This is a genomic window from Stenotrophomonas sp. C3(2023), assembly GCF_032911385.1.
GTDB lineage: Bacteria > Pseudomonadota > Gammaproteobacteria > Xanthomonadales > Xanthomonadaceae > Stenotrophomonas.
Window position 1 is genome coordinate 2,572,926 of record NZ_JAWJLO010000001.1, and the last position, 57,671, is coordinate 2,630,596.

At 67.4% G+C, this 57,671-nt stretch carries 41 protein-coding genes and 1 riboswitch (2 of these 42 cut by a window edge); of the genes, 21 read left to right on the plus strand and 20 right to left on the minus strand.

Features of this window, described 5'->3' with window-relative positions:
- The 4 genes from RZA67_RS11515 to mdtD all read left to right on the plus strand — a co-directional run.
- A protein-coding gene (locus RZA67_RS11515; RefSeq protein WP_317212880.1) for a shikimate kinase crosses the window boundary here: on the plus strand, positions 1 to 272 show its 3' portion. 271 nt of this gene lie to the left of the window's left edge; 272 of the gene's 543 nt are visible here — the last part of the coding sequence; its start codon lies off the left edge, out of view; the stop codon is at positions 270 to 272.
- Positions 269 to 1,381, plus strand: coding sequence for a 3-dehydroquinate synthase (aroB, locus tag RZA67_RS11520; RefSeq protein ID WP_317212881.1), 1,113 nt, complete (start codon positions 269 to 271; stop codon positions 1,379 to 1,381). Before RZA67_RS11515 ends, aroB begins: the two co-directional genes overlap by 4 nt.
- Before the next feature lie 57 nt (positions 1,382 to 1,438).
- On the plus strand, positions 1,439 to 2,542 hold the full coding sequence (gene hemE, locus RZA67_RS11525) for a uroporphyrinogen decarboxylase (RefSeq protein WP_317212882.1): 1,104 nt from the start codon (positions 1,439 to 1,441) through the stop codon (positions 2,540 to 2,542).
- A gap of 93 nt (positions 2,543 to 2,635) precedes the next feature.
- The gene (mdtD, locus tag RZA67_RS11530; RefSeq protein WP_317212883.1) at positions 2,636 to 4,036 is read left to right on the plus strand and encodes a multidrug transporter subunit MdtD; all 1,401 of its coding nucleotides are present in this window, start codon (positions 2,636 to 2,638) and stop codon (positions 4,034 to 4,036) included.
- Between the two features lie 483 nt (positions 4,037 to 4,519).
- Here mdtD and RZA67_RS11535 read toward each other — a convergent pair whose 3' ends face one another.
- Positions 4,520 to 8,032 carry an ATP-binding protein gene (locus tag RZA67_RS11535; protein WP_317214003.1) on the minus strand — a complete coding sequence of 1,171 codons (3,513 nt, stop codon included), beginning with the start codon at positions 8,030 to 8,032 and terminating at the stop codon, positions 4,520 to 4,522.
- Positions 8,033 to 8,140: 108 nt separating this feature from the next.
- A complete protein-coding gene (locus tag RZA67_RS11540) occupies positions 8,141 to 11,674 on the minus strand; it encodes an ATP-binding protein (protein WP_317214005.1) in 3,534 nt (1,177 codons plus the stop codon).
- Positions 11,675 to 11,878: 204 nt separating this feature from the next.
- Between RZA67_RS11540 and RZA67_RS11545 the strand changes: the two genes are divergently transcribed.
- The 4 genes from RZA67_RS11545 (at position 11,879) to RZA67_RS11560 (ending at position 14,322) form a co-directional block, all read left to right on the plus strand.
- Positions 11,879 to 12,499: a YceI family protein gene (locus RZA67_RS11545; protein ID WP_317212884.1), complete on the plus strand. Its 621-nt coding sequence runs from the start codon at positions 11,879 to 11,881 to the stop codon at positions 12,497 to 12,499.
- Entirely contained in the window at positions 12,496 to 13,068 is a 573-nt protein-coding gene (locus RZA67_RS11550; protein WP_317212885.1) for a cytochrome b, read from the plus strand. The genes RZA67_RS11545 and RZA67_RS11550 overlap by 4 nt, the downstream gene beginning before the upstream one ends.
- Positions 13,069 to 13,071: 3 nt before the next feature.
- Positions 13,072 to 13,644, plus strand: coding sequence for a YceI family protein (locus tag RZA67_RS11555; protein ID WP_317212886.1), 573 nt, complete (start codon positions 13,072 to 13,074; stop codon positions 13,642 to 13,644).
- Positions 13,645 to 13,758: 114 nt separating this feature from the next.
- A complete protein-coding gene (locus RZA67_RS11560; RefSeq protein ID WP_317212887.1) occupies positions 13,759 to 14,322 on the plus strand; it encodes a DUF922 domain-containing protein in 564 nt (187 codons plus the stop codon).
- 57 nt (positions 14,323 to 14,379) lie between these two features.
- Here RZA67_RS11560 and RZA67_RS11565 read toward each other — a convergent pair whose 3' ends face one another.
- Positions 14,380 to 14,607 carry a glutaredoxin family protein gene (locus tag RZA67_RS11565; RefSeq protein WP_317212888.1) on the minus strand — a complete coding sequence of 76 codons (228 nt, stop codon included), beginning with the start codon at positions 14,605 to 14,607 and terminating at the stop codon, positions 14,380 to 14,382.
- Positions 14,608 to 14,706: 99 nt separating this feature from the next.
- On the opposite strand from RZA67_RS11565, the gene RZA67_RS11570 reads away from it, so the two are divergent.
- Both RZA67_RS11570 and RZA67_RS11575 read left to right on the plus strand, forming a co-directional pair.
- On the plus strand, positions 14,707 to 16,089 hold the full coding sequence (locus tag RZA67_RS11570) for an L-serine ammonia-lyase (RefSeq protein ID WP_317212889.1): 1,383 nt from the start codon (positions 14,707 to 14,709) through the stop codon (positions 16,087 to 16,089).
- Positions 16,090 to 16,163: 74 nt separating this feature from the next.
- Entirely contained in the window at positions 16,164 to 17,189 is a 1,026-nt protein-coding gene (locus tag RZA67_RS11575) for an alpha/beta hydrolase (RefSeq protein WP_317212890.1), read from the plus strand.
- A 12-nt stretch (positions 17,190 to 17,201) separates the two neighbouring features.
- On the opposite strand, the gene RZA67_RS11580 is transcribed toward RZA67_RS11575, so the two are convergent.
- The 7 genes from RZA67_RS11580 to RZA67_RS11610 all read right to left on the minus strand — a co-directional run bounded on the left by RZA67_RS11580 (position 17,202) and on the right by RZA67_RS11610 (position 30,440).
- Positions 17,202 to 19,028: a S8 family peptidase gene (locus RZA67_RS11580; RefSeq protein ID WP_317212891.1), complete on the minus strand. Its 1,827-nt coding sequence runs from the start codon at positions 19,026 to 19,028 to the stop codon at positions 17,202 to 17,204.
- A gap of 78 nt (positions 19,029 to 19,106) precedes the next feature.
- Positions 19,107 to 20,918 carry a S8 family peptidase gene (locus RZA67_RS11585; protein WP_317212892.1) on the minus strand — a complete coding sequence of 604 codons (1,812 nt, stop codon included), beginning with the start codon at positions 20,916 to 20,918 and terminating at the stop codon, positions 19,107 to 19,109.
- A gap of 68 nt (positions 20,919 to 20,986) precedes the next feature.
- Positions 20,987 to 25,957 (minus strand): ESPR-type extended signal peptide-containing protein, encoded by a 4,971-nt coding sequence (locus tag RZA67_RS11590; protein WP_317212893.1) that lies wholly within the window; start codon positions 25,955 to 25,957, stop codon positions 20,987 to 20,989.
- 362 nt (positions 25,958 to 26,319) lie between these two features.
- Positions 26,320 to 27,135 (minus strand): response regulator transcription factor, encoded by an 816-nt coding sequence (locus RZA67_RS11595; RefSeq protein ID WP_345784953.1) that lies wholly within the window; start codon positions 27,133 to 27,135, stop codon positions 26,320 to 26,322.
- On the minus strand, positions 27,104 to 28,177 hold the full coding sequence (locus tag RZA67_RS11600; protein ID WP_317212895.1) for a homoserine dehydrogenase: 1,074 nt from the start codon (positions 28,175 to 28,177) through the stop codon (positions 27,104 to 27,106). Before RZA67_RS11600 ends, RZA67_RS11595 begins: the two co-directional genes overlap by 32 nt.
- The gene (locus RZA67_RS11605; protein ID WP_317212896.1) at positions 28,174 to 29,412 is read right to left on the minus strand and encodes an O-succinylhomoserine (thiol)-lyase; all 1,239 of its coding nucleotides are present in this window, start codon (positions 29,410 to 29,412) and stop codon (positions 28,174 to 28,176) included. The genes RZA67_RS11600 and RZA67_RS11605 overlap by 4 nt, the downstream gene beginning before the upstream one ends.
- On the minus strand, positions 29,409 to 30,440 hold the full coding sequence (locus tag RZA67_RS11610) for a homoserine O-succinyltransferase (protein ID WP_317212897.1): 1,032 nt from the start codon (positions 30,438 to 30,440) through the stop codon (positions 29,409 to 29,411). Before RZA67_RS11610 ends, RZA67_RS11605 begins: the two co-directional genes overlap by 4 nt.
- A 77-nt stretch (positions 30,441 to 30,517) precedes the next feature.
- Positions 30,518 to 30,635, minus strand: a riboswitch (SAM riboswitch).
- Between the two features lie 104 nt (positions 30,636 to 30,739).
- Here RZA67_RS11610 and RZA67_RS11615 point away from each other — a divergent pair.
- The 4 genes from RZA67_RS11615 (at position 30,740) to RZA67_RS11630 (ending at position 36,267) form a co-directional block, all read left to right on the plus strand.
- Positions 30,740 to 31,630 (plus strand): M23 family metallopeptidase, encoded by an 891-nt coding sequence (locus RZA67_RS11615; RefSeq protein ID WP_317212898.1) that lies wholly within the window; start codon positions 30,740 to 30,742, stop codon positions 31,628 to 31,630.
- A 46-nt stretch (positions 31,631 to 31,676) separates the two neighbouring features.
- On the plus strand, positions 31,677 to 33,281 hold the full coding sequence (locus RZA67_RS11620; protein ID WP_317212899.1) for a peptide chain release factor 3: 1,605 nt from the start codon (positions 31,677 to 31,679) through the stop codon (positions 33,279 to 33,281).
- 104 nt (positions 33,282 to 33,385) lie between these two features.
- Positions 33,386 to 34,018, plus strand: coding sequence for a hemolysin III family protein (locus RZA67_RS11625; protein ID WP_317212900.1), 633 nt, complete (start codon positions 33,386 to 33,388; stop codon positions 34,016 to 34,018).
- Between the two features lie 281 nt (positions 34,019 to 34,299).
- Positions 34,300 to 36,267: an AsmA family protein gene (locus RZA67_RS11630; protein ID WP_317212901.1), complete on the plus strand. Its 1,968-nt coding sequence runs from the start codon at positions 34,300 to 34,302 to the stop codon at positions 36,265 to 36,267.
- A gap of 108 nt (positions 36,268 to 36,375) precedes the next feature.
- On the opposite strand, the gene RZA67_RS11635 is transcribed toward RZA67_RS11630, so the two are convergent.
- Genes RZA67_RS11635 through mtgA form a run of 3 tightly spaced genes read right to left on the minus strand, consistent with a single transcriptional unit; the run spans position 36,376 to position 38,532 of the window.
- Complete coding sequence (locus RZA67_RS11635) at positions 36,376 to 36,807, minus strand: CBS domain-containing protein (RefSeq protein WP_317212902.1); 432 nt, start codon at positions 36,805 to 36,807, stop codon at positions 36,376 to 36,378.
- Entirely contained in the window at positions 36,767 to 37,786 is a 1,020-nt protein-coding gene (locus RZA67_RS11640) for a glycosyltransferase family 2 protein (RefSeq protein ID WP_317212903.1), read from the minus strand. The genes RZA67_RS11635 and RZA67_RS11640 overlap by 41 nt, the downstream gene beginning before the upstream one ends.
- On the minus strand, positions 37,786 to 38,532 hold the full coding sequence (gene mtgA, locus RZA67_RS11645; protein ID WP_317214006.1) for a monofunctional biosynthetic peptidoglycan transglycosylase: 747 nt from the start codon (positions 38,530 to 38,532) through the stop codon (positions 37,786 to 37,788). The genes RZA67_RS11640 and mtgA overlap by 1 nt, the downstream gene beginning before the upstream one ends.
- 74 nt (positions 38,533 to 38,606) lie before the next feature.
- On the opposite strand from mtgA, the gene RZA67_RS11650 reads away from it, so the two are divergent.
- The 4 genes from RZA67_RS11650 to RZA67_RS11665 all read left to right on the plus strand — a co-directional run bounded on the left by RZA67_RS11650 (position 38,607) and on the right by RZA67_RS11665 (position 45,166).
- Positions 38,607 to 39,500: an Hsp33 family molecular chaperone HslO gene (locus RZA67_RS11650; RefSeq protein WP_317212904.1), complete on the plus strand. Its 894-nt coding sequence runs from the start codon at positions 38,607 to 38,609 to the stop codon at positions 39,498 to 39,500.
- Between the two features lie 128 nt (positions 39,501 to 39,628).
- Complete coding sequence (locus RZA67_RS11655; RefSeq protein ID WP_317212905.1) at positions 39,629 to 40,483, plus strand: hypothetical protein; 855 nt, start codon at positions 39,629 to 39,631, stop codon at positions 40,481 to 40,483.
- A 404-nt stretch (positions 40,484 to 40,887) separates the two neighbouring features.
- Positions 40,888 to 43,785 (plus strand): TonB-dependent receptor, encoded by a 2,898-nt coding sequence (locus RZA67_RS11660; RefSeq protein ID WP_317212906.1) that lies wholly within the window; start codon positions 40,888 to 40,890, stop codon positions 43,783 to 43,785.
- A gap of 85 nt (positions 43,786 to 43,870) precedes the next feature.
- Positions 43,871 to 45,166, plus strand: coding sequence for an aspartyl/asparaginyl beta-hydroxylase domain-containing protein (locus tag RZA67_RS11665; protein ID WP_317212907.1), 1,296 nt, complete (start codon positions 43,871 to 43,873; stop codon positions 45,164 to 45,166).
- A gap of 128 nt (positions 45,167 to 45,294) precedes the next feature.
- Here RZA67_RS11665 and RZA67_RS11670 read toward each other — a convergent pair whose 3' ends face one another.
- Positions 45,295 to 45,897: a helix-turn-helix domain-containing protein gene (locus RZA67_RS11670; RefSeq protein ID WP_317212908.1), complete on the minus strand. Its 603-nt coding sequence runs from the start codon at positions 45,895 to 45,897 to the stop codon at positions 45,295 to 45,297.
- Positions 45,898 to 46,078: 181 nt separating this feature from the next.
- Between RZA67_RS11670 and RZA67_RS11675 the strand changes: the two genes are divergently transcribed.
- Positions 46,079 to 46,966, plus strand: a complete 888-nt coding sequence (locus tag RZA67_RS11675; protein WP_317212909.1) for an alpha/beta hydrolase — start codon at positions 46,079 to 46,081, stop codon at positions 46,964 to 46,966.
- The gene (locus tag RZA67_RS11680) at positions 46,963 to 49,440 is read left to right on the plus strand and encodes an acyl-CoA dehydrogenase (protein WP_317212910.1); all 2,478 of its coding nucleotides are present in this window, start codon (positions 46,963 to 46,965) and stop codon (positions 49,438 to 49,440) included. Before RZA67_RS11675 ends, RZA67_RS11680 begins: the two co-directional genes overlap by 4 nt.
- Before the next feature lie 59 nt (positions 49,441 to 49,499).
- Here RZA67_RS11680 and RZA67_RS11685 read toward each other — a convergent pair whose 3' ends face one another.
- Together RZA67_RS11685 and RZA67_RS11690 are read right to left on the minus strand one after the other, a co-directional pair.
- Positions 49,500 to 49,850, minus strand: a complete 351-nt coding sequence (locus RZA67_RS11685; protein WP_317212911.1) for a DUF1304 domain-containing protein — start codon at positions 49,848 to 49,850, stop codon at positions 49,500 to 49,502.
- A 26-nt stretch (positions 49,851 to 49,876) separates the two neighbouring features.
- On the minus strand, positions 49,877 to 51,211 hold the full coding sequence (locus tag RZA67_RS11690; RefSeq protein ID WP_317212912.1) for an MFS transporter: 1,335 nt from the start codon (positions 51,209 to 51,211) through the stop codon (positions 49,877 to 49,879).
- Between the two features lie 284 nt (positions 51,212 to 51,495).
- Here RZA67_RS11690 and RZA67_RS11695 point away from each other — a divergent pair, with 284 nt between their 5' ends.
- A complete protein-coding gene (locus RZA67_RS11695) occupies positions 51,496 to 52,875 on the plus strand; it encodes a serine hydrolase domain-containing protein (protein WP_317212913.1) in 1,380 nt (459 codons plus the stop codon).
- 131 nt (positions 52,876 to 53,006) lie between these two features.
- Here the strand turns inward: RZA67_RS11695 and RZA67_RS11700 are convergent, their stop codons facing one another.
- The 4 genes from RZA67_RS11700 to hemC form a co-directional block, all read right to left on the minus strand.
- Complete coding sequence (locus RZA67_RS11700) at positions 53,007 to 53,585, minus strand: hypothetical protein (RefSeq protein ID WP_317212914.1); 579 nt, start codon at positions 53,583 to 53,585, stop codon at positions 53,007 to 53,009.
- 800 nt (positions 53,586 to 54,385) lie between these two features.
- Positions 54,386 to 54,781, minus strand: coding sequence for a glycine cleavage system protein GcvH (gcvH, locus tag RZA67_RS11705; RefSeq protein ID WP_317212915.1), 396 nt, complete (start codon positions 54,779 to 54,781; stop codon positions 54,386 to 54,388).
- A 90-nt stretch (positions 54,782 to 54,871) separates the two neighbouring features.
- Positions 54,872 to 55,984 carry a glycine cleavage system aminomethyltransferase GcvT gene (gcvT, locus tag RZA67_RS11710; protein WP_317212916.1) on the minus strand — a complete coding sequence of 371 codons (1,113 nt, stop codon included), beginning with the start codon at positions 55,982 to 55,984 and terminating at the stop codon, positions 54,872 to 54,874.
- A gap of 774 nt (positions 55,985 to 56,758) precedes the next feature.
- Positions 56,759 to 57,671 carry the 3' portion of a hydroxymethylbilane synthase gene (gene hemC / locus RZA67_RS11715; protein ID WP_317212917.1) on the minus strand. The gene runs 5 nt beyond the window's last position, so 913 of the gene's 918 nt are visible here — the last part of the coding sequence; the start codon falls outside the window, past its right edge — the gene reads right to left on this strand; the stop codon is at positions 56,759 to 56,761.

Below are 57,671 nucleotides of genomic sequence, written 5' to 3' on the forward strand. Positions count from 1 at the left end.
GTGAGCAGATGGCGCGGCGTGGCTTCATCGTGCACCTGCATGTCAGTGTGCCGGTGCAGCTGGAACGACTGGCGCGCGACAAGGTGCGGCCGCTGCTGCAACGCCCTGACCGCGAGCAGGTGCTCACCACCCTGGCTGCCCACCGCGACCCGCTGTACCGCCAACTGGCCGACCTTTCCCTTGATACCGACGCGCACACCGCTGCCGATGCCACCGCCCACCTGGTGGTGCGGCTGGCGCAGCAGTGGCAGCGACAGGACCTGCCCGCATGACCCCCACCTCCCCGCTGAAGGTCGCCGTTGGTGGCGCCCAGCCCTATTCCATTGCCATTGGTCCCGGCGTCCTCGGGCAGGGCGCCGCACTGGCCGCCCATGTGCGTGGCCGCCACGTGCTGCTGCTCAGCGACAGCGAGGTGGCCCCGCTCTATCTCGACACCCTGCGCACCTGCCTGCTTGCCGCGCGCCCCGACCTGGAGATCGGCCAGTACGTGCTGCAGGCCGGCGAAGCCTCCAAAACCCTGCAGGAGTTTGCCAACGTCATCCAGGCGCTGGCGGCGCTGGGGGCCACCCGCGATGCCTGCGTGTTCGCGCTGGGCGGCGGCGTGGTCGGTGACCTCGGTGGCTTTGCTGCTGCCTGCTGGATGCGCGGTGTGGACTGCGTGCAGCTGCCTACTTCGCTGCTGGCCATGGTGGATTCCTCGGTGGGCGGCAAGACGGCGGTGGACATCCCGGCAGGCAAGAACCTGGTCGGCGCATTCCATCCGCCACGCGCCGTGTTTGCCGACACCTCCGTGCTGGCGACGTTACCGCCACGCGAGCTGCGAGCCGGCCTTGCCGAGGTGGTCAAGTACGGCGCGCTCGGCGATGCAGGCTTCCTCGCCTGGCTGGAGCAGCATGCCGAGGCCCTGCTCGCCGGCGACCAGGCCGCGCTGGCCGAAGCCATTGCGTGCAGTTGCACGCACAAAGCGGCCATCGTCGAACGTGATCCGCTGGAGAAAGGCGAGCGCGCCCTGCTCAATCTCGGCCACACCTTCGGCCATGCCATCGAAACCGAACAGGGCTATTCGGCGCCTGGCCGCGATGCGCTCAATCACGGCGAAGCAGTAGCAGTGGGCATGGTGCTGGCGGCCGCGCTGTCCGCGCGTCTGGGCCTGGCCGACGCTGCAGACGCCCAGCGCCTGCAGCAGCTGCTGCTGCGGCTGCAGTTGCCGGTGCGCATCCCCGCCGGGTTGGACCCGCAGGCGCTGCTGGCGCGGATGCGCCTGGACAAGAAGAACGTCGCCGGTCAGCTGCGGCTGGTGCTGTGGCGGGGCGTCGGCCGCGCCGAGGTGATCAGCGGCGTGGACGAGGCCGACGTGCTTGCGGTGCTGGCCGCCGGCTGAGCCGGCATGCGCTGCGGACGGCCCAGCCACACCCGGGCCGCTACAATTGGCCGACCGATGCATCCGTTTTCCGAAGGAACGCCAACCGTGACCCCTCCTCTTCGCAATGATCGTCTGCTGCGCGCCCTGCGCCGCGAACCGGTGGACCAGACCCCCGTCTGGCTGATGCGCCAGGCCGGCCGCTACCTGCCCGAGTACCGCGCCACGCGCGCCAGGGCCGGCAGCTTCCTGGCCATGGCCAAGAACCCGGAGATCGCCTGCGAAGTCACCCTGCAGCCGCTGCGCCGCTTCCCGCTGGATGCGGCGATCCTGTTTTCCGACATTCTCACCGTGCCCGACGCGATGGGGCTGGAGCTGTACTTCGTCGAAGGTGAAGGTCCCAAGTTCCGCCATCCGGTGCGCGACGAGGCCGCCATCGCGCGGCTGGGCGTGCCGGACATGGAGCAGGACCTGGGCTATGTGATGGATGCGGTACGGGTAATCCGCCGTGAACTGGACGGCCAGGTGCCGCTGATCGGTTTCTCCGGCAGCCCATGGACGCTGGCCTGCTACATGGTCGAGGGCGGCGGCAGCAAGGACTTCGCACGCATCAAGGCGATGGCCCTGAACCATCCCCAGGCACTGCACCGCCTGCTGGAGGTCACCACCACGGCGGTCATCGCCTACCTGGGCGCGCAGCGCGCGGCCGGTGCGCAGGCCCTGCAGGTCTTCGATACCTGGGGTGGCGTCCTTTCGCCCGCCATGTACCGCGAATTCTCGCTGCGCTACCTGCAGCGCATCGCCGCAGAGCTTGACCGCGGCCAGGGCAGCGAACGCACCCCGCTGATCCTGTTCGGCAAGGGTACCGGCCTGCATCTGGAAGCACTTTCGCAGACCGGGGCCGATGCCCTCGGCCTGGACTGGACGCTGGACCTGGAGACCGCGGTGTCCCGCACCGGCGGCCGTGTCGCCCTGCAGGGCAACCTTGACCCGACCACGCTCTATGCCAGCCCGGAGCGCATCACCCACGCGGTCGGCCAGGTGCTCGACAGCTACGCCGCCGGCAACGGCGGCTCGCGCGAGGGGCATGTGTTCAACCTTGGCCACGGCATGTCGCCGGACATGGACCCGGCGCACGTGCAGGTACTGGTCGATGCCGTTCATGCCCTGAGCAGGCGCTGAGGCCCTGCCCTACCCGAGGTCACGGCGGCTGTTGATCGCGCCGTGATCGTCGTTGCGCGATCATCCTGTCCCCCGCTGCAGAAGAGTTGCCCGATGTCCGCCCCCTACGCCACGATCCGCCCCCTGCTCTGGCTGGTGTCGCTGGCGATCTTCATGCAGATGCTTGATGCCACCATCGTCAACACGGCATTGCCGGCAATGGCGCGCAGCCTGGGCGAAAGCCCGCTGCAGATGCAGTCGGTGGTGTTCAGCTACGCATTGGCGGTGGCAACCTTCATTCCCGCCTCGGGCTGGATCGCCGACCGCTACGGCACCCGGCGTACCTTCCTGGCCGCCATCGTGCTGTTCACCCTCGGCTCGCTGGCCTGTGCCCTGGCGCAGCAGCTGGGCCAGCTGGTGGCTGCGCGCGTGCTGCAGGGCATAGGCGGGGCGATGCTGCTGCCGGTGGGGCGGCTGGCGGTGATGCGCTCGGTGCCGCGCGAGGATTTCCTGCGCGCGATGAGCTTCATCGCCATTCCCGCGCTGATCGGGCCGCTGATCGGCCCGACCCTGGGCGGCTGGCTGGTCGAGATCGCCAGCTGGCACTGGGTCTTTCTGATCAACCTGCCGATCGGGGTGCTCGGGTTACTGGCCGCGACCCGCATCATGCCCGACCATTACGCTGCCCGTCAGGTGAAGTTCGATCTGCGCGGCTACGTGATGCTGGCCTTCGGCATGGTCGCGCTGTCGCTGGCACTGGACGGCATCTCCGCCGTCGGAACGCCGCACGCCCTGGTGATGCTGATGACGCTGGCCGGTCTGGCCGCGCTGGTGGGTTACTGGCTGCACGCGGCCAACGCGACAGCTCCCCTGTTCTCACTGGCCCTGTTCCGCGTGCCCAGCTATCGCATCGGCATTCTGGGCAACCTGTTCTCGCGCATCGGCAGCAGCGCGATGCCGATGCTGATCCCGCTGCTGTTGCAGGTGGGCCTCAGCCTGGGCCCGATGACCGCCGGCCTGATGATGGTGCCGGTGGCCGCCGCCGGCATGGTGTCCAAGAAAGCCGCGGTCAGGCTCGTGGAACGGTACGGCTATCGGCGCGTGCTGATGGTCAACACCGTGCTGGTGGGCATTGCGATGGCCAGCTTCGTGCTGATGACCCCCGACCAGCCGCTGGCGTGGCGGCTGGTGCAGCTGGCCCTGTTCGGCGCGGTCAACGCCCTGCAGTTCACGGTCATGAACACCGTGACCCTGCGCGATCTGGATGCTGAATCGGCCAGCGCCGGCAACAGCCTGCTGTCGATGGTGATGATGCTGGCCGCCGGCTTCGGTGCCGCCGCCGCCGGCAGCCTGCTGGCCGCCTTCGGCACCCATCTGGACGCCCACAACGCCACCGCCGCCCTGCATGCCACCTTCATCTGTGTCGGCGCCATCACCCTGACCTCGACGCTGATCTTCTGGCAGCTCCCCGACACCGGCCCCGAACCCCGCGAGGTCGAAGAAGTCGCCGAGTAAGCGGCTACGGGCGCGGCAGCGCAAAGCCAACGTCAAGAGCGTGACGACCAACGGTCGTCACCTACCGACAACCCCGCCCAGCGAGCACTGTTGCTGTTGCTGTTGCTGTTGCTGTTGCTTGAAGCGGGTGACGGGCGGCAGCGCAAAGCCAGCGTCAAGGGCGTGACGACCAACGGTCGTCACCTACCAAAGCAGTTGCCGTCCATCGTGATCTGTCGAAGGTGGGGCGGTGCGGGTTCGTGGGGGTGTCGAGCGCCATGGATGGCGCGAAACAAGGCCCGCAGGACGCAGTTGTTGCCGTCCCCCGCGAACCCGCAACACCCCGCCAGCTCGCAGAGCCCCGCCCAGCCAGCGCTGCTGCTGTTGCTGTTGCTGTTGCTGTTGCTGTCGCTTGAAGCGGGTGACGGGCGTCAGCGCAAAGCCAACGTCAAGAGCGTGACGACCAACGGTCGTCACCTACCGAGGGTGACGGGCGGCAGCCCGTCAGCGCCCCATCGCCCGGGCAATCGCCGCCGCCAGCAACTCCCCGGTCACCGGCTTGCGCAGGAACCCCTGCATGCCCGCCTCGGCCACCCGCTCAGCCAGATCCGCATCGGTCCGCGCCGTCACCGCCAGCAGCGGCAACCCGTAGCCCTGATTGCGCAGATGCATCGCCAGATCGAACCCGCTCAGGCCCGGTAGATCCAGATCCAAAAGCCCCAGATCGAATGCACCGCTGACCATCTCCCTCAGCGCGGCCAACGCATGCTCCGCATGCACGACCTCATGACCACGCGCGCGCAGCAACCCGGTCACCACGTCGGCCACCGTCGGATCATCTTCCACCAGCAGCAGCCGCAAGCCCACATCGGCCTGCACCAACGGCGAAGCTTCGGCCATCGGCGCGGGTGCTTCCAGCGGCGGCGCCTCGGCCAGCGCCAGTGGCAATCGCACGGTAAAACACGTGCCGCGGCCAAGCTGGCTTTCCACGGCGATGGTCCCGCCCATCGCCTGGACCAGCTCCCGGCTGATCGCCAGGCCCAGTCCACTACCGCCGTACTGTGCAGCAGTACGTGCGCCATCGCCCTGCTCGAACCGGCGGAACAGCCGCTTCTGCTGCTCGCCTCCAATGCCCGGCCCCGTGTCCTCCACCTCGAAACGCAGCCCCGTCCCGCCCGGACCCGGCCTGGCGCGTAGCGTCACCTGCCCGCGCTGGGTGAATTTGAGCGAATTGCCGAGCAGGTTCAGCAGCACCTGACGCACACGCAGCAGATCTCCCGTGGCGACGACCCCGACCGGCAAGTCATTTTCGAGCACGAAGCGCAGCTGCTTCTGCTCGGCCAGCGGCGCCATCAGCTGCTGCACATCGGCCAGCAGCAGGTCCAGGGCGAACGGCTGCGACTGCAGCTCCAACCGTCCGGACTCGATGCGCGCCAGATCCAGCGCCTCGTTGACCAGCAGCAGCAGATGCTCACCGGCCATGCGGATCGATTCGGTATAGGTGCGTTGCTGCGGGTCCAGAGCAGACGCCAGCAGCAGCTCGCTCATGCCGAGCACCCCGGTCATCGGCGTGCGGACTTCATGGCCCAGATTGGCCAGGAAGCGGGTTTTTGCCGCCGACGCCTGTTCGGCCACGTCCTGCATGTGCAACGCCATCTGGTAGGCATGGCGGCGCTGCAGGCGGCGCCGGTACAGCCAGGCGAACCAGCTCACCAGCAGCAGGCCAAGCCCGCTGAGCAGCAGCAGGCCGGGCGCGCTGCGCCACCACGGCGGCAGAACCTGGAAATGCAGGGTCTGCACCTTGGACCAGACCTGGTCTGCGCTGCGTGCCTGCACCTGCAGGGTGTAGCGGCCCGGCGGCAACCGGGAGAACACACGCTCGCCATTGCTGTCGCCGTCCACCCAGTCCGGGTCGTACCCGTCCAGGCGGTAGCGGTACAGCACTGCCGCCGCATCGGTAAAGGACAACAGGCGGCTGACGATATGCAGGTCACGGTCGGTATCACCGATCTGGATCTGCGCATCGCCGGTCAACTCAACGACCTGTTCGCCACGGGTCACCTCCACCCGCTCGATCACCAGCGGCGCGGCGTAGGTCGACGGGCGCACGCGCCGCGGGTCGAACACCACCACCCCGGCGGGCGTGCCGGCCACGATACGTCCGCCTTCAGCAAGCAGCGTGTTCTGCCGGAACTCCTGGCTGCGCAGGCCGTCGTGCACGCCGTACAGGCGCACGCGCCCCTGTGCCGGATCCACCCGCAGCAATCCACGCAGGCTGGTCACCCACACGATGCCTTCTTCGTCCTCGAGCAGGCCATTGGCCGCGATGGCCGGGTAGCCCTGGGTGCTGCTGATCACCTGCTGCGCCTGCAGGACGTCGTCCTGCCAGAGATAGCTGGACAGGCGGCCCTCCTGCGACATCCAGACACGGCCACTGCTGGAGATGCTGACCGCCTGCACCGCGGTACCCGGCGCACCCGGTACAGGGACGAACGCGTGCTGCGCCGGTTGCCAGCGCTGCAACCCGTGGCTGCCCATCAACCAGGGCTGGCCGTCGGGACCGCACAACAGGTCGATGTTGAGCTGGCCCGGTGGCAATCCGCCCTGTCCCAGCAGGTGCTGCATCTGCAGCCGCCCGTCCAGGTCTCGTGCCTGCACACCCCCGGTGGAGAGCGTCCAGACGGTGCCTGAACAGATCGCGATGGCGTCGATGTTGCCTTCCAGCGCCGCGTCCTTGCCGGACTCGTCGTCCCAGCGCCGCATCTGCCGCGTATGTGGGTCATAGCGCAGCAGCGTATCGGCCGACCCGATCCAGACCCGGCCCCGCGGGTCTTCGGCCACCGCGCCAAGCCAGTGGGTGCCGTTGACGAACGCGCCATGCTGCTCGATGCGTCCGCTGACCGGGTCGAACCGGTCTAGCGCACCCTGCGTGCCCACCGCCCACACGCCCCCTCCCGCCGACGCCGCGGTACCCAGCACGTAGCCATTGCGCAGCGAAGCCGGGTCATCCTCCAACCGGGACATCAACGAAAACTGCCACCAGCGCGGCAACAGCCGCCACAGTCCCGCATTGCCGCTGGCCAGCCAGACACCTCCTTCACGGTCGGCAAAGGCCCCGGTCCAGTTCGGTCGCACCCGCCCGCGCGAGAGCACGCTGTACAGCGGCACCGGCTGGTAGCGTCCCTGGACGCCCATGCCCAGCCCGGAGCGGGTATCGAGCCAGTAATTGCCCTGGCCATCGTGCAGCATCATGCCCAGCAGCGCATCGCCCTCGGGCAGGGTCCAGGGCAGCGGCTCGAAACGGCCATCTGCCCGACGCACGATGGGCCCGGCGGCCGTGCGGATCCACAGGCTGCCGTCCGGGTCGGTGGTCAGCCCGGTGATGGCAACATGGCCGATGCCCGGCAGCGCCACGCGCTCGAAATCGTGTCCGGTCCAGCGCGCCAGTCCGCGACGGGTGCCGGCCCACAGGCTGCCGTCCACCAGCGTGGCCAGGAAGGGCACCGTGTTGGACGGCAGACTGCGCTCGTTGTCCGGCTCAGGCAGGAAGCGCTGCACCTGGTCATTGCTGTCGATGCGGTACAGGCCGCCTTCGTAAGTGCCGAACCACACCGCGCCATCGGCGGTGGAGGCCAGGCTCCACACCGTATTGCTGGCCATCACCGGCTGGGTCTTGCGATCAAAGAAGGTGCGTTGCCGACGGTCCGGCGACAACCGCACCACGCCGGCGTTTTCCGTGCCCAGCCAGAGACGGTTGCCGGCGTCGGCCAGCACGGTCCAGAACTGGTTGTCGCCCAGACCGTCCTCGGCCCGCCAGACACGGTAGCTGCGCCCATCAAAGCGGGCCAGGCCGTCGTTGGTGGCAATCCAGAGGTAACCGAGCTGATCCTCGGCAATATGGTTGACCGTGCTTGAGGGCAGACCGTCGAAGGCGCTCAGCTGGCGCGGCGTCGGTGGCGCCGGCTGCGCGGCGCCCGGACCGATCGCGCCGGCGATGAGCAGCGCGCCCCCCAGCATCCACAGGCCGCGTGCCAGCCAGCGCCGGGCGCGCGAGGCGGATACGCGATACATCGACACGGCGGCCTGGGGTTCAACGAAGGCAGACATGCTATGGATCATGCCCGATCAGACGATGCCGCGCCCGAAGCGCGCACGGGCAATGGCATCGATCAGCATGTCACCGGTCACCGGTTTACGCAGGAAGCCATCGAATCCGGCGGCCAGAACCTCCGCCTCGGCGTAGGCGTCCGAGCGCGCGGTCACTGCCACCAGCGGCAACTCGTGCCCCTGCGCGCGCAGCTGCCGCGCGATGGCGGTGCCATCGAGCACGGGCAGGTCCAGATCGAGCAGGCCGACGTCGAAACGCCCGGTCGCCACCTCCGACAGCGCGGCCAGCCCATGCACGACATGGACTACGGTGTGCCCACGTGCCCCGAGCAGCCCACTCACGACGTCGGCCACCGTCGGGTCATCTTCCACCAGCAGCACACGCAACGGCGGCAGCATCAAGGCGGGGCTGGCGAGCTCCGCCGCTGGCACCTCGTCCACGCGCCATGGCAGGGGCAGGTAGACCTCGAAGCGGCTTCCCTGGCCAGGCGCGCTGTGCACAGCGATGCTGCCCCCCATGGCCTGGCTCAGTTCCTGGCAGATCGCCAGCCCCAGCCCGCTGCCGCCGTAGCGCGCGGCTCCAGATTGGCCGTGGCCCTGCTCGAAGCGCTCGAACAGGCGTACCTGCTGCTCGGCGCTGATGCCAGGACCGGTATCGAAGACCACGAAGGTGATCCCTGCACCATCGGCACCAGGCTGCGTGTCCAAGCCGACATGGCCGCGTTCGGTGAACTTGATGGCATTGCCAAGCAGGTTCATCAGCACCTGGCGGATACGCATCTCGTCACCGACCACCGCCAGCCCCTGCAATCGCGCACCGCGTTCAAACCGCAGCCCGCGGCGCTGCGCGATGGGCTCCATCAGGCCCTGCACCTGGCACAGCAGTCGACTGATGTCGAAGGTGGTCAGCTCCAGCTGCAACCGACCTGCTTCGATCCGTGCCAGATCCAGCGTGTCGTTGACCAGCCGCAGCAGATGCGTGCCGGCCTTGTGGATCGCATCGGCATAGCCGCGCTGACGCTCGTCGAGCGGCGAGTCGAGCAGGAGCTCGCTCATCCCCAGCACCCCGGTCATCGGCGTGCGCACCTCATGGCCGAGCGTGGCCAGGAAGTTGCTCTTGGCCTGCGAGGCCTGTTCGGCCAGCTGCTGCTTGTGCAGCGTGAGCTGCCACTGCTGCCGTCGCCGCAGCCGCAGCCGCACATACCAGAAGGCCACCGCCAACAGCAGCACGCCGCCGATCGCATACAGCAGCATCGCTGCGCCGCTGCGCCACCACGGCGGCTGCACCTGCACGTGCAGCAGCTTCGAAGCGCCCCAGCTGCCGCTGGCGGTGCGCGCCTGCACTTCGATGCGGTAATCGCCGGCGGGCAGCCGGGAGATCGTGCGTTCGCCATCGGCCCCCTGCACCACCCAGTTGAGGTCATAACCGGGCACGCGGAACCGGTACTGGTTGCCGGGCGGGTCCACGAACGACATCAGCCGCGCGGTGATGCGCAGGTCGCGATCATCCGGCCCGAGTACCACGGTGTCCTTTGGCGGCAACGCCTCCCACTGGGCTGCATCATGACGGCGAACCGCCACCGCGCCCAGGTCAAGCCCCGCCGCCGGCAGTGTTGCATCGGGGACAGCAGGATCGAAGCCGACCAGACCCGTCCGGCTCACGGCCAGCACACGGCCGCGCGCGTCCACGGCCGGCGGACGGCCGGTGAACTCCGCATCGGGCATGCCATCACGCTCGCCATAGCGGCGCAGCTGTTGGGCCGGGATATCCCAGCGCAGCAGACCACGCGGCGTCGTCGCCCACAGCTGGCCATTGCCGCCCAGCACCAGCCCGCCCATGCTCACCGCCGGCACACCCTGCTCTGCCCCGACGCGCTCGCGCAGGGTGAGCGCCAGGCCGTCCCACTCGTAGCGCTCAAGCGCGCCCTCGCGCGCCAGCCAGAGTGTAGTGGCGCTCTCCCAGACAAGGTCATAGATGCTGCCGCGCGAGACCCCGGGCACCGCAACGAACGCGTCGTCCTGCAGCCGCAGCACGCCAAGCCCATCCACCAGCCACGGCTGGCCGCGCGCATCAAACCGGATCTGCTCTACCGGCGAATCCGCATTGCCACGCAGCACGGTAGCCGGAAACTCGCGCAGCACGCGGCCATCGGCGCCACGCTGCTGCACGCCATGATTCATCACCGACACCCACACACTGCCATCAGGTGCCTGCCGCAGCAGGTCGATGCGCTGCCGCATGTCGGCGCCGCCGTGGATCAACCAATCCCGGTAGCGCCCCGTACGTGGATCATAGGCGGTCAGGCGACCGGCACGCCCCAGCCAGAGTGTGCCATCCGGCCGCGGCAGCACCGACCAGATGGCACCGCCACCGACCTGCTCGTCGCTGGCCAGCAGCGCAAGCGTGCCATCGGCACGCAGGCGGTAGACACCGTGCGCGGCACCGACGAAGAAATCATGTCCGTCGCTGGCGGCGGTCAGCAGGTACTGGCTTTCCAGCGGCTTGCCGTCGAGCTGGTACCAGGTGGCAAAGCGCTGCCAGTCCGGCGGCAGATAGGCCACACCCTGGGTGAGCAGGGCGATCCAGATACCCCCTTCGCGGTCCTGCAGCAGATCCAGCACACCGCTCTGTGCGGTGAGGAAGCCGCTGCCGGTATCGGCATCGAGCTGGCGCAGCTGCTGCCCGTTCCAGCGCTGCAGCCCGCTGGAACTGCCCACCCACGCCCCGCCCCGTCGGTCGGCGAGCACCAGGGCCGCATTGGGCTGCTGCCTGCCCAGCCAGGCCAGCGCCTGCACGCTGTCATCCGGGTTGATCTGCAGAACGCCTTCACCGAAGGTGCCGGCCCAGATCCCGCCCTGCGGGTTGCGGCCCAGACGCAGCACTGGCAGGGCGCCGAGGCGGGCGGCGGCCACCCGCTCGAAGCGGGTTCCGTTCCAGCGCACCACGCCGGCCTCGGTGCCAAACCACAGCCGCCCTTGATCATCGACCAGACTGCTGTAGATCGTGTCGCTGGGCAGACTGGCCGGATCGCCGGGCGCATGCCGGAACACGAGCAGGCTGCCATCGGCGCCACGGCGGCAGATGCCGCCACTGCTCGTGCCCAGCCATAACGCGCCTTCGGCCTCGGCCAGGGTCCAGACCTGCCCCTGGCAGACGTCGTTGATGTCGACAATCGGCTGGAAGCGACCGCGCTCACGGTCCATGCGTACCAGGCCGATGCCATTGATGCCGAGCCAGACCGTGTCGTTGCGGTCCACCAGCATCGTCTCGATCTCGTTGCCCGGCAGTGATCCCGGCACCTGGGGATCATGCCGCCAGGCCTGCATCCCTACCCCATCGTAGCGGGCCAGTCCGCCGTCGGTGGCGATCCATATCCCGCCCACGCGGTCCTGGGCCAGGCCCACGACCATGCGCGAGGGCAACCCCTCGGCCATGCCGAAGCGACGCAGCCGTGGCGTCTCCGGCACGTCCAGTGCCGCCGCCTGTGCCGCTTTGGGCCCGCAGAGCAGGAGCAGCAGCAGGACGAACACCCGTCGCCGGCGCACAAACATCGCGAACATGATTTACCCCCTGGTAACCGCCCGATTGTCACACAGGCCTGACGCCGCGTCCCCGCGAGGACGGACACTGCCCATCGCAGCGCGGCCCTGGCCGCGGCGAACATACGATTGCCGCCATGGACTGTTGCAACCGTGGCGCTGCCCGCGAGCGTGCGACCGTGCGTATCATCCCTCCATCGAAACGGAGCTGCCCTGATGCATCGTCCCCTGCTTCCAGCGCTGCTGCTGGGCCTGTTGCCCCTGACCGGCTGGGCCGCTGCGGATACCTATCGCCTGGACCCCGTGCACACCCGCGTGCTGTTCGCCATCGACCACGCCGGGTATTCGCAGGCGCTGGGCACGGTCTCCGGCAGCGAGGGCGTGCTGCGCTTCGACCCGGACCACTGGGAAGCAGCCACGCTCGAGGTCACCGTGCCACTGCAGCGGCTGGAGCTCGGCGACGCCAAGTGGAACCAGGCGACGCTGGCGCCCAACCTGCTCGACGGTGAGCGCTACCCGCAGGCGCATTTCGTATCCACCACCGTCAAGGCCATCGACGAAAACCGTCTGCAGGTGACCGGCCGCTTGACCCTGCGCGGCGTTACCCGCGATGTCACACTGGATGTCAGCTTCAACGGCACCAGGCGATACCCGCTGCCGCCGTTCCGCCGCACCGCCGGTTTTTCCGCCACCACCACGCTCAGCCGCAGTGCGTTCGGCATGACCGCCTGGTCCAGCCTGATCGGCGATGAAGTGCAGCTGCGCATCGAGGCCGAGGCCAGCCTGGACCGCAGCGCCGCCCCCCCTTCCATCGTTCCCAACGGGAGCCACCTGTGAGCGCACGCAATTCCGTCAACCGCTGGGGCCGTGTCAGCCAGAGTCTGCACTGGCTGATCGCCCTGCTGATCCTCGTCCTGGGTGTCGTCGGCCTGACCATGGGTGAGCTGCCCAGGACGCCGAAATACTTCTGGGTCTACACCGCGCACAAATCGCTGGGCATAGCGGTGCTGGTGCTGGTGCTGCTGCGGCTGGGCTGGCGGCTGTACGCGGGTGCGCCCGCGCCGGTGCCCGGCACACCAACCTGGCAGAAACGTATCGCCGGCGCTACCCACGGCCTGCTGTACGCGCTGATGTTCGCCATTCCACTGTCCGGCTGGTTGTACGACTCGGCCAGTGGTCTGCGCCCGTTCCGCTGGTTCGGCCTGGTGGAGGTTCCCAAGCTCAGCGGGCCTGACCCGCAGGTGGTGGCGATCTCCCACGCCATCCACGAATATGGCTTCTGGCTGCTGATCGCCACGGTACTGGCTCACGCCGGTGCAGCGCTCTACCACCACCTTTACCAGCGCGACACCACGCTGGTACGCATGCTGCCACAGGGTTCGCTCACCTCCCGACAGAAGGACTGAACGATGCGCATCAAACTCGCTTCCCCTGCCACCGTCGCCACCGCGCTCGCCGGCCTGCTGGCCACCGCGCCAGTGCTCGCCGCAGACTACGTGCAGGCGCCCGGCGCCGGCTCCAGCCTGGCGTTCGCCACCAGTTACGACGGCGAAGTCTTCGCCGGCACCTTCCCCGGCTTCACCACCCAGCTGAGCTTCGACCCGGCCAATCCCGGTGCGGGCAGACTGGATGTACGCATTCCGCTGGCCGGCGCTAAGAGCGGCAACAGTGACCGCGACGGCACCCTGCAGGGCGCGGACTTCTTCAATGTCGCCCAGTTCGCCACCGCCCGCTACACCGCCACCGGCTTCCGCAAGGTCGGCGACAACCAGTACGCCGCCGATGGCACGCTCGAGCTGCGCGGCGTGAGCAAGCCGGTCACCCTGACCTTCACCTGGACCCCGGGTACGCAGCCGGTGCTGGCCGGCAAGGCCACCGTCAAACGCCTGGAGTTCGGTGTGGGCGGCGGCGACTGGGCTGACACCGGCACCATCCCGGACGAAACCGCGATCAGCACGCGGGTCAAGTTCAACGCCCGCTGACCGGCCAGGCTCGCCGTGCCTGCGGGCACGGCGAGGCATGCCTGTGGTCGCGCGTTGGCTGTAAAGTCCAGTCCACTGCGGCCATCCCGGCCCGTTCATGGACGAGATTTCCCGATGCGCATGATTCACGGCTGCGCGGCTGTGTTGTTGCTGGCCTGTGGCGCTGTGTACGCCAAGGACCCAGCTCCGGTCTACACGCCCTACCCGATCAATGGCAGCACCGCTGCCGAACTCGACGCGCAGATGCAGGCGCTGGGGCCCAGGCAGCATGACGGCGCACGCTATCCCGGCGGAGCGCAATGGCAGATCAGCTGGGAGTACAGCAGTACCGCGCACGGTTCGCAATGCCGTCTTGGCCAACTGCGGGTGAAGCTCAGCAGCAGCATCACCCTGCCACACTGGCAGCAGCGCGCGCAGGCCGACGACGAGCTCGGCGCGGCGTGGGATGCGTTTCTTGTGCAGCTGGAGCTTCACGAGCAGGGGCACGTGCAGCATGGCCGCGAGGCGGCCGAGGACATCCGCAGGGCGCTCACCGGTTTGAGTGGCAGCTGCAGCACGCTGGACCAGCAGGCGGCCGAGCGTGGCAAGCAGATCATCGCCGCTTACAGTCAGCGCGACATCGAGTACGACGCGCAGACCCGCCATGGCCAGACCCAGGGCGCCGTGCTCGCCTACTGAGGCGGTGCGTAGTGACGGGCCATGCCCGTCATGGGCCCGGCGGGGCAGTGCCCCGCTCTACGAGCACAGCAGCCAGGCCTGCACCGTGGCGGTGTCGAACGGCCAGGCCAGCTCCCGGCCATCGCGCGCGTCGCGCAGTACCGGCACCCGCTCACCGTAGCGCTGCTCCAACTCAGGCTGGCCGTCGATGAACACCAGCTCCACACCCGGTGCCCGCGCCCGCGCCAGCACCTCCAGCGCCAGGTCACACAGATGGCAGTCATCACGCTGGTAGAGGATCAACACCGCCGCGCTCCAGGGACTCAAATGCTGCGCCGCATCCAGGGTTGGCGGCGCCAAGCCGCTAGAATAGCGGTCTCTTCCGGTACCCGCAGCACGGCAACCATGGCAGTCAGCACGTTCGACGTTTTCAAGATCGGCATCGGCCCGAGCTCCTCACATACGGTGGGTCCGATGAAGGCGGCCGAGCGCTTCGTGCACCGCTGGCTGCTCGATCCGGGCCGCCTGCAGGACGTCGCGCGTATCCGCGCTGACGTCTACGGCTCGCTGGCGCTGACCGGACGCGGCCACGGTACCGACAAGGCGGTGCTGCTGGGCCTGGAGGGTCAGCGGCCCAACCTGATCGACCCGGACATCATTCCGGCCACACTCGAACGCATCCGCGGCAGCAAGCGTATTCGCCTGATGGGCCAGCATGAGATCGCCTTCGACGAGAAGCGCGACCTTGGCATGAACAAGCGCCAGAAGCTGCCCTATCACACCAATGGTATGCGTTTCACGGCCTTCGATGCCAATGACGAGGTGATTGCCACGCGCGACTACTACTCGGTCGGCGGCGGTTTCGTGGTCAACCAGGACGATGCGGCCGATGATCGCATCGTGCCCGATGAAACCCCCTTGCCCTACCCGTTCAAAAGCGGCGATGAACTGCTGGCGCAGACCGCGCGCAGTGGCCTGAGCATCGCTCAGCTGATGTTCGAGAACGAAAAGAGCTGGCGCAGCGAAGACGAGATCCGCGACAAGCTGCGCGAGATCTGGGCGGCGATGCAGGCCTGTGTGACCCGCGGCATCCGTGAGGAAGGCACGCTGCCAGGCGGCCTGCAGGTCGGTCGCCGCGCCCCGGCGCTGCACCGCGAACTCTCGTCCAAGCCCGAAGCCGCCATGCGCGATCCGCTGACCACGCTGGACTGGGTCAACCTGTACGCCCTGGCCGTGAACGAGGAAAACGCCGCTGGTGGCCGCGTGGTTACCGCGCCCACCAATGGCGCGGCAGGCGTGCTGCCTGCAGTGCTGCATTACTTCGACCGCTTCTGCCCGGGAGCCAACGAACAGCGCGTGTTCGACTTCCTGCTGACCTCGGCAGCGATCGGCATCCTGTACAAGGAAAACGCCTCCATTTCCGGCGCCGAGGTTGGCTGCCAGGGTGAGGTCGGCGTGGCCTGCTCGATGGCCGCTGGCGGCCTGGTGGCCGCGCTGGGCGGCAACCCGAGCCAGATCGAGAACGCGGCGGAGATCGGTATGGAACACAACCTCGGCCTGACCTGCGACCCGATCGGCGGCCTGGTGCAGATCCCCTGCATCGAACGCAACGCGATGGGCGCGGTCAAGGCGATCAATGCTTCGCGCATGGCGATGCGTGGCGATGGCAAGCACAAGGTCTCGCTGGACAAGGTCATCAAGACCATGCGCGACACCGGCCGGGACATGCAGGACAAATACAAGGAAACCAGCCGCGGCGGCCTGGCAGTCAACGTCATCGAGTGCTGAACGCCAGCGGCGCGCACGGCGCGCTCATCCGCCAGCAGGTAAGCTCATCGTCTGACCCGGACCGGTGATTACCCATGCGCCTGCTGGCCGCTGCCCTGATTGCCTGCCTGCCCTTTGCCAGCTGTGCGGCCGATGACTACGGCCCGCGACTGGAAGGTTTCGACTATCCGTGGCCGGTGCACACCTTTGCGCTGGAAAGCCAGCGCCAGCCACTGCAGATGGCCTACCTGGATCTGACACCGCAGGGGTCGCCGAAAGGCGTGGTACTGCTGCTGCACGGCAAGAACTTCTGCGCCGCAACCTGGCAGGAGACCATCACCGCCTTGCTGACTGCAGGTTACCGGGTCATCGCGCCGGACCAGATCGGCTTCTGCAAGTCCAGCAAGCCGGAGGGTTACCAGTACTCTTTCGGACAACTGGCTGCCAACACGCGGGCGTTGCTCGATTCGCTCGGTATCGAGCGTGTGCATGTGGTCGGACATTCGATGGGCGGCATGCTCGCCATCCGTTTTGCGCTGCTCCATCCGCAGCTCACCCGGAGCCTGGCGCTGGTCAACCCAATCGGACTGGAGGACTGGAAGGCACTGGGCGTGCCCTGGCGCAGCGTCGACGCGTGGTATGCCAATGAACTGAACACCAGCTTCGAGAGCATCAAGCGTTACCAGCTGGACGTCTACTATGACGGCCACTGGCAGCCCAGCTTCGAACGCTGGGCCCGCATGCAGGCCGGCATGTATACCGGCCCCGGAAAGCATGCGGTGGCCTGGAGCCAGGCGCTGACCTCGGACATGGTGTTCAATCAGCCGGTGGTCTACGAGCTGCCGCTGCTGCAGGTGCCTACCACGCTGCTGATCGGCCAGAAGGACCGCACCGCGATTGGCCGTGACCGGGCATCGCCGGAACTGAAGACCCGCCTGGGCTACTACCCGAGCCTGGGCAAGGCCGCCGCCGCGGCCATTCCAGGCGCGGAACTGGTCGAGTTCGACGAGCTCGGCCACTCGCCACAGGTGCAGGACCCGGTACGCTTCAACCGCGCCCTGCTGCAGGCACTTGCGCGTACAGAACAGACAGCGCCGCCGCAGGAGAGCCAGCGGCACTGAAGGTCAGGCCGGTCAGTACAGCCCTACCACCGAAAGCCCCTCCACATCCGTATCGCCGATCACCGCCATGTACCACGTGCCGGCGGCGGGACGGATGATCTGCACCGTCTGCGCAGTACCCGGCTTGACCGAGCGATAGTCATTGCTGGCCGCGGAAGGCACCCGGTCATGCGCTGCGTACACGGCTGCCGTGCCGTTGCCACCGTAGGTGCGCAGGCTCAACATGCTGGCGCCGGCCGGCACCTCGATGCGGTACAGCAGCGGCTCTCCGGCCACGGCCGACTGCGCCGTGGCTGCAACCCGGTTGACCAGCAGCTCGCTGGGGTTGTCCGGCAGCGGTTCACCTGCGGCCTGCACGGCCGCCGCCGCATCGACAATACCGGCGCCGATGCTGCGGTTGGTCGGCGGGGTCACCGCGAACGGCCGCGACGTGGTGCGCAGCACCTGGCGGACCTGGAGCGGAGTCAACGGGTCCAGCCCTGCCGTGGCCCGCGCATCCTGCATCAGCGCCACCACCGCCGCCACATGCGGGGCGGCCATCGAGGTTCCCTGCATGCCCACTGTGCGGTCACCGGCCGGACTCGCCTCCGGCGCCTGTGTGCCGTTGTTGCCCAGTGACCAGATGTAGTTGTTGTTCTGGTCGCTGTCCACGTCGTCACCGCCCGGCGCGGCGATATCAACCGCCGGGCCGTAGTTGGAGTAACTGCTGCGCGCCCCTGTGTAGCCGGTGGCGCCCACGGTGACCACGCCACGGCAGCTGGCCGGTGAGAACTGCGAGGCGCTCCTGTTTCTGTTGCCCGCCGCGACCACCACCGTGCTGCCGCGCGCCGTGGCGGCATCGATGGCGGCCTGGGTGACCGGATCATCGGCGCAGCTGCCTGCACCGCCCAGGCTGAGGTTGAGGACTTCTGCCGGTGTCGTGTTGTCCGGCACAGCATCAACCCTGCCGCCCGCAGCCCAGACGATGGCATCGGCGATGTCGGAGGTATAACCGCCACCGGTACCCAGCACCCGCACCGGCTGCACCTTCGCGTTGTAGGCCACGCCTGCGGTGAACCTGCCGTTGTTGGTCACCGCGGCCACCGTGCCGGCGACGTGGGTGCCGTGGAAGCTGCTGGCGCGGCCCGGCGTCCAGTCACCGGGGTCATGGGCGTCCGGATCCCGACCATCACCATCGTTGCCGACCTCTGGATCGTGGATGAAGTCATAGCCGGGCACCAGGTTGGCCGCCAGATCTGCATGATCCAGATAGCCGGTGTCCAGCACGGCGACCACCACGCCGGTACCCGTGGCTGCATCCCAGGCCTGCGGTGCGCCGATACCGCTGACTGGATGCTGGTAATGCCACTGATACGGGTAGTGCTCGTCGTCAGGCGTGACATCCAGCGCGTATTTGCGTGTATCCAGCTGGGCGTACTGCACATCGGGATCGCTGCGCAGCTGTACCAGCACCGCTGCGGCCTGCACCGCCGACAATGCCTGCGGTGCCTGCAACAGGTCGGCGCCCACGGCCAGCCGCCGCAGCAGGCGGGTGTTGCCGGCGCTGCGCTGCATGCCAGTGACGCCAGCGCGGAGCAGTGCCTGATCCACCACGGTGGTGACCGACCGGGCCGCGTTGCGGTTGCGGACGGCCTCACCGGAACGCAGCTTGACGATCAGTCGGGGGCTCGCGTCGCTGCCCTGCATCGGGGCAGCCATGGGGCTGGGGCGCACCACCGGCGCCGCGTCAGCCGCTGCGGCGGCACCTGCACTGGCGACACTGATGATCGCCACGGCCAACGACAGACTGCGCGACAGCCGCGAGGGGGGCGTCGCCACTGAGGGTTTGATTGATTTCATGAGGTTCTCCACTCCGTACAGCACCGGGATGACCTGCGCGCTTCGGCAACGCGCAGGCAACGAAAAGAGCGCACGCGCTCAGCGGACGATGCCGAGCACGCTGACATCGCCGAACCTGGACTGTCCTTCGACGGTGACAGTCCAGGTGCCCGCCGCCGGTTGCCGGACAGAGATGGCCTGGACCGTGCCTGGCCTCGTCGAGCGCAGAACCGCGGCACCTGCCGGCGGCGCAGCCTCCAGGCTGACGGCGCCGTTGCCTCCCAATGTGCGCACGTTCAGGCTGCCGGCCGCCGCAGGGACCTCAAGGGTGTAGACCAGACGCTGCCCCTGCGCGCCGTTCTGGCCGGTCAGCGCAACACCGCTCTGCAGCACGGGCTTGGGCAGGTCAGGCAGCGCATTGCCGATGGCCAGCTGCACCGCGCGGTAGGCATCCACCAGGCCAGCGCCGATTGGACGATCTGCCGGTATGGTCCGCGGGAACGGCCGTACCGAGCGCACCAGCACATCGCTGACCTGGTCCGGCGTCAACGGCGAACGGCCCGCCTGCACCGCTGCGGCCTGCACCAGCGCCGCCACGGCAGCCACGTGGGGCGCGGCCATCGAGGTGCCCGTCTTGCCCAGCAGCAGATCGTCATGCGCAGCAGTGGACTGGCCGCCATCGCCCAGCGACCAGATCACGCCCAGCGACACCGGGATGCTGCGGTCGAGATCGCCACCGGGAGCAGCCAGCGTCACGCCCGGACCAAAGTTGCTGTAACTGGCCAGACCGCCGCCCTGCGCCGTCGCGCCCACGGCGATGACGCCCTTGCAGCTGGCCGGCGAAAACCTGCTGACATCGGCGCTGTTGTTACCCGCTGCTACCACGATCGTGGTGCCCCGGCTGCGCGCCTGGTTGATGGCCTCCTGCGTCAAAGGATCTTCCGCGCAGGAACCCACCCCACCCAGACTCAGGTTGATCACTTCGGCGGGAGTGGCATTATCCGGCACCCCATCGACATGGCCACCGGACGCCCAGATGATGCCGTCGGCAATATCAGACACGAAACCACCGCAGCGGCCCAGCACGCGCACCGGCTGGACCTTCGCTGCGTAGGCGCCGCCGGCCAGGCCGATGCCGTTGTCACCCACGGCCGCGACCGTGCCGGCCACGTGGGTGCCGTGCCAGGTACTCGGTCTGGCCTCGCACAGCGTGCCGTCGCTCCAGTCGCCGGGATCGGTCGGGTCAGGGTCACGACCGTCGCCATCGACAGCGACGTCTGGCGAATCCGCATCCTGGCCGTAGGAGGACACCATGTCGTAGCCTGGCACCAGATTGGCCTTGAGATCGACATGCGGCAGCACGCCTGTATCAAGCACCGCAACGACGATGCCTTCACCACGGGTCTGCTCCCAGGCGCGCGGCGCGTAGATGCCGCCCAGGGTGTCGAGCATGTCCCACTGGTAGACCGGCAACTGTGGATCGTTCGGCATGCGCTGCAAGGCGTACATGCGGCGGTCGACCTGGGCGTACTCGACGTTGGGGTCGGCGCGCAGCACCCGCAGCACCGCATCCATGTCGGAAGAACGCAGGCGGCCGGACGCCTTGACCACGTCAGCGCCGGTAGCGGTTCGCCGCAACGGGGTCAAGGTGAGCGCTCCGGCACGCAGCGTGCCAACCGCCTTGCCCTGCAGCGCGGCTGCAAGCGCCAGCTGCGCCTGCCGGGGCGTGGCAGCGGCAGCGGTACCGGCACGGAATTTGACGATCAATCGTTGCGAAGGCTGTTGGACCGTCGGCGCGTGCAGTGGCCCGGAGACCGGTCCCAGCGCCGTGGCGGCCGCCGCACTGCCCGCCAGGCAAAGGGCGAGCGCCGAGGCCAGCAGCGTGCTGCGACACAAAGAGTCTGAGTTCATTTTTTTTTCCTTGCAAAGAGAGTGCTTGTTTCTGGCGGGCGGCCGACGCGCGGCCGCCTGCCGGCCGTTCAAAGGTCGATGCCGAAGCCAACACCCGCAGATCGGTCGTCGCCACTGAAGGCGCCGCCGAGACTGAAGCTGGCGCGCTCGCTGATCTGTTTGCCGTAGCCCACGGACAATGCCTTCTGGCTGTTCTGGAAACCGGCACCCACGGCAATCCGCCCACGCGGGCTGCGGCTGCCGGCGGCATTGACGGCCATGTTGAGCATCGCCGCGCTCATCGCACCCTGACGGTCGATGCGCCGTTCCTGCAGCCCCAGCCGATGGTCGAGCTCGCGGGTGACCTCGCCGAAGCGGTCGTCCAGCGCCTGGAAACGGTTGTCGGTGTAACTGCGGGCGGCATCGAGCGTCTGGCGGTCGCCTTCCTGCATCTGTGCGACATTGGCCGCGTCGGTGGCATTGACGCCGGCGCTGACGTTGCTGACGCGGCGTTCGTTGCCCGCGCTGCCAACCGAGACCACATTGTTCTCACTGGCCACCGAGCCCTGGCCGAGGGCGACCGAGCCCTCGCCGGTCGCCGTCGCCCCGGTACCCACCGCGGTTGCGCCGGTGCCGCTGACCCTGCTGTCGGCACCCACCGCGACCGCGCCGGCGGCTTCTGCCGTGACCTCGCTGTTGCTGCCCACCGCCGTGCTGTTGGCTGCGGCGGCACGGGCGCCGCTGCCCACGGCAGTGTCATTGCCATCGCTTGCCATGCTGCCCTCACCCACCGCCAGACCGTTGCCGTCGCCGCGCGGCACCCCGCTCGTGGGCGGCGGTGTGACAGCGCCGCCGCTGCGCTCCAGATCGCCCACGCGCGCGTCGAGCCCGCTCAGTGCTCCATCCAGCGCGCCAAGCGCACCGCCGATGTTGCCAAAGCGCTGGCCCTGTACGTTGTACACCGGGCCGACCAGCATGCCGTCGCCGCCCAGCGCAGCGCCGCCACCCAATGCGCGCGCGACCCCATCGAGCTGCTCGACATTGACCGCCTCATCGCGGGCAACGCCGGCCTTGAGATTGCCCAGCGTGGTGCCGCTGGCGCCACGCAGGCTGACCCGCTCGGCATTCTCGTCGTCGTAGCGCACGGCCACCTTGGCCAGCTCGCCAACGTCACCGCCCACGCTGGCGATGGCCGCGTCCAGCTGACGCTTGTTGATCGCGTCGGTGCCCTCGCTGCCATCAGCCACGTTGGCAATCTGCCGTTCGTTGCCGGCTGACCCCACCGATACGCTGGAGGCACGGTCGGCTACCGAGTTGTTACCCAGCGCGACTGCGTTGTCCGCGCTGGCGCGGGAACTGGCGCCAAGCGCCATCGCGTTGGCAGCCGATGCATTGGCAAACACGCCTTGCGCACTGGAGAACACGCCGGAAGCGCTTGAGAGCGCGCCTATCGCTTGAGAGAAGCCTCCCGTGGCTGTCGCCAAGTTACCCAGTGCAATGTCATAGCTACCCGACGCGCTGGTCAGGTACCCCAAGGCCATGGCGTTGTCGCCGCTGGCGTTTGCATGCCGGCCGAAGGCCGTAGCCATCTGCCCCGCCGCGGATGTGTTGTAACCAATCGCCAGCGCACCGGTACCCGCCGCCTGACTGTGGGCACCTACAGCCAGAGACATCGACCCGGTGGCCTGTGTGTTGAAGCCCAATGCCGTGCTCTGCGCGTCGTTGGCTGTGGCCAGAGCACCCAAAGCGGTTGTCGCGCCACCCGTTGCCTGGGCGCCGGCACCGAACGCCGAAGCGCCGTCGCCGCCGCTGGCGGCGGTTGCCCTGTTGATCTGTTCTCCCCCCATGGTCCCGGCATAGGTGCCACCCACGGCCGTGCCGTAGTTGCTGCTGACACTGCTGCTGTCACCAACGGCGACACTCTGGTCGCCATAAGCGAGGCTTGCGCCGCCGATGCTCAGTGATCCCTGGCCGACGGCCAGCGACTGCGCACCCAGCGCCAGCGCATCGGTTCCTGCTGCGAAGGCCTGTCGCCCCATGGCCGCTGCGCCTGCACCGTCAGCCGAGCTCGATGCGCCCAGGGCCAGAGCGCCCTCGCCGCTGGCCAATGCATCGTCGCTGCCGTCGCGCGCGCCATCCACCGCGAAGTAACGCAAATCAGCGCCCTGCGCCTGTACTGCCTTGAGCTGGGCCACGTTCACCGCATCGGTGTCCTCGGTCCCGCCGGCCACGTTGGCGATCTGCCGCTCGTTGCCGGCCGCGCCGATGGACACCACGCCGTCGCGGTCAGCCACCGCGCCATTGCCCAGGGCCACGCTGTTCTCGGCGGTCACCCAGGCCTCGTTGCCGATGGCCACGCTCTTGGGGGTCCATGCACGCGCACTGGCACCGACGGCGACCGCACGCTCCTCGGCGGCGTCAGCCATCGCGCCCAGCGCCGTCGAGCGCGAACCATTGGTGCTCGCCCCTGGCCCGACCGCTGTACTGTTTACCCCGTAAGCAGTCGTGTCGAAAGGAATACAGGCGAAGTCCTCGCACGCCACCCGTCCGCCCAGCGCCATCGCACCGTCCGCCAGCGCGTGGCTGTAGGTGCCGATGGCCACCGCGTCGCCTCCACCAGCAGTGGCGTTGCCCCCAATGGCGATGCTGCGGTCACCGCCGGGACCGAAGAAGTTGGCCTGCACACCCATTGCGATCGAGCCCATGCCATTGGCCTGGCTGCCCGGGCCGATGGCCAGCGCCAGATCGCCCTGTGCCTGCGTCTGCTGACCGAGTGCCAGGCTGCTGTCACCGGTTGCCATGCTGTTGCGACCAATGGCGATGGCGGTCGCGCCAGTGGCGGCACTCGCTGCACCCAGCGCCAGTGCGCCGTCGGTGCCTGCCACCGCGCCCATGCCGGCGGCCACGGCATTGGCGCCCGCCGCAGTGCTTGCATTACCCACCGCCACTGCGCCTTCGGCGCCAGCAAACGCACCGCCGCCCAGCGCCGTACTGTAGCTGCCATCGGCCAGGCTGGCGGCGCCCATCGCCAGGGTCTGGGTCCCATTGGCCACGGCGCCGGCGCCACCGGCCTGCGCGCCTTCACCGTTGGCCAGCGCGTTGTCGCTGCCATCACCCACGCCATCGACAGCGACATAGCGCAGCGGATCGGCCTGCGCCTGCAGCGTCTTCAGCTGCGCCACATTGACCGCATCGGTATCTGCCGTTCCGGCTGCCACATTCACCAGCTGCCGCTCGCGGCCTGCGGCACCGAAGGAGACCGTGCCGGTACGATCCGCGCGCGCATGACTGCCGATGGCAATGCTGTCAGCGACCTGGGCCTGCGCATCCATGCCGACCGCGAGCGAGGCCTGGCCGCCAGCCTGCGCTTCGTGTCCCAGCGCGACACTGCTGTCGGCAACGGCCGCCGCGCCTGCACCGACCGCAGTGGCATTCAGGCCAGACGCAGTCGTATTGCGCGCGATGCAGAAACCGCCCGGCGGGCAGGCCGACTGCCCGCCGACAGCCACGCTGCTGTCACCTATTGCGCGCGTCAGATACCCCAGTGCCACGCTGCGGAGTCCGGACGCGCCAGCGTCCGTGCCGAGCGCAACTGCGCCTGCGCCTTCTGCTGAGGCGAACTGACCCAGCGCAGTGGTGTACTCCACCAACGCCTGCGACCCGATACCCAGCGCGATGCCTGCCGGGCCGGCTGCATTGGCCTGCGTCCCCAGCGCAAGCGAGCTGTTGCCTGCGGCCTGGGCCAGTCCGCCGACCGCCACTGCGGCGTAGCCAGATGCGGACGAAAGCGAACCCATCGCCATCGAACCGGGGCCGGTGGACTGGCTGCGATCGCCCAGCGCAACGGAGGAGACCCCGCCCGCTACGGCACCACGGCCCTGCGCGATCGCATCCTGCTCGAACGCGGTTGCGCCATTGCCCACCGCAATCGCGCTGTTGCCACCAGCCCAGGAGCCCGAGCCCACTGCCAGACCGTAGTCACTGTCGGCCAGGCTGTTGGCACCCAGCGCACTGCTCTGCACGCCCCGCGCCACGGCATTGGCGCCGGCGGCCAGGGTCTGTTCGCCGTCGGCCAGCGCGGCACTGCCCAGCGCCATGCTGTGCTGGCCCAGCGCGGTCGCCGAAGCGCCTGCGGCAAGGGCCGCTTCACCCTGGGCGGCGGCCAACGCGCCCAACGCTACCGTTGCATTGCCGTCGGCCAGCGTGACCTCGCCGATGTCGGCCTGACCGTTGCCGTTGTCGTCGCTGCCCGCTGCGCCGCCCAGCGCCACCGCGCCTTCGCCACGTGCGCGGGCACGGTGACCGAGTGCGGCGGCGTAGTCGCCTTCTGCAGCGCTGAACGCCCCCATGGCCGTGCTGCCTTCACCGGCCGCGCGCGCGTAGCCGCCCACAGCCGCGGTGAAGTCGCCGCCGAGCGCGCGTGCGTTGGCACCTATGGCCACGCCTGCTTCGCTGTTGGTACCGGCGTTGTAGCCTGCCGCGAAGCTGCCTTCACCGTAGGTCTGTGCCATCGCGCCCACCGCAGTCGCCCCCTGTGCCTGGGCCACGCTCAGCGCGCCCACCGCCGTGGCTGCCTGTTCGCCTTCGGCGGCCGCGCTGGCACCGACAGCGGTGTTGCCAAAACCCGCCGCCTGCGCGCTCTGCCCGAGCGCGGTGGCGGCGTCGCCTGCGGCGATTGCATTCTGGCCGAGCGCCGAGGCACCGAGACCGATCGCCTGTGCCAACGATCCGATTGCGGTTGTCGCATTGCCTACCGCCTGGGTCTGCACGCCAATGGCCACCGCGCCATCACCATCGGCATTGGCATCATCGCTGCCATCAGCCACGCCATCGATGCGCAGGTACGCGTCCGTCGCCGCAGCACGCAGGCAGGCCGTATCACCCTCGGCACAGGTGGACGCCGTGCCCGGATCGGCCAGCGCCAGACCCGCTGGCACCAGCAGCACCACCAGGCCCAATGGGCGGCAACGCGTGCCACCGGCGCGTCCGCGCGCCAGCTCGGAGGCCACCACCCAGTGTCCCAGGGTGCGGTTCCAGATCTTTCGGAAGATTCGGTTCATGCAAGTTCTCTCCAACTGCAACGGCAAGACCATCCCGTGCCGGCCTGTGCGCAGGACAGGCCGGTCTGTCCGAAACCGGAATGGAGGGGTGAATCCGGGCCGCGTATGTCGCGATGCAGGCGACGCTGTGACGGCCCGGCGGGATCTGAACGTACGGTTCATGCGAAACCACTGTCACGCACGTCAGATCACCAACTTCTCACCGGTTTCTCACCGTGCGCAGCCGGCGGGACCGAACGCGTCGTGCTGCGGCGAGATGAGCGCACACGCCACCCGAAACGTCGCAACCTCGTACGCCCACTTGCCGGTTCCCCTGGCCGATCGGGGCAGAGGCGGTGGGCATCGATAGGCAGTCTCTTGTGTCAAACGACAAACACATAGCCTTCGCCGTGCACCGCACTCAAGGGCAGCGGGTGCGCGCACTGATGGGCGACCTTGCGTCGCAGTCGGTGGATCAACGAGTCCAGTCGATGGGTGTCGAACTCGAAGACGTCGCTGGTCAACACCGCGATGAGCTGTTCGCGCAGGACCAGTTCCCCGGGCTGCTGCAGCAGACGCGACAACAGCGGACGCTCGCTCTTGGTCAGCGCTACCGTCTGTCCGTCCGGTGCACTCAGACGCCAGCCGCCGCCGAGCAGCCGCCAGCCACCTGCCTCGAGTACCACCGCCGGTATCTGCCCCGCGCGTGCTGATGACTGCAGGCGACGCGCCAGGCTGTGCAGCGTCGCCACCAGCATCGAGGGCTCCACCGGCTCGCACAGGCAGGCATCGGCACCCAGCACCAGCGCGCGTACCTGCGCGCCGACATCGGCAGTGGCTGCCAGCAGGACCACGCCAAGCGCGGGATAGCGCGCGCGCAGCGCGCTGGCCACCGCTGCCTCGTCTTCCTCCGGCGGGCAGCGTGCCAGCACCACGATCTGCGGCTGATGCGCGGACACGCAGTGCATCAGTTCTGCCACGCTGGCCACGGGTGAAACGACAAATCCGCTTGCCTGCAGGCACGCCGTCAGTACATGGAGATGCGGAGGCGGCTCATGCAGCAGAACGGCGATGTGGAGGATGGGCGGCGCGGGAGGAAGCACGGGCAGGACCGGTTGCAGCACTGCCGCGATGGTAGCCAGCGCCTGCAGCGTGGCCATTAGGACACTACGGAATTGCGTGGATCCGCATGACGTCATCCAGCAGCGCTGCGGCGGTGACCGTCGCACCCGCCCCCGGCCCCTGGATCAGCAGCGGCTGCTCCCGGTAGCGGTCGCTGTGCAGGGCAACGCGGTTGTCGGTGCCAGCCCCCTGCGCCATCGGGTGGTCGGGCGGCAGCGTCCGCAGTCCCACCTCGGCACCGCGGCCATCCACGCACCCGACAAACCGCAGCACATGACCACGCGCCTGCGCCCGCTGCCACTGGTCCTGCACTGGCACATCGAGCTGCTGCAGTTGTGACAACGCCTCCTGCAGGGACAGCCGGGCCAGCGGCGCCGGTACCAGCGAGTGCACGCGCACCTGCGCCGCCTCCAGCGGCAGGCCACTGGCACGGGCGAGAATCAGCAGCTTGCGACGCACATCCTCGCCCGCAAGGTCCAGCCGGGGGTCCGGTTCGGTGAAACCGGCCTGCACGGCTTCGGCAACCCACTGCGAGAACGCTCGCTTCCCGTCGTAATGATGGAACAACCACGCCAGCGAACCGGACAGTACCCCTTCGATGGCGTGGATGCGGTCACCGCCTGCGATGAGTGCGCGCAGGCTGCTCAGCAGCGGCAGGCCTGCGCCCACCGTGGCGCTGTCGCCGTAGCGCACGCCACTGGCAGCGCAGCCTTGAACAATCGCCTGCGCGCGCGTCAGCTGCGCGCCGGCGCCGAGCTTGTTGGCCGTGACCACATGCATGCCACGCGCCAGCCATGCCGCATGCTGCTCGGCCACTGCATCGCTGGCCGTCGCATCGACCACCACATCGCCGGCCTGCAGCGCATCGATCTCCACCCCGACGGCACGCGGGGCTGTCGGCACCGGTGCGCTGCGCGCCTGCCGCAGGTGCTGCCCTGGTGCCTGTCCGCAGCGCAGTACGGTGCGCGAGTTCGCCACCGAGTGCAGGCTGGGCAACGCGACGCCGCGTTGCTGCAGGGTCTGGTAGCGCTCGACGAACGCCGAGCCGACCGTGCCGGTGCCGAGCAGCAGCAGCTGACGTTGCCGCGCGGGATGAGGTGCCAGACGCTGTGCGTTCATGCCTCCACCCGTTCTCTGCCAACCTCGGCCTGCGCCTGCAGCACCGCTTGCGCGCGCGCCAGCGCGGCGCCGAGATCGGCCACCAGATCCGCTTCTGCCTCGATGCCTACCGACACCCGCAGCAAGCCGTCACTGATACCGGCCGCCGCGCGCGCCTGGGCACTCATCGCGGCATGGGTCATCGTGGCCGGGTGTGCGATCAGGCTCTCCACCCCGCCCAGCGATTCGGCCAGGGTGAAGCAGCGCAGGCCATCAATGAACGCGCGTACTGCCGCGTGCCGGTCCGGCCCCTCGCAGGACACCAGTTCAAAGGAGAGCATCGCCCCGAAACCCGATTGCTGGCGAGCGGCCACCGCATGGCCGGGATGATCGACAAGGCCGGGGTAGTAAACCCTGGCCACAGCCGGATGTGCAGCCAGCAACGGCACGAGCGCGGCGGTGTTTTCCTGGTGCACACGCAGGCGTGCGTCCAGCGTGCGCAGACCGCGCAGGGTGAGAAACGCGTCGAACGGCGAACCGGTCAGGCCCAGCGCGTTGCCCCACCACGTCAGCTGATCGTACAGCTCCGCGTCGGCTGCGATGACCGCACCGCCGACGACGTCGCTGTGACCATTGATGTACTTGGTGGTCGAGTGCAGTACCAGGTCGGCACCGAAGGCCAGCGGTTGCTGCAGCGCCGGTGACAGGAAGGTGTTGTCCACCACCACGCGGGCGCCAGCCTTGTGCGCGGCCTCGATGACAAAGCGCAGATCGGTGATGCGCAGCAGTGGGTTGGAGGGCGTTTCCACCAGTACCAGCGTGGGCTGCTGGGCCAGCGCTGCGGCCAGGCTCTGCGGGTCGGTCAGATCGGCCGTGATCAGGCGGAAGTGGCCCTTGTTGGCCAGCGCGTTGAACAGACGCCAGCTGCCACCATAGGCATCGTGCGGCACCACCAGGGCGTCACCGGGCTGCAGCAGCGCATTGAGCACCAGATTGATCGCGCCCATGCCAGTGGCGGTGATCACCCCGCCCGCGCCACCTTCCAGCTCGGCCAGCGCCTCGCCCAGCAGATCACGGGTCGGGTTGCCGCTGCGGGTGTAGTCATACTGGCGTTTGTTGCCGAAGCCTTCAAAGCTGAAATTGGACGACAACACGATCGGCGGCGTCACTGCGCCGTGCGCGGTATCGCGGTCGATGCCGGCGCGCACGGCGGCGGTGGTACGGCAACAGGACGGCTGGTCGGTGTGCAGGCTCATGCGGTGTCTCCCGGCAGGCGGATGGCGGTGGCGAGGATGCTGTTGATGCGGTCGGTTTCCTTGAGAAAGGCGTCATGGCCGTAGGGCGAGCGCAGCACCCGCAGGCTGCCGCGCGGTCCCAGCCCTTCCACCAGCGTCACCAGGTCGGCCAGTGGCACCAGGCGGTCGCCCTCCACCGCTACCACCACGGTCGGCACCTGCAGCTGCGCCGGGTCGACGCGGTGCAGGTCGATGGACTCTGACAGCCGCAGCCAGGCCGTCACCGGCGTGCGCGCGACGTACTGGGCGGCGGTCGCGTCGAGGTAGTCCTCCGCCGCAACCCGCACCCTGCCGTTGACGACTTCGGGCGCGGCATCGAAGCGCTCGCTGAACTCTTCCGGCGTGCGGTAGCTGAGCATGGCGAACTGGCGGGCCAGCGCGAGTCCATGCTCTTCGCTGCACTGCAGCTGCCCCAAGGCGACTGCGCGGCGCTGCAGCGCGCGCCAGGCCGCCGCATAGGGGTGGGCGCGGTGCGCGCCGCTGACCACCACCAGCCGCTGCACCCGCGCCCGGTGGCGCAGCGCAAACTGCTGGGCAACCAGCGCGCCGTAGGAATAGCCAACGAAGGCCTGCAGGCGTGAAATGGACAGGTGGTCCAACAGCAGGGCCAACGCATCGGCCTGGTCAGCAGTGTCGATCGGCGCGTCCAGCGTGCCATCGGCGCCGATGAAATCGAACGCAAGCACGCGCAGCAGCTGCGGATCCAGCGTGCGTCCGGGCCCGACCAGGCCTTCGGCCCAACCTTTTTCGGCGAAGCGGTCATTGGCCGCCACGTGCCGGTGCGCCGAAATGCCGCCGGCCAGCACTACCACCGCCGCCTGCGGCGGACCCGCGCACTCCCAGCGTACGGTGACCGTGCGCAGGCCCGCATGACGCATCGGCAGCGCCGCGACGAACTCGCCGCGCAGTGCCGCGCTGTGGTCAGTGACCGGCACGCTGGCCGGAACGAAGGCTTCTGGAAAGGGTGAAGACGGGAGGGCGAGGCTCATGGCGGTATCCAAAGGGAAGCGGCCATCGAGCCTTCGCAGGGCCCGTGTTCGGACACACCCGCGGCGGGGCATGTCTCGAACCATCTTCCGGTGGACGCACGGTCCCCGCAGGATTTGGCACCTACGCCGACGCTTGCGCGCCTGCGGGCTGCCCCGGCTTCAAAGGGCCTGTCCCTCTGCCGGTCTCGATGGTGGGACCACAATGCCAGCGCTCAGTACGCCTGTCAACCCATCTATCATGATGAAGAGATATATGCGACATCGGGACCGCCTTTGCCGACATGCCGTACATTTTCACGATGCGATCTGTCGTACTTGCCACCGCCCTGCTGCTGCCCTGTGCGTCGTCGGCCGCCCCCGGGCCGGCGTGGCGTCAGGGCTGGGGGCTGGCCAGGCCACCGGCCGAGGTGGCCGCGCCCGCGCCGCCGGCCCGCCTGCGTCTGCGGGCCCACGATGGGCACTGGCAGGCGCACGTCGAGAACACCCTGTACGGGCCGCTGCAGTACGCGCTGGTCCCCACCGATGGTCAGTCCGTCACCGGTCTGCCCGCTACGGGCCTGCTGCCGGCACGACGCGGCACCGTCATCGCCGACCTGCCTGCGCCGGCCGACGGAGGCCCGCTGCGGGTCGTGCTACGCACCGCACCGGGCGATCCGGCTGCGCAACCACGCCACGTCACCTACGCCCTGCCCTTTGCCAACGCACCGGTGCGGGTGAGCCAGCCACCGCGTGGACTGGCCAGCCATCGCGATGCCGGCAACGCCGAAGCGGTGGATTTCGCGCTGCCCGTCGGCACGCCGGTGCTCGCCGCGCGGTCCGGTACCGTGATGCAGGTGCAGGACGGATTTGCCGCCACCGCCTCAGACGCCGAAGGCCTGCTGGAACGGGTCAACCTGGTCCGGGTGCTGCATGAGGATGGCAGCATGGCGGTCTATGCGCACCTGCTGGCCGGCGCGATGCAGGTGCGCGCCGGCCAGCACGTCTCGAGCGGGCAGCCACTGGGGCATTCGGGTAACAGCGGCCTGAGCCGGGGACCGCACCTGCATTTCGCCGTCCAGGTCAACCGCGGCCTGCAGTTGCACGCGGTGCCGGTGCGCATGGCCACCGCCCAGGGCGAGCTGCGCTTTGCCCGACCGGCGCCGGACACCGGCGCAGCGCCTGACCCCGCTGCCCGGCAGGGGCCGCTATAATTGCCGGCTCACCCTCTGAAAAGCGCCCCGTGCGGGCGCCACCGCCATGTCCGAAGTCGCCACCGAAGCGGGCCGCCGCCGCACGTTCGCCATCATTTCCCATCCTGACGCCGGCAAGACCACGCTGACCGAAAAGCTGCTGCTGTTCGGGGGCGCGATCCAGATGGCCGGGTCGGTCAAGGGCCGCAAGGCCGCGCGCCACGCCACCTCCGACTGGATGGCGCTGGAAAAGGAGCGCGGCATCTCCGTGACCTCCTCGGTCATGCAGTTCCCCTACGAGGGGAAGATCGTCAACCTGCTCGACACTCCCGGGCACGCCGACTTCGGCGAAGACACCTACCGCGTGCTCACCGCGGTGGACTCGGCGCTGATGGTCATCGACGTGGCCAAGGGCGTGGAAGAGCGCACCATCAAGCTGATGGAGGTCTGCCGTCTGCGCGACACGCCGATCATGACCTTCATCAACAAGCTCGACCGCGAGGGCAAAGATCCCATCGAGCTGCTGGATGAAGTGGAGACCGTGCTCGGCATCCAGTGCGCGCCGGTGACCTGGCCGATTGGCATGGGCCAGCGCCTGAAGGGCGTGGTCCACCTGCTCACCGGCGAAGTGCATCTTTACGAGCCGGGCCGCAACTTCACCCGCCAGGACTCGACCATTTTCCCGTCGATCGACGCGCCCGGCGTGGCCGAGAAGATCGGCGAGCGCATGCTGGCCGACCTGCGTGACGAACTGGAACTGGTGCAGGGCGCCAGCCACCCGTTCGACCTGCAGGCGTACCTGGACGGCAAGCAGACGCCGGTGTTCTTCGGCTCGGGCGTCAACAACTTCGGCGTGCAGCCGCTGCTGGACTTCTTCGTCGAGCACGCGCCGTCGCCGCAGGCACGTGCCACCACCGGCCGCGTCATCGCCCCGGAGGAGAGCAAGCTCAGCGGCTTCGTCTTCAAGATCCAGGCCAACATGGACCCGCAGCATCGCGACCGCGTGGCCTTCATGCGCGTCTGCTCGGGTCGCTTCAGCGCCGGCATGAAGACCTTCCACGTGCGCAGCGGCAAGGAGATGAAGCTGGCCAATGCGCTGACCTTCATGGCCAGCGACCGCGAGATCGCCGCCGAAGCGTGGCCGGGCGATGTCATAGGCATCCACAACCACGGCACCATCTCCATCGGTGATACGTTCACCGAAGGCGAGGCGGTGACCTTCACCGGCATCCCCAACTTCGCACCGGAACTGTTCCGCCGCGCACGTCTGCGTGACCCGCTCAAGCTCAAGCAGCTGCAGAAGGGCCTGGCCCAGCTTTCCGAGGAAGGCGCCACGCAGTTCTTCCGCCCGCTGACCAGCAACGACCTGATCCTCGGTGCGGTGGGTGTGCTGCAGTTCGACGTGGCGGCCTACCGCTTGAAGGACGAGTATGGCGTGGAGGCGACCTTCGAGCCGGTCAGCGTGACCACGGCTCGGTGGGTCACCTGCAGCAACGAGAAGAAGCTGGAAGAGTTCCGCGAGAAGAACGCGCTGAACCTGGCGCTGGACGCAGCCGGCCACCTGGTCTATCTGGCCCCGACCCGGGTCAATCTGCAGCTGGCGCAGGAGCGTGCCCCGGACGTGCGCTTTGCCGCTACCCGCGAAGCGGCGCACACGGTCTCGGTGGGCTGAGCAGCCTGCTGAACCGATCGCCGTACGGCGGGCGTGCAAGCGCCCTCCAACGCGGCGATGATAGGGGGGCGCGGGTCCCCCTGCCCGCAGCCGACCTGTTTGTCATGACCTCTGCTGCATCGATTCGAGAAGAAATTGCCAGTGCCCTGACCCACGGACTGGGCGCGGTGTTCGCGCTGGCTGCCAGCGCGGTGCTGATCACCCTCGCTGCCATCTATGGCGACGGCTGGCAGCTGGGCAGCGCCATTGTGTTCGGCGTGGCGCTGCTGCTGCTGTACACCGCCTCTACGCTTTACCACGCCATCCAGCACCCGGTGGCCAAGGGCCGGCTGAAAGTGTTCGACCATTGCGCCATCTATGTGCTGATTGCCGGTACGTATACCCCGTTCACCCTGATAGGCCTGCGCGGGCCGTGGGGCTGGGGCATGTTCAGCGCGATCTGGGCGCTGGCTCTGGCTGGGGTGGTGTTCAAGCTGTTCTACACGGGCCGCTTCAAGGCGCTGTCCACGGCCATCTATATCGCGATGGGCTGGCTGGTGGTGGTGGCGATCAAGCCGATGTGGGCCGCGATCGATGCGGTGACGCTGGGCTGGCTGCTCGCCGGCGGTCTGTCCTACACGCTGGGCACGTACTTCTACCATCGCGAGTCGATCCGGTATTCGCACGCGATCTGGCATCTGTTTGTGATTGGCGGCAGCGTCTGTCACTTCGTCGCGGTGACGATGCAGATTCTGTAGGTGGCCCATGGCAGGGCCTGCGGCCCTGCACCGGCTGACGGCAACGGCAACGGCAACGGCAACAGCGGTGTCCGGCGTCCCTCGGCGAGCGCCATCCGGGCGCTCGATGTCCCCGCCCCCCCCTGCCACCGCGCCTCACTGTCTGCGGTAGGTGACGACCGTTGGTCGTCACACTTTCTGCTGAAACGCCGATCAGCTCATGGATCGCCCGGCCGCCTCGGTCACATGTTCCGAATGGACAGTTCGCGCGGCGTGCACGATGAACGGGCAACCATGCAACGGTGAATGAGACTACTTCCCCCGCTGCTTCCTCCCGCTGGCGTCCTCGCCGTCCCGGCAAGCGCGGCCAGCGTCTGATCGCGTTGCTGTTGCTGCTGCTGGCCGCGCTGATGGTACTGATCGCGCTGTGGGACTGGAACTGGTTCAAGGGGCCGGTGGAACGTGCGGTGCAGGCACGGACCGGACGCGTGCTGCAGATCGGCAACCTGGATGTCGACCTGGGCCGCACCACCACGGTGCGCGCCGACAGCCTGCAGTTCGCCAACGCCCCGTGGGCGAAACAGCCGCAGATGGCGCGCGCCGATCGCGTGGAGTTCGATATCCGGGTCTGGCCCCTGCTGCGCGGCAGTGTACAGCTGCCGGAAATACGGCTGACCCGCCCGGATGTGCTGCTCGAGACCGCGCCCAAGGCCGATGAGCCGGGCAACTGGGACTTCCTCGGCGCCAGCGACGGCCGAGCTGGACCGCAGCTGCGGCGCCTGCATATCGACGATGGCCGCCTGCAGTTCCTCGACGCGCGCGGCCGCACCGACATTCTGGTCAACGTGCGCAGTGGGCAACCACGCCAGAAGGACGCAGCCCCCCCACTGCGCGTGGATGGCAAGGGCCGCTGGCAGGGCAATGCGTTCACGCTCAATGGCATGACCGAATCACCGCTGGAGCTGAGCAACAGCGAGCATCCGTTCCGCATCCATCTCGACGGCCGCGCCGGTGCCACGCACGCGGTTGCGAGCGGAACGCTGACCAACCCGTTCCAGCTGCAGGTGCTCGACCTGCAGTTCAAGCTCAGCGGCCAGGACATGGCCGACCTGTACCCGCTGCTCGGCATCGCCATTCCGCCCTCACCGCCCTATGCGCTGGACGGTCGACTCAAGCGGGACCACGCGACCTGGCGCTACGAAGGATTCAGCGGCAAGGTCGGCGACAGCGATCTCGGCGGCGACGTGCGTATTGATGTGGGCGGCGAGCGTCCGAAGTTGACCGCCACCCTCGCCTCGCGCCGGCTGGATTTCGACGATCTCGCTGGCTTTGTTGGCGCGCCACCACGTACCGGCGGCGGCGAGACCGCCAACGCTGAGCAGAAGACCGAGGCCGCACGCGTGGCGGCCCGGCCCACCGTGCTGCCGGACACCCCCTACAACCTGGGCAAACTGCGCGCGATGGACGCCGACGTCCGCTGGAAGGCGCAACGCATCAACTCGCCCAGCCTGCCGCTGGATGACATGGATGCACACCTGCTGCTGGAGGACGGCCTGCTGCGCCTGCAGCCGTTGAATTTCGGCGTCGCAGGCGGCGACATCCGCAGCACGATCCGCATGGATGCCCGCCGTCCGCAGATCGATGTGGCCCTGCAGGCCAGCGTGCGACGTGTGCAGCTGGGCCAGCTGTTCCCCGATGCCAAACTGGCCGAGCAGGCCAGTGGCGGCATCGGCGGTGACATCAACCTGCGCGGCAGCGGCAACTCGATTGCCGCCATGCTGGGCAGCAGCAACGGGGACGTCGCGCTGGGGCTGGGCCGTGGCCACGTCGGCAATCTGGTGATGGAGCTGGCCGGCCTGGACGTGGCCGAATCCCTGCGCTTTCTGTTCACCGGCGACCGGCAGATCCCGCTGCGCTGTGCGTTTGCTGATTTCGGCGTGCGCGACGGTTTGATGAGCAGCCGGGCGCTGGCGGTGGACACTACCGATACGCTGATCGTCGGCGAAGGCACGGTAAGCCTGAAAAACGAGCAGTTGGACCTGTTGTTGCGCCCACGGCCCAAGGACCGGAGCATTCTTGCTCTGCGCTCGCCGCTGCGCATCGGCGGTACGTTCAAATCGCCCAGCTTCCGTCCCGACTTCAAGGCACTGGGTCTGCGCGGCGCCGTCGCGCTCGCGCTGGGCAGCATTACCCCACCGGCTGCGCTGCTGGCCACCATTGAAACCGGCCCCGGCGAGGACGCCGACTGCGGCGGCCGCTATGCCCGGTAAAGGTAACCCCACGGTCGGCTCCTCTTCGTACAGATCGCGGTAACCCGGCCGCGCTGACGCGCGGCGAGCCGACCATGGGTCGGCTTCACGGGGGCAGGCTGCTGCATCTCAGCCAGCGACGATGTACTGCTGCAGATGGTCCAGCTGCTGTTTCTGCGCGTCGATCACCGCTTTGACCAGATCGCCGATGGAAATCACCCCGCGCACGCGGCCACCTTCCACCACGGGCAGATGGCGGATGCGGTAGTCGGTCACCAGCTGCAGGCAATGCTCCACCTGCTCGCCGGGTGCAACGGTCACCACCTCGGCGGTCATGATGTCCTGCACCCGCGTGTCACGCGAGGAGCGTTCGTGCAGCACGATCTTGCGCGCGTAGTCGCGCTCGGAAAGGATGCCGACCAGCCGTTCGCCGTCCATCACCAGGACCGCGCCGATTCCTTTTTCGGCCATCAGCCGGATCGCATCGATCACCGCAGCGGCCGGGGCCACTGCGTGCACTTCAGGAGACTTGCCGTCCAACAGTTCGCGTACCGTGGTCATCTGCCTGCCCTCCAAGGGTGGGTTGCAGGAACGAGTCTGCCATGTCTGTGGCGATGCAGGTGTCAACCAGGTACAACGGACGCTGCTTGGACTCCTCATACAACCGGCCCAGGTACTCGCCGATCAGACCCAGTGCGATGAGCTGCACCCCGCCCAGGAACAGGATGACGGTCATCATGGTGGGCCACCCCGCCACCCGGTCGCCGTACAGTGCGGCCTTGAGCACCACCAGCACGGCAAACACGAACGCCAGCGCAGCCGTCAGCAGCCCCAGGTAGGTGGCTGCACGCAGCGGCACCGTGGAGAAACTGGTGATCCCCTCCAGCGCGAAGTTCCACAGCCGCCACAGGCTGAACTTGCTGCTGCCGGCGATGCGCGCCTCGCGCTGGTACGGCAAGGCGATGCGACGGAAGCCAACCCAGCTGAACAGGCCTTTGAGGAACCGATGACGTTCGCGCATCCCGGCAAGCGCCTGCAGCGCGCGCGGCGACAGCAGGCGGAAATCACCGGTATCGGCGGGAATCGGCGTGCGCGACAGACGACCGATGACCCGGTAGAACAACGTTGCGGTGGTGCGCTTGGTCCAGCTTTCGCCTGCGCGCGCCAGACGCGTGCCGTACACGTTGTCATAGCCCTGCTGCCAGTACGCCACAAACTGCGGTATCAGCTCCGGCGGATCCTGTCCGTCGGCGTCCAGGATCATCGCCGCGCCGGTGCGCACCTGGTCCAGACCGGCGGTGAGCGCGGCCTCCTTGCCGAAGTTGCGCGACAGGCGCAGCGCACCAACCCGCGCGTCGGCGGCCACGAAGGCGCTCAGGATGGACCACGTCGCATCGGTACTGCCGTCGTCCACATACAGAATGCGCCCGTCGACCGCCTCCAGCTGCGCGAGCACCGCCAGCAGCCGCGGCTGCAGCAGCGGCAGCGCCTGTTCTTCATTGTGCGCGGCGATGACCAGGGTCAAGCGGGGAAGACGCATCACGGCTCCTGCAGGTAGGCGGCACCGCCGAGCTGGCGGGCCTGGCGCTGGATCCACGCCGCACGGCGCTGCACATACGGGCCCGGGCGGGCAGCGTCATAGCGGCGCGGCGACGGCAGCACGGCCGCAAGGCGGGCGCTTTCAGCGGCACTGAGCGCACTGGCGTCCTTGTTCCAGAACCTTTGCGCCGCCGCCTGCGCGCCGTAGATGCCATCCCCGAACTCGGCGATGTTGGCATACATCTCCAGAATGCGCTCCTTCGGCCACAGCAGCTCGATCAGCACCGTGTACCAGACCTCCAGACCCTTGCGCACCCAGCTGCGCCCCTGCCAGAGGAACAGGTTCTTGGCCACCTGCTGGCTGATCGTGCTGGCCCCGCGCAGGCGCCCGCCGCGCGCGTTGTGATCGCGCGCCTTCTCGATGGCCTGCAGGTCAAAACCGTTGTGCCGCGGGAACCGCTGGTCCTCGGCCGCCACCAGCGAAATCGGCAGGCTCGGCGCGATACGCTCCATGTCCCGCCACTGGTAATGCAGCCGGTAGCCGCCGTCGCCTTGGACGAGCGCCTCGCCGTAGCGCCAGAGCATCACCGTGGAAATCGGCGGATCGACCCAGCGCAGCACGATCACCTGCAGCACACTGAAGGCCGCAAACAGCAGCGGCAGCCACAGCAGCCGGCGCCAACGCCATTGCCAGCGCCGCCGCGGTGCGCCCTGCCCTGCCTTGAGGTCCTGCCCCTGCGCCCCCATTGTCTGATGCATCCTTCCTGTAGACGGTTGTCGGTGCATTATCCGGCAAGTGTCTCCTTACGCGCACCGAGCCGATGACTGCCCATACCGATTCCCTGTTCCGTTTCCTGCTTCCCGATGCCGGTGTGCGTGGCGTCCATGTGCGCCTGCAGGGCGCCTGGCGCGAGATGCTCACCCACGCCAGCTATCCGCCCATCGCGCGCGGCCTGCTCGGCCAGGCCACGGTGGCGGCCGCCCTGTTCACTGGCCACACCAAGGTGGACGGACGCCTGTCCATTCAGCTGCGCAGTGAGAGTGCCCTGCGCGGTCTGTTTGCCGAATGCACCGCCGTCGGCACCGTGCGCGGCATCGCACGTCTGGAAGAAGGCCAGGATGCACCGGCCAGTCTGCATGACCTCGGCGAGGCGGCAATGCTGGCCATCACCATTGAAAATCCGGGTCTGGACCCGCGCGAACCCCAGCGCTACCAGAGCCTGGTAAGCCTGGACGCGGCCGAGCTCGACGTTGCATTCGAGGACTACTTCCGCCAGTCAGAACAGCTGCCGACCCGTCTGCTGCTGGCCGCTGATGGCGACGCCGCCGCGGGCCTGCTGCTGCAGAAGCTGCCCGGCGACCAGGGCGACGACGATGGCTGGAACCGGGCCAGCGCGCTGTTCGAAACCCTTGGCAAGGCCGAACTGCTGGAGCTGGATGCGGCCGAACTGGTACATCGTCTGTTCCACGAAGAGGCGCCGCAGGTGATGGGCGAACGTGGCCTGGCCTTTGCCTGCTCCTGCTCCCACGAACGCGTAGCGGGCATGCTGCAGTCGCTGGGCGAGGAGGAAGCGATGGCAGCGGCCGAGGCCACTGGTGCGGCGGAAATCCGCTGCGAGTTCTGCGGCCGCGAGTATCACTTCTCTTTGACGGAGCTGGCGCTACTTTTCAAACCTGAGGCGCTGTCCGCCGCTGCCCCGGAACGGCTTCAATAATCGGCCAGCCTTGGCGAGTCGGTAGTTCTGGGGAGAACGGAGACTTGTTAAAGAATCATAAACCACCTAGGATCAAGTCCCCGGGTTGTCGGGAACTTGTTGCATCCGAGGCTGTCTGAGCAGGACACATGCGTACTTTTCTGCGTCTACCGCTGAGCTTGTTGATCGCCGTGAGCGCGATCGCGGGCGCTCATGCGCAAAACCTGAACACGCGCACCGTCCTGCCGGTCTGGAACAAGGGCAGCGGCAAGGTCGAGGCCCTGCTGTATCTGGAGCCCACCGGTGAGCAGATGGCCGGGGCGCGCTGGACCTTCGGCCGCAATTCGCTGGACGCCGCTTTCGGCCTTTCTTCCGGTGATTCGCTGGGTCTGCTGTGCAACAGCGCCGGCGGCAGCAGCACCAGCATCGGCGGCCTGGCCAGCCATTGCATGCTCGCCAGCCTGGGTGATGAGTCCGAGTCCCTGTCGCGCCGCTTCACCGGCACCACCGCCTTCAACCGGGGTGGCAACCGCGTCGGCCTGACCGCCGGCACCGGCCGTGAATCGCTGCCTGCATGGCTCTCCGGCCCGAACCGCTCCCCTTCGCTGCGCGCCGAACAGAACGATCTGACGGTTTTCGGCCAGAAGAACATCGGCCGCGAAGCGTTTGTGTCCATTGCTGGCACCTATGCCAAAGCGCGGCTGGTGCCGATTGCCGACGCGGCACCATCGCTGGTCAACCGCTGGGACAGCAAAAGTCTCAGCATCGGCGCGGGCTACGGTAACTTCAGCGGCAACATCATCGGCCGCGTCGTTGACGTACCAGGCCAGCCGGGCAAGTGGGAAGGCCTGGGGGTCGGCCTGACCTGGCGCACGCCGTGGTCGGGCCAGCTGACCGTCGGCGCTGAAAACGTGGTCAGCCGGGGCAAGAACCCGTTCTCACCGCGCAACGAGAGCAACGACGACGGCACCACGCCCTACGTCCGTTACGAGCAGGACCTCTGACCGGGACGGCGTACGCCGCTCTGCGGCCGACCAGGGTCGTCCCCGCCGTGTTGATTGAAAGCGCCCACGAGGCGCTTTTTTCATGCGTCAAGTCTGTCCCGGGCACGTCGCCTCGGCGCGCCCCCGCGCACGCCTGAAGCCGCCAGAACAGGCAAACAAATTCGCGGATCAACCGAAACTATTTTCTTAACAATTGCGACGACTGTCGCGGTTAGCTCGCGCAAGCTATTGATTTAAAGCAAATATCTGCCCTAAATAGGCGCATCACACTTATTGTTAACACAGCTTTAATTCTTTCCTTACGACAGTTACTATCGGGTCAGCCTTGTGCTTTTTGGAGCGACCTTTTTCGCACCGCGCGCAGGCACACACCCAGCCAAGATCCCTTGGAGAGAGAGAGCCAAATGAACCTGAAGTCCAACAAGCTGCGTGATGGCATCATCATCGCGCTGGTGGCCGGCGCCGCCACGGCAACCAGCGCCCAGGCGCAGGACGCCACCAACCTCGACCGCATTGAAGTCACCGGTTCGCGCATCCGCTCGGTGGATACCGAGACCCAGCAGCCGGTGCTGGTGATCAGCCGCGCCACCATCGAACACTCCGGTGTCACCTCGGTCGGCCAGCTGCTGCAGAACATCAGTGCCAACAACGGCTTCTCGATGAACGCGCAGGTCAATAACGGCGGCGACGGTTCCTCCGGCGTCAACCTGCGTGGCCTTGGCGCCTCGCGTACCCTGGTGCTGGTCAATGGCCGCCGCTGGGTTTCGGCCCTGGACTCCACCGTCGACCTGAACACCATTCCGGTCGCAGCGGTCGAGCGCGTGGAAGTGCTGAAGGACGGCGCCTCCTCGATCTACGGCTCCGACGCCATCGGCGGCGTGGTCAACCTGATCACCCGCAAGGACTACGACGGCGCCGAAGCGCGCGTCTACGTCGGCCAGATGGGCGAAGGCGATGGTCAGCGCACCTCCTACGACTTCACCATCGGTGCCAACACCGATCGCTCCAACATCCTGTTCAGCGCGTCCTACAGCAAGGACAAGGCGGTCATGGCGCGCGACCGCGCCATCTCGCGCAACCCGACCTTCGGCCTGACCGAACGCAGCTCGGTGTCCTCCTCGGGCGTGATCTGGCAGACGCTGGACGCGGCGGGCAACCCGATCTGGCGCGACCAGTTCGCCAGCGACGACGATTTCTTCGACGCGCTGGACGGCGTCAGCCAGAGCGTCATCAACGCCGGCGGCGACTCGCGCAACCTGGCCGACTATCACCCGTATACCACCGCAGGCGACGGCTACAACTACGCCTCGGACAACTACCTGCTGACCCCGTCGGAGCGCCGCTCGATCTTCGTGCAGGGTGCCTTCGACATCACCGACTCGGTCACCGCCCGTGCAGAAACCCTGTACAACCAGCGTGAGTCGGAACAGCTGCTGGCCGGCTTCCCGGTCACCGAAGGCTTCTACCTGGCCGGCACCCGCGGCCTGGACCGCGACAGCTACTTCAACCCTTACAAGGGCACGGCTGAAGCGCGTGACCTGGATTACGGCCGCCGCTTCGTCGAGCAGCCGCGCGTCTACAACCAGGACGTGAAGACCTTCCACTTCTACGGCGGCTTCGAAGGCGTGTTCAACTTCGCCGACCGTTCGTTCAACTGGGATGCCGGCTACCGCTACAGCCGTACCGACCAGAACGACCGCATGCGCGGCGACCTGAACATGCTCAACATGAACCAAGCCACTGGCCCGTCGTTCATGGACACCGATGGCGTGATCAAGTGCGGCGCGCCGGGCGCGGTCATCGACGGCTGCGTGCCGGTCAACCCGCTCAGCAGCCCGGGGTCGATCACCCAGGAGCAGCTGGACTATGTGATGTTTACCGCACATGACCAGTACCAGAACCTGAGCAAGAGCTTCACCGCCAACCTGGCCGGTGACCTGTTCCAGCTGCCGGGCGGCATGGCCGGCTTCGCATTGGGCTATGAAAACCGCAAGGAAAGCGGCTACGACGATCCGGACGCGCTGGTCGCCGCCGGCTACACCTCGGGCAACGCCCGCAAGCCGACCTCGGGTGCTTACTCGCTCGACGATGCCTACCTGGAAATCGCGCTGCCGCTGCTGTCCGACCTGCCGGGTGCCCAGCTGCTGGAACTGAGCGCCGCTACGCGCTTCTCCGACTACAGCAACTTCGGCCAGACCACCAACAGCAAGTTCGGCTTCAAGTGGAAGCCGATCAACGACCTGATGATCCGCGGTAACTGGTCTGAAGGTTTCCGTGCACCGTCCCTGACCAACCTGTATCGCGGTAACAGCGACAGCTACATCCGGTACGGCGATCCCTGCTCGTCCGACTGGACCGGCTTCAAGAACAGCCCTGACATTCAGGCTCGCTGCGCCGCCGCCGGCGTTTCGCCGACGTTCGTCCAGCAGACCAATGCTGGCCTGGGCTACAACGGCCAGACCATCTTCCCGTTCACCTTGGGCGGCAACCCGGACCTGGGCCCGGAGACCGCAACCAACTACACGCTGGGCTTCGTCTACAGCCCGAACTACCTGCAGGGCTTCGACATCGCCCTCGACTGGTACAAGATCAAGATCAAGGACGCGATCGGCACCCCGTCGTCGGCCTTCATTCTTGATCAGTGCTATGTCGAGCCGAATGGCGACCGCAGCTACTGCTCGGACAGCTACTTCATCCGTGACGCTGCCGGCCGCATCACCAACATGTACCTGCTGCCGCGCAACCTGTCCGAACAGCTGGTCGAAGGCTATGACCTGAGCATCCGCTACCGTCTGCCCGAGACCCGTTTCGGCAGCTTCTCGTTCAACTGGGACAGCAGCTATGTGGCCAAGGACCGTTCACGTGCTACCGCTGATGCGGATTGGGTCGACAATGTCGGCACCTACACGCAGGACACCCCCGGCTGGCGCCTGAGCTCCAACCTCACCACCGACTGGACGTACGGTGATTTCGGATTGACCTGGACCATGCGTTACCGCTCTTCGCTGTCGGAAGACTGCGTTGATGTGACCCAGCCGTATCTGAATGCCGGTCTGTGCTCGGATCCGACCCGCATCGGCAAGGGCGGCGAAGTTTCGCCGCGCAACCACATCGAGTCGGTCCTCTACCACGATGCCGAAGCTCGCTACAACCTGCCGTGGAATGCAACGGTAGCCGTGGGCGCGCGCAACCTGTTCCAGAAGGATCCGCCGCTGGCTGGCCAGGCCTTCGCCAACACGTTCGATTACTCGTACGACACCCCGGGTGGCTTCTACTACATGCGTTACACCCAGCGCTTCTGATCGAAGACTGGGCCTAGCATGACCCAGGCAATGGCCCCGGCAACGGGGCCATTGCCGTTCTGGCACCCCTCAAGCGAGTTTCGCCATGTCCGATGTTGCCGCCCTCACCGACCGCGCGCTGGATCAGGCCCGCCGCGGTGACACCGCTGGCGCCGAGCACAGTTTCCGGGACCTGCTGCGGCAGGCGCCGGACGACGTGCAGGCACTGAACTTCATCGCCCGCTGCCACAGCGCGCGCGGCGAGCACGCGCAGGCCGATTCGCTGCTGCAACATGCGCTGGTCGCTGCACCCGGCGACGCCGGCACGGTGAAGAACCTCGCCGCCAGCCTGGTCGAACAGCGCCAGTGGCAGGCCGCACAGGCATTGCTGCAGCCGTTGCTCGTCGAAGACCCTGGTTTTTTCGTGGCCCGCCTGTATCTGGCGCTATGTCTGCAGCAGCGCGGCGAGCATGCCGCTGCACTTACCCACTTCTACCAGGCTGTGAGCCAGGCCCAGCGCCAGGGCCACTGGACCCAGCCGCAGACCACCCCGCCGGGGCTGCGCCGACTGGTCGAACATGCCATCGCCACGCTCCGCGAAGGCCGTCGCCACACCCTGCAGCAGGTGATGGCGCCGCTGCAGCAGCGCTACGGCCGCAATGCGTTGCAGCGCATCGAACGGGCCGTAGCCGGCTACCTGGGCGAACTGCAGTTGCGCACGGCCAGCCCGGCGCAGCGCCCGACCTTCCTGTTCATTCCCGATCTTCCCTCACCCCCGTACTTCGATCCTGCCCTGTTCCCCTGGTATGAGCCGCTGCAGCGGTCAACGCCTGCGCTGCGCGCCGAACTGATCTCGGTGCTGGAAGAACGGCAGTTGCTGGCCCCGTTTCTCGGCGAGCCGGGCCCCGGGCGCGGCGGCAGCTATCTGGGCGGCACCGCAGCGCAGCCCCGCTGGGATGGGTTTTTCTTTCACCGGCACGGCAAGGTGTTTGTCGAGAATGCCGAACGCTGCCCGCAGACCGCCGCCGCGCTGGAGCAGGTGCCGTTGGTGCGCATTGAAGGACACGCTCCGGAAACGCTGTACTCGGTGCTGGGGCCCGGTTCCCACATCCTGCCGCACACCGGCGTGACCAACAGCCGCATCGTCACCCACCTGCCGCTGATCGTGCCCGACAACTGCGCGCTGCGCGTGGCCGGCCAGACACACGTCTGGCAGGAAGGACACTGCGTGAGTTTCGACGACACCTGGGAGCACGAAGCCTGGAACCGCAGCGACCGCACCCGCGTGGTCCTGCTGTTCGACGTCTGGCACCCCGGCCTGGATGAAGCCGAACGCGACGCCATTGATGCCCTGGTCCGTGGCATCGCCGAGCTCAACGGCGAAGACATCCTCGCCGGCTGACCGCCGCGGGCCAGCGTACGGTAGAGCCGACCCCACGGTCGGCTCGCGCGCAACGCGCGCCAAGCAGAAGCGTGACGACCAACGGTCGTCACCTACCGCGCTTCCGCGCGGGACCGAGCGCGCTGCCGCTACAGCGGCGGAATCAGCGTCTCGATCAGGTGCTCGACGTATGCCTCGAATTCCTCACGGTCCTGCCGGGGCTGTTGCAGCTGCAGCGACAACTGCAGGAACCCGACATAGGCCGCATACGCCAGACGCGCGCGGTGCCGCGCCGCGGTCGAGGGCAACCCGGCCTGGCGGAACGATGCAATCAGATAGTCCATACGCCGCTGTGACACGCGGTCGATCACCGGCCGCACCATCGGATGGTCCAGTGCCTTGAGCAGCTCGCTGTAGACGATGTGCGGCTGCACTTCATGCGCCACCACCTGGAACAACTGACGCAGCCGCACGCGCGGATCGGCCACCTCTTCCAGGCTGCCAAACACCTGCTCCTGCTCGAACAGCTCCCAGCGTTCCAGCGCCGCCTGCAGCAGCGCATCACGCGAGGGGAAATGCCAGTAGAAGCTGCCCTTGGTCACCCCCAGGCGCCGCGCCAGCGGCTCCACCGCCACGGCGCTCACGCCCTGCTCTGCTATCAGGTCCAGCGCCGCCTGGGCCCAGTCTTCGGCGCTCAGTCGGCTGTTGCGGCCAGCCCGGCTGGGGTCGGCAGTAGCTTCAGTATCGTTCATTGCGTGATTTAACCATACGCCGGGGTTCGTTGCAGTATGCCGCCCGCACAAAGCCTGCTGGCTGAAGCGTTTAGGCGATCGCAGCGCTATCCCGCAGCGCACCATACGCAGCGGTATTGACTTCCCTCCCAAGAGATCCATACTAGCCAGTATGGTTATCGCCCACGCCTCCGCCATCCGCATGTCCCGGCATCTGCTGGGCCCCGACGATCTCCGTCTGGCCGCCACCGCCATCGAGGGCGGGCCGCGCGGCACGGTGCTTTTCGCGCATGGTTTTGGCCAGACCCGGCACGCCTGGAACCAGAGCGCGCAGCGCATTGCTGATGCAGGCTGGTCAACGCTCGCTGTAGACGCACGTGGCCACGGCGATTCGGACTGGAATCCGGCCACGCTGCCGTATCACGGCGAGCAGTTCACCAACGACCTGATCGTGGTGGCCGGCGAGCAGACGCAGCCGCCTGTGCTGGTCGCCGCCTCGATGGGAGGACTGTTCGGCCTGCTCGCTGAAGCGCGTTGGCCGGGCCTGTTCTCGGCGATGGTGCTGGTGGACATCACCCCGCGCTGGGACACCGCCGGGGTCGAACGCATTCTTGCGTTCATGAGCGCCCATCCCGATGGATTCGCCTCGCTGCAGGAAGCGGCCGATGTCATTGCCGCCTACCTGCCGCACCGTCCGCGCAAAAGCGAGGATGCGCTGCGCGCGCTGCTGCGCGAAGGGCATGCCGGCCGTTGGTGCTGGCACTGGGACCCGCGCCTGGTCGCCGAGCTCGCGCAGGGCAGCGAACAGCACCAGGATGCGCTGGCGGCCGCAGCGCGCAACGTGCGCTGCCCGCTGCTGCTGGTCAGCGGTGGCCGCAGCGATCTGGTCACGCCGCAGTCGATCACCGAGTTTCTCGCGCTGGCACCGCACGCGCAGCACGTGATGCTGCCGCAGGCGACGCACATGGTCGCTGGCGATGACAACGACGCTTTTACCGCTACTGTGTTGAACTATCTGGACGTGTTGCCCTCGGCCCTGGCCGCGGGATCGTCCGCCATACCCGAGCACGTCACCGGAGCACGCTCATGAGCATTGTCGTTCCCTTCCTTGCCCTGCTGCTGGCAGGTGCCTTCGCTGCGTACCATCGCATGCGCCTGATCACCTGGACTCTCATCAGCGTGGTCCTGCTGGCCATCTGCTGGTTTGTTCCCTACGTCAACCAGACCGCGACGCTGGTGGCCGCCGCCGTACTGGCCGTCATCGCACTGCCGTTGCTGCTGCCCTTCATCCGCAAGCCGCTGCTGACCGGCCCGATGATGAAGGTGTTCCGCAAGGTACTGCCGCCGCTGTCGCAGACCGAGCGCATCGCGCTGGAAACCGGCTCGGTAGGTTTCGAAGGCGAGCTGTTCACCGGTGACCCGGACTGGAACATCCTGCTCAACTATCCCAGGCCGCAGCTCACCGCCGAGGAACAGGCCTTCCTTGATGGCCCGGTGGAAGAGCTGTGCCGCATGGTCAATGACTGGGAAATCACCCATGTCCATGCCGACCTGCCGCCGGAGCTGTGGGCCTTCATCAAGAAGAACCGGTTCTTCGGCATGATCATTCCCAAGGAGTTTGGCGGTCTGGGTTTCTCCGCGCTGGCCCACCACAAGGTCATCCAGAAGCTGGCCTCGGTGTCCTCGGTGGTGAGCTCCACCGTGGGCGTGCCCAATTCACTCGGCCCGGGTGAGCTGCTGGTGCATTACGGCACCCAGGAACAGAAGGACCAGTACCTGCCGCGCCTGGCCGATGGTCGCGAAGTCCCCTGCTTCGGCCTGACCGGTCCGTTTGCCGGCTCCGACGCCACCTCAATTCCCGACTACGGCATCGTCTGCCGCGGCGAGTGGAACGGCGAGCAGGTGCTGGGTGTGCGCCTGACCTTCGACAAGCGCTACATCACCCTGGCCCCGGTGGCCACGTTGATCGGCCTGGCGTTCCGCATGTACGACCCGGACGGTCTGATCGGCCAGACGCGCGATATCGGCATCACCCTGGGCCTGCTGCCGCGCGATACCGCTGGCGTGGAAATCGGACGTCGCCACTTCCCGCTCAACTCGACCTTCCAGAACGGCCCGATCCGAGGCAAGGACGTGTTCATTCCGCTGACCCAGCTGATCGGTGGCGCGGCGATGGCCGGCAAGGGCTGGAACATGCTCAACGAGTGCCTGGCCGTGGGCCGCTCGATCACCCTGCCCTCCACTGCCAGTGGTGGTGCCAAGGCCGGCGCCGCGGTCACCGGTGCCTACGCGCGCATCCGCAAGCAGTTCGGCCTGTCGGTGGGTCGCTTCGAAGGCGTGGAAGAGGCGCTGGCCCGCATCGGCGGCAAGGCCTACAAGATCAGTGCGCTGTCCCAGGCTACCGCGGCCGCGGTGGACCGCGGTGACGTGCCCTCGGTGCCATCCGCTATCGCCAAATATCACTGCACCAGCATGAGCCGCGAAGTCATCGCCGATGTGATGGATGTGATCGGCGGCAAGGGCATCATCCTTGGCCCGCGCAACTTCGCCGGGCGCAGCTGGCAGGCCGCACCAATCGCCATCACGGTGGAAGGTGCCAACATCATGACCCGCAGCCTGCTGATCTTCGGCCAGGGCGCCATCCTGTGCCACCCCTGGGTGCTGAATGAGATGAAGGCCGCGCAGGACCCGGACCGCAAGGCCGGCCTGGAGGAATTCGACCGCAGCCTGTTCGGGCACATCCGCTACGGCATTTCCAATGCGGTGCGTTCATTCTGGTTCGGCCTGACCGGTGCGCGCTTTGGTGCCGCGCCGGGCGATGAGTACACCCGCCGCTACTTCCGCAAGCTCGACCGTTATTCGGCCAATCTGGCGCTGATGGCCGACATCTCGATGATGACCCTGGGCGGCAAGCTGAAGTTCAAGGAGTCGCTGTCCGGCCGCCTTGGCGACGTGCTGAGCCATGTCTACATGACCAGTGCCATGCTCAAGCGTTATCACGACGAGGGCGCACCGCAGGCCGACCAGCCGCTGCTGGCCTGGGCGTTCCACGACAGCGTGCACAAGATCGAGGAATCGCTGTCGGCGGCGCTGCGCAACTTCCCCATCCGTCCGATCGGCTGGCTGATGTGGGCGCTGATCTTCCCGCTGGGCCGTCGCGCCGAAGCGCCGGGTGATCGCCTGAGCCGCCGCGTGGCCGCCCTGCTGATGTCACCCAATGAAGCGCGCGACCGCCTGTCGCAGGGCGTGTTCCTCACCCCGTGCGAAAACAACCCCGGTGGCCGCATCAACAGCTATCTGGCCAAGGCCATCATGGCCGAGCCGGTGGAGCGCAAGTTCCTCAAGGCGCTCAAGAGCAAGGGCATCGAAGCCTTGGACTTCACCGCCCAGCTCGACGAGGCCGTGGCCGAGGGCGTGATCACCCAGGACGAGCGCACCCTGCTCGAAGACCTGCGTGCGCTGACCCTGGACACCATCACCGTGGACGACTTCGAGCCGCACGAACTGCGTGCTGCCAGCTACTACGACCAGCACGACAGGCAGGCGCGCTCCGAAGCCGCCTGAGTTGAACCAGAAAGCGGCCCCTCGGGGCCGCTTTTTTCATGGGAGACGCGGGGGCGGCATCACGCTGCTGCGTGCGCCGCCAACGCCAGCAGTGCCGGCACAGCCTGCACTAAGAAGATCCGCCGGTTCACGCTCCAGGCGCCGTAGCACCCGGCCACCACCACGCAGACGAGCGAGAACGTCACCAGCAGCGGCTGTGCGCATGCCAGCCCGACCAGGATGCCCGCGGCCAGAAACCCGTTGTACAGCCCCTGGTTGGCCGCCAGCACTCGCGTGGCCTGCGCCTTCTCCAGTGAATTGCGGAACGTCTTCAGGCCCAGCGGGTGTGTCCACAGGAACATCTCCAGCACCAGGATGTAGACGTGCAGCAGGGCCACCAGCCCGGTCAACAACAGCGCCACCAGCATCATCGCCCGTTCTCCAGTTGAGTGCGCGATCAACGCTCGCGCGGCAGTTTCTTCTCTTCGCGCAGCACGCCACAGGCGGCCAGCGTCATCACCACGGCCACCACGATGCCACCGGCGAACACCATGTGCGAGCCGAGCAGCGACAGCCCCTTGTGCAGCCAGGCGAAGCTCAGGTCGGCGCCCCGGTAGATCACCGTGTCGATGGCCGCGCCCGCCTTGTAGCGCCACTGGCGGTCCACCCGCGTGTAGATCGTCTCGCGGGCCGGCTTGGCCAGCGAAAACTCACTGGCACGGGTCATCACCTGCACCATGGCCACCAGCAGCGGCAGCGGCGAGGCGGCCAGCACGGAGAATCCAACGATGATCGCAAAGCCGGGAATCAGCAGGGCCGGTGCAATGCCATGGCGGGACAGCAGCCAGCGGGTCAGGCCCACCTGCACCAGCAGGGTCAGCGCGTTCACCGCCAGGTCCAGCCGCGAGTAGAACGCAGTGCGCGCAGCCTCGTCGGGGAACGCCGCGCGGACGATGCCGGCCTGTTCGTTGTACAGCAGCGTCCCCACACCGACACCGAACACCACCATCACCGCCAGCCAGCGCAGCAGCGGCTCGCGCACCACCAGCTTCAGGCCGTCGAGCACGCTGCCGCCCATCGGCCTCTCACCGGACACCAGCTGCTGCTCACGTTCGCGGGCCACCGCAAACGGGCGCAGCTTCCAGATGCACAGCACGCACACCGCCAGGAACGCGGCCGAAACCAGCATCAGGTTGGCAATGCCCACCCGCTGCACCAGCGTGCTGGTGATGATCGGCCCGAGAAAGGCGCCCACCGTACCGGCCGCGCCGATGTAGCCGTAGAAGGCGCGTGCCTGGACGTTGGAGAACACATCGGCCATGAAGCTCCAGAACACCGCCACCGCAAACAGGTTGAACACGGTGATCCAGAAGAAGAAGGCCATGCCACGTCCGGGCACTCCCGCCTGGAACATCACGTAGAAGCCCAGCAGGGTGGCGATGAAGAAGCCATACACCAGCGGCAGGAACAGGCGGCGCGGATAACGGCTCACCAGCCAGCCGTAGACCGGCTGCAGCACCAGCATGATCAGGAACACGCAGGTGAACAGGAACTGCAGCACGTAAGCCTGCAGTGCGATGCCGTGGCCGCTGAACCAGTCGATCAATGCGGTGGGGAATACCGTCTGCAGGTCGGTGGAGGCGGCCATCGCCTCGCGCACCGGGCGCAGCACGTAGTAGCCGCTGAGCAGGCAGAAGAAATACAGGAACGACCACCACAGCGGCGGCGATTGCCGCAGCGCGGCGAGCAGCTGCTGCAGCGGGCCCCCGCTTCTGTCCGTGGCGGTGCTCATGCGTTGCCCCGCCCGGCAGGGCGATAGGGGAAGCAGGGCATGGCACAACTCCAGCGACGGGGAGCGCGTACGTTAGCCAATGCACTGCAACATGACCAGCACCGACCATGCGCTGCGGTATGCGCACTGCGCGGCGGCAAACGCCAAGCAAGCTGCGCAGCCTGAAAAGTGCGCATAAAAGACTGGATTTTCAATAAGATGCGCATTCATCTTCGCTTTGTTGTGCAAGAGTTCAAAGCAACGCTAGAATCAGGGGCAGCAGTCGCGCACGGGTCCCTCGAACGATGAAAACGAACAGCAGGCGCCGCCGGTTCCGTACCGCGGCCACCGGTATGCTGGGCATGCTCATGCCCCTGGCCATGTCTTCCACGGCCCAGACACCTCCGCCGCTGCCACCGATGCCGGCCAACATCGAAACCACGTCGGTGCCGAGCACGCAGCCAGCCGCCTACCGCACCGGGCTGGTGCCGCAGGTGCAGGCCCCGGCCGCTGGCTTCAACGTTGCCCAGATCGAGGCCATCGCCGAACAGCTCACCTACGGCAACCGCGTACCCGGCATGGCCATGGCCATTGTCCAGGGCGGCCGGGTGATCAGCGCGCGCGGCTACGGTGTCACCGACATCAGCAACCCGCAGCCGGTCGATTCGCATACCGTGTTCCGCCTGGCGTCGCTGTCCAAGGCCTTCGCCGGCACCATGGCCGGCCTGCTGGTCAACGACGGTACCCTGCGCTGGGACAGCAAGGTCACCGATTACGTGCCCGGTTTCCGTCTGGATACGCCTGAAGCGACCGAGCGCCTGACCGTGGCCGACGTGCTCAGCCATCGCGTCGGTCTGCCTTACAACGCGTATGACCGCGACATCGAAGCCAACGCCGAGTATTACACCCTTACCCAGAAGCTGGCCTCGACCTCGCTCAAGTGTCTGCCTGGCGACTGCTACGCCTACCAGAACGTTGCCTTCAGCCTCATCGGCGATGTGGTTTACGCCGCCTCCGGCAGCTTCTACGAGCAGGCGGTCGAGCGCCGCATCTTCAAGCCGCTGGGCATGGACGATGCCAGCCTTGGCCTCGCCGGCATCCAGGCCAGCTCGCGCTGGGCGCGGCCGCACGTGCGCAGCCGCAATGGCTGGGTCTCGCTGACGCCCAAGCCGACCTACTACCGCGTCGCGCCCGCTGCGGGCGTCAACGCCAGCGCCAGCGACATGGCGCAGTGGCTGCTGGCCCACACCGGCCACCGCCCCGACGTGCTGCCGGCACCGCTGCTGGCCACCCTGCACGCCTCGTTGGTCAACACGCCGGGCGAGATGCGCTCCGGCTGGCGCCGTGAGCGCCTGCAGTCGGCTGGGTACGCGCTGGGCTGGCGCAACTTCGATTACGCCAACCACCAGGTGGTGTTCCATGCCGGTGCCGTGCAGGGCTATCGCGGGCTGGTGGCCTTGCTGCCCGAGCGCGACCTCGGCATCGCCATCATGTGGAACGGCGAGAGCACCCTGCCCAGCGGCCTGATGCCGACCATTCTGGACGCAGCAATCGGCCTGCCCAGCCGCAAGTGGCTGGACGTGGACACCGACTTCGGCAGCGACAACCTGATGGCCGAAGACCGCCCGGGCAATGCAACCGGCAAGGGCGCATCGGCCAATCGCGCCAACGCATCACCGCATTGATCCTGCGCACCTGATGGATGCCGGCTGCGGCCGGCCCGCGGCGGCCCCCTTCCGGTAGGTACGCATAAAAAAACCCCTTCCCCGCTGGGCAGTCGGGAAAGGGGTCTTGAGGTACGGCTATCGGGATGTAATCAGATCAGCGGTGCCGGGGTTGCCGGCAGTGCGACCGGCGCAGCCTTCTTGCGGCGTGCGGCGGGCTTCTTTGCTGCCGACGTGGTGGCAGCCTTCTTCGCCGTCTTCTTTACTGCCTTCTTGGCGGTCGCCTTCTTCGCGGTGGCCTTCCTGGCGGTGGCCTTCTTGGCCGGCTTCTTCGCTACCTTCTTGGCCGTTGCCTTTTTGGAGGCGGCCTTCTTGGCGGTCGCCTTCTTGGCGGTGGTCTTTTTCGCAGTCGCCTTGCGAGCGGTTGCCTTCTTTGCCGTGGTCTTCTTCGCCGGCTTCCGGGCTACCTTCTTCGCCGCCTTCTTGGCAGTGGCCTTCTTCGCGGTCTTCTTCACTGCCTTCTTGGCGGTGGCCTTCTTCGCGACCTTCTTCACTGCCTTCTTGGCGGTTGCCTTCTTGGCGGTGGCCTTCTTCGCAACCTTCTTTACAGCCTTCTTCGCGGTTGCCTTCTTCGCGGTTGCCTTCTTGGCCGTTGCCTTCTTGGCAGTGGCCTTCTTCGCGACCTTCTTCACCGCTTTCTTCGCGGCGGGCTTCTTCTTCGCAGTTGCCATGGGATGGCTCCTCGTCAGTGATGGAGAGATGAAACGCCCAGGTGGATCAAATCCGCCGGAACAACCGACGGGGACCGCCGGCGCTGACCGCACGCCGTGACGGATGCTGCGATGCCTGCCTCGAACGACGAAGCAGTCATCGCAGCGGAACGCGGGGTGCCATTGGCCGGGGGAAGCGAGGACCTCACCCGCGTCGTTGGACGCGTGGCGGTCATCCCGGTTGTACTTCGCTTCTGGCGGTTGATTTTGAGCACCCGGTTTGACAGGCAAGGTCTGTTGGGCGAAACCTAATCACGCTTTTTTTTTCTGTCAACAACCTTGGCGAAAAAAATTCACACGACACCCGGTTGGTTGCCGCGCAGGAACCGGCAACCTGCCCCGCCCGCGCGGCCCACCCAGCACCCGCCGCTGCGCAGCGACGCTGCAATGCGTGCGCCGCGATGTGCAGCAAAGCACTTGAATCAAGCACTTTGCGTGGATCAGCAGCGTGACGCCCGCACGTTCGCGTGCCGTCGCCGGTCACACCGGTGGTGGCGCCGGCGCGATGCCAACGGCAGGCCAACGCCGGCGTTTTTTTTTCACGCCATGGCACCGCTTCTGCGAGGTGCAAACGCGGTTTTGCGCAAAAAAATTTGCTCGATTCCGCTCTGCGCTACGTTCGTCGGCAGCAGCAAGCGCGACCTGCGGACACCCGCGCGCGGTCGTGCGCCGGTCATCGCACGATCACTGCGCGCGGCCCTGACGAACAAAAAAAAGACCGCCCGAAGGCGGCCTTGCACGAAGTGCGACGTTGGACGCGATCAGTGCGCGTCGTCTTCCAGCGCTTCTTCGTAGTCGTCCGGACCCAGCAGGTCATTGACCTCCTCGGCATTGCTGATTTCGACCACGAACATCCAGCCTTCGCCGTACGCATCTTCGTTGATGGTTTCCGGCTTGTCCGACAGGGCCGAGTTGACCTCGACCACCTTGCCGCTGACCGGGCTGTAGACATCCGAGGCGGCCTTGACCGACTCGACCACAGCGATCTGCTCGCCGGCCTTCGCCTCGGCGCCCACCTCGGGCAGTTCGACATAGACCAGGTCGCCAAGCAGGCCCTGGGCGTGGTCGGAGATGCCGACGGTGACGCGACCGTTGCCTTCAACGCGGGCCCATTCGTGGGACTTGAGGAACTTGAGGTCGCCGGGAATCTCGCTCATGGCACTGCTCCAGAATTACAGGGGTGGAAAAAACGCGGGTAGTGTAACCAACCGGTGGGCCTGCAGGCAGGCCCGGACCGACATGTTCGCTCAGCCTTCCAGCAGCACGCCTGGCTGGGCCTGCCCTTCGCGCACGAACGGGAACTTGACGACGCGCACCGGCACCTGGCGCCCACGGATATCCACGTGCACCTGGCCGAGTTCGCCTGCTGGCACGCGGGCAAACGCGATGCCCTTGGCCAATGACGGCGAGAACGTGCCGGAGAGGATCTCGCCCTGGCCGCTGGCGGTGGTGACGGCCTGGCCGTGGCGCAGCACGCCCTTCTCATCCATCACCAGGCCGATCATCTGGCGCGCGGTGCCGGCGGCCTTCTGCGCCTCCAGTGCAGCGCGGCCGATGAAGTCACGCCCTTCGTCCAGCGCGACGGTCCAGGCCAGCGCCGCTTCGTACGGACTGGTCTGCTCGTCCATGTCCTGGCCATACAGGTTCATGCCGGCTTCCAGGCGCAGCGTGTCGCGCGCACCCAGGCCGGCCGGCTTGACCCCGGCGCCCAGCAGTCGATCCCAGAACGCGACCACCGCGTCCTGCGGCAACAGGATTTCAAAGCCGTCTTCGCCGGTGTAGCCGGTGCGCGCCAGGAACAGGTCAACGCCGTCATCGGTACGCGCATCGGTGGCGGCAAAGCGCGCCAGCTTGCGCAGCGCCGCGTGCTGGTCGGCCTGCAGCAGGCCGATGACCGCATCGCGCGCCTGCGGTCCCTGCACGGCGAGGATGGCCAGGTCGGCGCGCTGCTGCACACTGACGTCGAAGGCGACAGCCTGCTGCTGCATCCAGGCCAGGTCCTTCTCGCGGGTGGAGGCATTGACCACCATGCGGAAGAAGTCATCGGCCAGGTAGTAGACGATGAGGTCATCAATCACCCCGCCCTGCTCGTTGAGCATGCACGAATACAGCGCCTTGCCCGGTACCTTGAGCTTGTCCACCGAGTTGGCCAGCAGGTGACGCAGGAACGCCTTGACCTGGGCACCGCGCAGGTCGACAACGGTCATGTGACTGACGTCGAAGACACCGGCCTGCGTGCGCACGAGATGGTGCTCGTCCAGCTGCGAACCGTAGTGGATGGGCATGTCCCATCCCCCGAAGTCGACCATCTTGGCGCCGAGGGCGCGGTGGGAATCGTTGAGCAGCGTCTTCTGGGTCATGACCGGTCCGGCAGCAAAGAAACGGGAAGCAGGCATTATCCCAGATCGGTTGCGACCCCGGTTGCCGCAGCGCAACGAGGGGGGTGTTATGCGGGGGCTGCGCCCCCGCGCCCCGCTGCAAGCAACAGCAACAGCAACAGCAACAGCAACAGCTACTGCAACTGCAACGGCAACATCCAGAGCGTCGGCTGGGCGTTCGGGTTTGGCTGGGCGGGGCGGTGGGGGTACGTGGGGGACGGCAAAAACTGCCCCTTCGGGGTCCGGCCCAGCCGCATGGCGGCTGTGCGTTCGGGCGCTCGCGAAGCACTGCTTCGCAAGCAAAGCGCCCTCACCCTGCGTGCCTTGTTTCGCGCCATCCCTGGCGCTCGACACCCCCACGCCCCCCCACCGCCCCACCTCCGACACATCTCGACCACGTCACCCACGTCAAAAACGCTCGACCTCGGTAGGTGACGACCGTTGGTCGTCACGCGGTCGATCTTGATCTTGATTTTGTCTTGATCTTGATTTCGTCTTGATCTTGATTCTGTCCTTGGGCCGACCGAAGGTCGGCCTGCTTTTAAATTTCATTTTTACCGTGGCACGCACTCGCGCCGACGTATCGAAGGGCGGGCAGCGCCGGGCTCTGCCCGGCGTGCGCGCAGCGCGGCTTCAGCGCGATCGGGTCGGAGCGCTGCCGGGCAGAGCCCGGCACTACGCGGCGCCCCGGCTTCCGGTAGGTGACGACCGTTGGTCGTCACGCCGTTTCCGGGAAGCCGCTGGCGCGACCAGGCGTCAGCCCAGTGCCAGCCCCAGCAGTTCACCTGCACCGCGTTCCAGCAGCATCCCGGCGACCTGCTGGCCCAGCGCCTGCGGGTTGTTGGCCGGCCCACTGGCTTCGGCGCGCACCGCGCGGCCGTCGCTGGCACTGCCGACCAGACCCTGCAGGTGCAGCACATCAGCCCCCTGCCATTGGGCGATGGCCGCCACCGGCACATGGCAGCTGCCATGCAGGGCACGGTTCATCGCGCGCTCGGCCTCCACGCAGGCGCGCGTCGGCGCATGGTCCAGCGTGGCCATCAGCTCGAGCAGCGCGCCACCGGCACATTCGACTGCCACCGCACCCTGCGCCGGCGCGGGCAGCCATTGCGGTGCCTGCAGACGCTCGACGATGCGCGCCCCCAGCCCCAACCGCTCCAGTCCGGCCACCGCCAGAATGATGGCGTCGTAGTCACCGGCATCGAGTTTGGCCAGGCGCGTGTTGACGTTGCCACGCAGGTCCAGCAGCTGCAGATCGGGCCGCAGCGCGCGCACCTGGGCCTGACGGCGCAACGACGAGGTGCCGACCCGCGCACCAGTCGGCAGTGACAGCAGCGTCGGGTGCGTATTGGAAATGAAACCGTCGGCCGGATCATGCCGCGGCAGAATAGCCGGCAGCACGAACGGCGGGTCCAGCTCCATCGGCACATCCTTCAGCGAATGCACCGCGCAGTCCGCCTCACCGCGCAGCATGGCCAGTTCCAGTTCCTTGAGGAACAGGCCCTTGCCCCCGATGGCCGCCAGAGAACGGTCGAGCACCTCATCGCCGCGCGTGCTCATCGGCACCAGGTCCACCTGCAACTGCGGATGCGCCTGGCGCAGGCAGTTGGCGACGTGTTCGCTCTGCCAGAGGGCGAGCGGGCTCTTGCGGGTGGCGATGCGGAGGATG

Coding starts and splice junctions, on each gene's coding strand:
- RZA67_RS11655 (WP_317212905.1), top strand. CDS start 39,629: ATGCGTACTTTTCTGCGTCTACCGCTGAGCTTGTTGATCGCCGTGAGC.
- RZA67_RS11575 (WP_317212890.1), top strand. CDS start 16,164: ATGCGCCTGCTGGCCGCTGCCCTGATTGCCTGCCTGCCCTTTGCCAGC.
- RZA67_RS11590 (WP_317212893.1), bottom strand. CDS start 25,957: ATGAACCGAATCTTCCGAAAGATCTGGAACCGCACCCTGGGACACTGG.
- gcvT (WP_317212916.1), bottom strand. CDS start 55,984: ATGACCCAGAAGACGCTGCTCAACGATTCCCACCGCGCCCTCGGCGCC.
- RZA67_RS11680 (WP_317212910.1), top strand. CDS start 46,963: ATGAGCATTGTCGTTCCCTTCCTTGCCCTGCTGCTGGCAGGTGCCTTC.
- RZA67_RS11665 (WP_317212907.1), top strand. CDS start 43,871: ATGTCCGATGTTGCCGCCCTCACCGACCGCGCGCTGGATCAGGCCCGC.
- RZA67_RS11610 (WP_317212897.1), bottom strand. CDS start 30,440: ATGAGCCTCGCCCTCCCGTCTTCACCCTTTCCAGAAGCCTTCGTTCCG.
- aroB (WP_317212881.1), top strand. CDS start 269: ATGACCCCCACCTCCCCGCTGAAGGTCGCCGTTGGTGGCGCCCAGCCC.
- RZA67_RS11580 (WP_317212891.1), bottom strand. CDS start 19,028: ATGAAATCAATCAAACCCTCAGTGGCGACGCCCCCCTCGCGGCTGTCG.
- RZA67_RS11600 (WP_317212895.1), bottom strand. CDS start 28,177: ATGAACGCACAGCGTCTGGCACCTCATCCCGCGCGGCAACGTCAGCTG.
- RZA67_RS11555 (WP_317212886.1), top strand. CDS start 13,072: ATGCGCATCAAACTCGCTTCCCCTGCCACCGTCGCCACCGCGCTCGCC.
- RZA67_RS11685 (WP_317212911.1), bottom strand. CDS start 49,850: ATGATGCTGGTGGCGCTGTTGTTGACCGGGCTGGTGGCCCTGCTGCAC.
- hemE (WP_317212882.1), top strand. CDS start 1,439: ATGCATCCGTTTTCCGAAGGAACGCCAACCGTGACCCCTCCTCTTCGC.
- RZA67_RS11690 (WP_317212912.1), bottom strand. CDS start 51,211: ATGAGCACCGCCACGGACAGAAGCGGGGGCCCGCTGCAGCAGCTGCTC.
- RZA67_RS11675 (WP_317212909.1), top strand. CDS start 46,079: ATGTCCCGGCATCTGCTGGGCCCCGACGATCTCCGTCTGGCCGCCACC.
- RZA67_RS11635 (WP_317212902.1), bottom strand. CDS start 36,807: ATGACCACGGTACGCGAACTGTTGGACGGCAAGTCTCCTGAAGTGCAC.
- RZA67_RS11695 (WP_317212913.1), top strand. CDS start 51,496: ATGAAAACGAACAGCAGGCGCCGCCGGTTCCGTACCGCGGCCACCGGT.
- RZA67_RS11535 (WP_317214003.1), bottom strand. CDS start 8,032: ATGCTGGGGGGCGCGCTGCTCATCGCCGGCGCGATCGGTCCGGGCGCC.
- RZA67_RS11700 (WP_317212914.1), bottom strand. CDS start 53,585: ATGGCAACTGCGAAGAAGAAGCCCGCCGCGAAGAAAGCGGTGAAGAAG.
- RZA67_RS11615 (WP_317212898.1), top strand. CDS start 30,740: ATGCGATCTGTCGTACTTGCCACCGCCCTGCTGCTGCCCTGTGCGTCG.
- RZA67_RS11650 (WP_317212904.1), top strand. CDS start 38,607: ATGACTGCCCATACCGATTCCCTGTTCCGTTTCCTGCTTCCCGATGCC.
- mdtD (WP_317212883.1), top strand. CDS start 2,636: ATGTCCGCCCCCTACGCCACGATCCGCCCCCTGCTCTGGCTGGTGTCG.
- RZA67_RS11660 (WP_317212906.1), top strand. CDS start 40,888: ATGAACCTGAAGTCCAACAAGCTGCGTGATGGCATCATCATCGCGCTG.
- RZA67_RS11640 (WP_317212903.1), bottom strand. CDS start 37,786: ATGCGTCTTCCCCGCTTGACCCTGGTCATCGCCGCGCACAATGAAGAA.
- RZA67_RS11545 (WP_317212884.1), top strand. CDS start 11,879: ATGCATCGTCCCCTGCTTCCAGCGCTGCTGCTGGGCCTGTTGCCCCTG.
- RZA67_RS11620 (WP_317212899.1), top strand. CDS start 31,677: ATGTCCGAAGTCGCCACCGAAGCGGGCCGCCGCCGCACGTTCGCCATC.
- RZA67_RS11560 (WP_317212887.1), top strand. CDS start 13,759: ATGCGCATGATTCACGGCTGCGCGGCTGTGTTGTTGCTGGCCTGTGGC.
- RZA67_RS11585 (WP_317212892.1), bottom strand. CDS start 20,918: ATGAACTCAGACTCTTTGTGTCGCAGCACGCTGCTGGCCTCGGCGCTC.
- RZA67_RS11540 (WP_317214005.1), bottom strand. CDS start 11,674: ATGTTTGTGCGCCGGCGACGGGTGTTCGTCCTGCTGCTGCTCCTGCTC.
- RZA67_RS11595 (WP_345784953.1), bottom strand. CDS start 27,135: ATGACGTCATGCGGATCCACGCAATTCCGTAGTGTCCTAATGGCCACG.
- RZA67_RS11625 (WP_317212900.1), top strand. CDS start 33,386: ATGACCTCTGCTGCATCGATTCGAGAAGAAATTGCCAGTGCCCTGACC.
- mtgA (WP_317214006.1), bottom strand. CDS start 38,532: ATGGGGGCGCAGGGGCAGGACCTCAAGGCAGGGCAGGGCGCACCGCGG.
- RZA67_RS11570 (WP_317212889.1), top strand. CDS start 14,707: ATGGCAGTCAGCACGTTCGACGTTTTCAAGATCGGCATCGGCCCGAGC.
- RZA67_RS11605 (WP_317212896.1), bottom strand. CDS start 29,412: ATGAGCCTGCACACCGACCAGCCGTCCTGTTGCCGTACCACCGCCGCC.
- gcvH (WP_317212915.1), bottom strand. CDS start 54,781: ATGAGCGAGATTCCCGGCGACCTCAAGTTCCTCAAGTCCCACGAATGG.
- RZA67_RS11670 (WP_317212908.1), bottom strand. CDS start 45,897: ATGAACGATACTGAAGCTACTGCCGACCCCAGCCGGGCTGGCCGCAAC.